The sequence below is a fragment of the Alkalispirochaeta americana genome, from assembly GCF_900156105.1.
In the GTDB taxonomy this organism is placed as follows: Bacteria; Spirochaetota; Spirochaetia; order DSM-27196; family Alkalispirochaetaceae; genus Alkalispirochaeta; species Alkalispirochaeta americana.
On the sequence record NZ_FTMS01000017.1, the window covers coordinates 1 to 57,671 of the forward strand.

Annotated in this window: 51 protein-coding genes (1 of these 51 running past the window's edge); 29 read left to right on the top strand and 22 right to left on the bottom strand. The window is 58.7% G+C overall.

Annotated elements, in window-relative coordinates:
* Positions 1-127: 127 nt before the first annotated feature.
* From BW950_RS12145 to BW950_RS12155, 3 genes are all read right to left on the bottom strand, one after another.
* Positions 128-1,024 carry a LysR substrate-binding domain-containing protein gene (locus BW950_RS12145; protein WP_076489578.1) on the bottom strand — a complete coding sequence of 299 codons (897 nt, stop codon included), beginning with the start codon at positions 1,022-1,024 and terminating at the stop codon, positions 128-130.
* A gap of 93 nt (positions 1,025-1,117) precedes the next feature.
* Positions 1,118-3,046, bottom strand: coding sequence for a sensor histidine kinase (locus BW950_RS12150; protein ID WP_076489579.1), 1,929 nt, complete (start codon positions 3,044-3,046; stop codon positions 1,118-1,120).
* Positions 3,047-3,161: 115 nt separating this feature from the next.
* Entirely contained in the window at positions 3,162-3,785 is a 624-nt protein-coding gene (locus BW950_RS12155; RefSeq protein ID WP_076489580.1) for a DUF1007 family protein, read from the bottom strand.
* A 95-nt stretch (positions 3,786-3,880) separates the two neighbouring features.
* On the opposite strand from BW950_RS12155, the gene BW950_RS12160 reads away from it, so the two are divergent.
* Positions 3,881-6,133 (top strand): heavy metal translocating P-type ATPase, encoded by a 2,253-nt coding sequence (locus BW950_RS12160; protein WP_076489581.1) that lies wholly within the window; start codon positions 3,881-3,883, stop codon positions 6,131-6,133.
* Positions 6,134-6,211: 78 nt separating this feature from the next.
* Here BW950_RS12160 and BW950_RS12165 read toward each other — a convergent pair whose 3' ends face one another.
* On the bottom strand, positions 6,212-6,496 hold the full coding sequence (locus BW950_RS12165) for a metal-sensitive transcriptional regulator (protein ID WP_076489656.1): 285 nt from the start codon (positions 6,494-6,496) through the stop codon (positions 6,212-6,214).
* 258 nt (positions 6,497-6,754) lie between these two features.
* Between BW950_RS12165 and BW950_RS12170 the strand changes: the two genes are divergently transcribed.
* The 5 genes from BW950_RS12170 (at position 6,755) to BW950_RS12190 (ending at position 13,959) form a co-directional block, all read left to right on the top strand.
* On the top strand, positions 6,755-7,306 hold the full coding sequence (locus BW950_RS12170; RefSeq protein WP_076489582.1) for an NADH-quinone oxidoreductase subunit NuoE family protein: 552 nt from the start codon (positions 6,755-6,757) through the stop codon (positions 7,304-7,306).
* A complete protein-coding gene (locus tag BW950_RS12175) occupies positions 7,299-10,367 on the top strand; it encodes an NADH-ubiquinone oxidoreductase-F iron-sulfur binding region domain-containing protein (RefSeq protein ID WP_094336553.1) in 3,069 nt (1,022 codons plus the stop codon). Before BW950_RS12170 ends, BW950_RS12175 begins: the two co-directional genes overlap by 8 nt.
* Positions 10,360-12,135, top strand: a complete 1,776-nt coding sequence (locus tag BW950_RS12180; RefSeq protein WP_076489584.1) for an NADH-dependent [FeFe] hydrogenase, group A6 — start codon at positions 10,360-10,362, stop codon at positions 12,133-12,135. The genes BW950_RS12175 and BW950_RS12180 overlap by 8 nt, the downstream gene beginning before the upstream one ends.
* Before the next feature lie 30 nt (positions 12,136-12,165).
* The gene (locus BW950_RS12185) at positions 12,166-13,113 is read left to right on the top strand and encodes an ABC transporter substrate-binding protein (protein WP_076489585.1); all 948 of its coding nucleotides are present in this window, start codon (positions 12,166-12,168) and stop codon (positions 13,111-13,113) included.
* 174 nt (positions 13,114-13,287) lie between these two features.
* Positions 13,288-13,959, top strand: coding sequence for a FliG C-terminal domain-containing protein (locus BW950_RS12190; protein WP_076489586.1), 672 nt, complete (start codon positions 13,288-13,290; stop codon positions 13,957-13,959).
* A gap of 112 nt (positions 13,960-14,071) precedes the next feature.
* Here BW950_RS12190 and BW950_RS12195 read toward each other — a convergent pair whose 3' ends face one another.
* The 7 genes from BW950_RS12195 to BW950_RS12225 form a co-directional block, all read right to left on the bottom strand.
* Entirely contained in the window at positions 14,072-15,826 is a 1,755-nt protein-coding gene (locus BW950_RS12195) for an NADH-dependent [FeFe] hydrogenase, group A6 (RefSeq protein WP_076489587.1), read from the bottom strand.
* A gap of 21 nt (positions 15,827-15,847) precedes the next feature.
* Positions 15,848-17,644: an NADH-quinone oxidoreductase subunit NuoF gene (nuoF, locus tag BW950_RS12200; protein ID WP_076489588.1), complete on the bottom strand. Its 1,797-nt coding sequence runs from the start codon at positions 17,642-17,644 to the stop codon at positions 15,848-15,850.
* A gap of 5 nt (positions 17,645-17,649) precedes the next feature.
* A complete protein-coding gene (locus BW950_RS12205) occupies positions 17,650-18,042 on the bottom strand; it encodes a (2Fe-2S) ferredoxin domain-containing protein (RefSeq protein ID WP_076489589.1) in 393 nt (130 codons plus the stop codon).
* 4 nt (positions 18,043-18,046) lie between these two features.
* The gene (locus tag BW950_RS12210; protein ID WP_076489657.1) at positions 18,047-18,556 is read right to left on the bottom strand and encodes an NADH-quinone oxidoreductase subunit NuoE family protein; all 510 of its coding nucleotides are present in this window, start codon (positions 18,554-18,556) and stop codon (positions 18,047-18,049) included.
* A 94-nt stretch (positions 18,557-18,650) separates the two neighbouring features.
* Entirely contained in the window at positions 18,651-20,378 is a 1,728-nt protein-coding gene (locus BW950_RS12215; protein WP_076489590.1) for an ATP-binding cassette domain-containing protein, read from the bottom strand.
* Positions 20,375-21,868, bottom strand: a complete 1,494-nt coding sequence (locus BW950_RS12220) for a glycine betaine uptake BCCT transporter (protein WP_076489591.1) — start codon at positions 21,866-21,868, stop codon at positions 20,375-20,377. The genes BW950_RS12215 and BW950_RS12220 overlap by 4 nt, the downstream gene beginning before the upstream one ends.
* On the bottom strand, positions 21,861-22,799 hold the full coding sequence (locus tag BW950_RS12225; RefSeq protein ID WP_076489592.1) for a universal stress protein: 939 nt from the start codon (positions 22,797-22,799) through the stop codon (positions 21,861-21,863). The genes BW950_RS12220 and BW950_RS12225 overlap by 8 nt, the downstream gene beginning before the upstream one ends.
* Positions 22,800-22,902: 103 nt before the next feature.
* On the opposite strand from BW950_RS12225, the gene BW950_RS12230 reads away from it, so the two are divergent.
* The 4 genes from BW950_RS12230 (at position 22,903) to BW950_RS12245 (ending at position 27,347) form a co-directional block, all read left to right on the top strand.
* A complete protein-coding gene (locus BW950_RS12230; protein ID WP_076489593.1) occupies positions 22,903-23,799 on the top strand; it encodes an HAD family hydrolase in 897 nt (298 codons plus the stop codon).
* A gap of 18 nt (positions 23,800-23,817) precedes the next feature.
* Positions 23,818-25,644 (top strand): TrkH family potassium uptake protein, encoded by a 1,827-nt coding sequence (locus tag BW950_RS12235; protein ID WP_143559235.1) that lies wholly within the window; start codon positions 23,818-23,820, stop codon positions 25,642-25,644.
* 83 nt (positions 25,645-25,727) lie between these two features.
* A complete protein-coding gene (locus BW950_RS12240; RefSeq protein ID WP_076489594.1) occupies positions 25,728-26,435 on the top strand; it encodes a potassium channel family protein in 708 nt (235 codons plus the stop codon).
* Positions 26,436-26,483: 48 nt separating this feature from the next.
* Positions 26,484-27,347 (top strand): hypothetical protein, encoded by an 864-nt coding sequence (locus tag BW950_RS12245; RefSeq protein WP_143559236.1) that lies wholly within the window; start codon positions 26,484-26,486, stop codon positions 27,345-27,347.
* On the opposite strand, the gene BW950_RS12250 is transcribed toward BW950_RS12245, so the two are convergent.
* Entirely contained in the window at positions 27,338-28,414 is a 1,077-nt protein-coding gene (locus BW950_RS12250) for a serine/threonine protein kinase (protein ID WP_076489596.1), read from the bottom strand. The two genes, BW950_RS12245 and BW950_RS12250, sit on opposite strands and share 10 nt — an antisense overlap.
* A complete protein-coding gene (locus BW950_RS12255) occupies positions 28,411-30,609 on the bottom strand; it encodes a Tex-like N-terminal domain-containing protein (RefSeq protein ID WP_076489597.1) in 2,199 nt (732 codons plus the stop codon). The genes BW950_RS12250 and BW950_RS12255 overlap by 4 nt, the downstream gene beginning before the upstream one ends.
* Positions 30,610-30,755: 146 nt before the next feature.
* Here BW950_RS12255 and speA point away from each other — a divergent pair, with 146 nt between their 5' ends.
* Genes speA through BW950_RS12275 form a run of 4 tightly spaced genes read left to right on the top strand, consistent with a single transcriptional unit; the run spans position 30,756 to position 36,191 of the window.
* Entirely contained in the window at positions 30,756-32,669 is a 1,914-nt protein-coding gene (gene speA / locus BW950_RS12260; RefSeq protein WP_076489659.1) for a biosynthetic arginine decarboxylase, read from the top strand.
* A gap of 38 nt (positions 32,670-32,707) precedes the next feature.
* Entirely contained in the window at positions 32,708-33,943 is a 1,236-nt protein-coding gene (locus BW950_RS12265) for a saccharopine dehydrogenase family protein (RefSeq protein ID WP_076489598.1), read from the top strand.
* 5 nt (positions 33,944-33,948) lie between these two features.
* A complete protein-coding gene (nspC, locus tag BW950_RS12270) occupies positions 33,949-35,232 on the top strand; it encodes a carboxynorspermidine decarboxylase (protein WP_234969105.1) in 1,284 nt (427 codons plus the stop codon).
* A 29-nt stretch (positions 35,233-35,261) separates the two neighbouring features.
* Positions 35,262-36,191 carry an agmatinase family protein gene (locus tag BW950_RS12275; RefSeq protein ID WP_076489599.1) on the top strand — a complete coding sequence of 310 codons (930 nt, stop codon included), beginning with the start codon at positions 35,262-35,264 and terminating at the stop codon, positions 36,189-36,191.
* 77 nt (positions 36,192-36,268) lie between these two features.
* Here the strand turns inward: BW950_RS12275 and BW950_RS12280 are convergent, their stop codons facing one another.
* Positions 36,269-37,156 carry a cation diffusion facilitator family transporter gene (locus BW950_RS12280; RefSeq protein WP_076489600.1) on the bottom strand — a complete coding sequence of 296 codons (888 nt, stop codon included), beginning with the start codon at positions 37,154-37,156 and terminating at the stop codon, positions 36,269-36,271.
* Between the two features lie 220 nt (positions 37,157-37,376).
* On the opposite strand from BW950_RS12280, the gene msrA reads away from it, so the two are divergent.
* Entirely contained in the window at positions 37,377-37,958 is a 582-nt protein-coding gene (msrA, locus tag BW950_RS12285) for a peptide-methionine (S)-S-oxide reductase MsrA (RefSeq protein ID WP_076489601.1), read from the top strand.
* Here msrA and BW950_RS12290 read toward each other — a convergent pair.
* Complete coding sequence (locus tag BW950_RS12290; RefSeq protein ID WP_076489602.1) at positions 37,879-38,700, bottom strand: purine nucleoside phosphorylase YfiH/LACC1 family protein; 822 nt, start codon at positions 38,698-38,700, stop codon at positions 37,879-37,881. The two genes, msrA and BW950_RS12290, sit on opposite strands and share 80 nt — an antisense overlap.
* A gap of 130 nt (positions 38,701-38,830) precedes the next feature.
* Between BW950_RS12290 and BW950_RS12295 the strand changes: the two genes are divergently transcribed.
* On the top strand, positions 38,831-39,214 hold the full coding sequence (locus BW950_RS12295; protein WP_076489603.1) for a RidA family protein: 384 nt from the start codon (positions 38,831-38,833) through the stop codon (positions 39,212-39,214).
* On the opposite strand, the gene BW950_RS12300 is transcribed toward BW950_RS12295, so the two are convergent.
* The gene (locus tag BW950_RS12300) at positions 39,211-39,543 is read right to left on the bottom strand and encodes a PilZ domain-containing protein (RefSeq protein WP_159438796.1); all 333 of its coding nucleotides are present in this window, start codon (positions 39,541-39,543) and stop codon (positions 39,211-39,213) included. The genes BW950_RS12295 and BW950_RS12300 overlap by 4 nt on opposite strands.
* A 186-nt stretch (positions 39,544-39,729) precedes the next feature.
* Between BW950_RS12300 and BW950_RS12305 the strand changes: the two genes are divergently transcribed.
* Entirely contained in the window at positions 39,730-41,835 is a 2,106-nt protein-coding gene (locus BW950_RS12305) for a methyl-accepting chemotaxis protein (protein ID WP_143559238.1), read from the top strand.
* A 78-nt stretch (positions 41,836-41,913) separates the two neighbouring features.
* Here BW950_RS12305 and BW950_RS12310 read toward each other — a convergent pair whose 3' ends face one another.
* A complete protein-coding gene (locus BW950_RS12310) occupies positions 41,914-44,370 on the bottom strand; it encodes an SUMF1/EgtB/PvdO family nonheme iron enzyme (RefSeq protein ID WP_159438797.1) in 2,457 nt (818 codons plus the stop codon).
* A gap of 245 nt (positions 44,371-44,615) precedes the next feature.
* Here BW950_RS12310 and BW950_RS12315 point away from each other — a divergent pair, with 245 nt between their 5' ends.
* Entirely contained in the window at positions 44,616-45,449 is an 834-nt protein-coding gene (locus tag BW950_RS12315) for a TatD family hydrolase (protein ID WP_076489607.1), read from the top strand.
* Here BW950_RS12315 and BW950_RS12320 read toward each other — a convergent pair.
* The 5 genes from BW950_RS12320 to BW950_RS12340 form a co-directional block, all read right to left on the bottom strand.
* The gene (locus BW950_RS12320) at positions 45,443-46,630 is read right to left on the bottom strand and encodes an ATP-binding protein (protein ID WP_076489608.1); all 1,188 of its coding nucleotides are present in this window, start codon (positions 46,628-46,630) and stop codon (positions 45,443-45,445) included. The genes BW950_RS12315 and BW950_RS12320 overlap by 7 nt on opposite strands.
* Positions 46,631-46,704: 74 nt before the next feature.
* Positions 46,705-47,409 (bottom strand): flagellar filament outer layer protein FlaA, encoded by a 705-nt coding sequence (locus BW950_RS12325; RefSeq protein WP_076489609.1) that lies wholly within the window; start codon positions 47,407-47,409, stop codon positions 46,705-46,707.
* Between the two features lie 3 nt (positions 47,410-47,412).
* Positions 47,413-48,174, bottom strand: coding sequence for a flagellar filament outer layer protein FlaA (locus BW950_RS12330; protein WP_076489610.1), 762 nt, complete (start codon positions 48,172-48,174; stop codon positions 47,413-47,415).
* A 127-nt stretch (positions 48,175-48,301) separates the two neighbouring features.
* The gene (locus BW950_RS12335; RefSeq protein ID WP_076489611.1) at positions 48,302-49,105 is read right to left on the bottom strand and encodes a hypothetical protein; all 804 of its coding nucleotides are present in this window, start codon (positions 49,103-49,105) and stop codon (positions 48,302-48,304) included.
* Positions 49,106-49,160: 55 nt separating this feature from the next.
* Positions 49,161-49,832: a hypothetical protein gene (locus BW950_RS12340; protein ID WP_076489612.1), complete on the bottom strand. Its 672-nt coding sequence runs from the start codon at positions 49,830-49,832 to the stop codon at positions 49,161-49,163.
* Positions 49,833-49,911: 79 nt separating this feature from the next.
* On the opposite strand from BW950_RS12340, the gene metX reads away from it, so the two are divergent.
* The 11 genes from metX to BW950_RS12395 form a co-directional block, all read left to right on the top strand.
* Complete coding sequence (metX, locus tag BW950_RS12345; protein WP_076489613.1) at positions 49,912-51,051, top strand: homoserine O-acetyltransferase MetX; 1,140 nt, start codon at positions 49,912-49,914, stop codon at positions 51,049-51,051.
* Positions 51,048-51,626: a methionine biosynthesis protein MetW gene (gene metW, locus BW950_RS12350; RefSeq protein ID WP_076489614.1), complete on the top strand. Its 579-nt coding sequence runs from the start codon at positions 51,048-51,050 to the stop codon at positions 51,624-51,626. Before metX ends, metW begins: the two co-directional genes overlap by 4 nt.
* 233 nt (positions 51,627-51,859) lie before the next feature.
* Positions 51,860-52,381, top strand: coding sequence for a translation initiation factor IF-3 (gene infC, locus BW950_RS12355; protein WP_076489615.1), 522 nt, complete (start codon positions 51,860-51,862; stop codon positions 52,379-52,381).
* 16 nt (positions 52,382-52,397) lie between these two features.
* Positions 52,398-52,595 (top strand): 50S ribosomal protein L35, encoded by a 198-nt coding sequence (rpmI, locus tag BW950_RS12360; protein WP_076489616.1) that lies wholly within the window; start codon positions 52,398-52,400, stop codon positions 52,593-52,595.
* A 46-nt stretch (positions 52,596-52,641) separates the two neighbouring features.
* On the top strand, positions 52,642-53,001 hold the full coding sequence (rplT, locus tag BW950_RS12365; RefSeq protein ID WP_076489617.1) for a 50S ribosomal protein L20: 360 nt from the start codon (positions 52,642-52,644) through the stop codon (positions 52,999-53,001).
* A gap of 34 nt (positions 53,002-53,035) precedes the next feature.
* Entirely contained in the window at positions 53,036-53,650 is a 615-nt protein-coding gene (locus BW950_RS14950) for a cell division protein ZapB (RefSeq protein WP_076489618.1), read from the top strand.
* A gap of 4 nt (positions 53,651-53,654) precedes the next feature.
* Positions 53,655-53,954, top strand: a complete 300-nt coding sequence (locus BW950_RS15155) for a cell division protein ZapA (protein WP_076489619.1) — start codon at positions 53,655-53,657, stop codon at positions 53,952-53,954.
* Positions 53,955-54,006: 52 nt separating this feature from the next.
* Positions 54,007-54,903, top strand: a complete 897-nt coding sequence (locus BW950_RS12380) for a PilZ domain-containing protein (RefSeq protein WP_234969106.1) — start codon at positions 54,007-54,009, stop codon at positions 54,901-54,903.
* Positions 54,904-54,924: 21 nt separating this feature from the next.
* Positions 54,925-56,082: a tetratricopeptide repeat protein gene (locus BW950_RS12385; RefSeq protein ID WP_076489621.1), complete on the top strand. Its 1,158-nt coding sequence runs from the start codon at positions 54,925-54,927 to the stop codon at positions 56,080-56,082.
* 256 nt (positions 56,083-56,338) lie between these two features.
* Positions 56,339-57,193 (top strand): flagellin N-terminal helical domain-containing protein, encoded by an 855-nt coding sequence (locus tag BW950_RS12390; protein WP_076489622.1) that lies wholly within the window; start codon positions 56,339-56,341, stop codon positions 57,191-57,193.
* Between the two features lie 226 nt (positions 57,194-57,419).
* On the top strand, positions 57,420-57,671 hold the start of the coding sequence (locus tag BW950_RS12395) for a flagellin N-terminal helical domain-containing protein (RefSeq protein WP_076489623.1). It continues 603 nt past the right edge of the window; only the first 252 of its 855 coding nucleotides appear in the window; its start codon is at positions 57,420-57,422; the stop codon falls past the right edge of the window.

The following is a 57,671-nucleotide window of genomic DNA, read 5'->3' on the forward strand; positions in this document are numbered from 1 at the left end:
ACCCCCGCCATGGCGGCCTTGCTGTGCTACGTGGCGCTTTTTATCATGCAGAACGTTTTCATGCAGCAGGTCTTTGTGTAAGACCTGCGGGACCGTCTCGCCGGGAGGGGCCCCCTCCCCTCCTGCCTTACCCGTATTGCTCGGTAACAAAATTGCAGAAGTCGCACACCGCCGAGGGCAATTCCGACTCCTGCTGGTGGACCAGACAGATAGTCCGCCCGATGTCGAGCGGTTCGCAGGGAATTTTCCGAAGCCACCCGGCTTCCACCTCCTGGGCCACCACCAGATTTCCCAGAATGGTAACACCATGACCCTGCATAACCATGCGCTTGATCGCTTCAGTATTGATCAACTCGTAGGCCACATCGAGGTGCAGGCCATGACGGCGAAACCACTTCTCCACAAAGCGTCTCGTCAGGGTATTAGCCGGAGGCAGGACATACCGCTCCTGGCCGATTTCTTTCAGGGAGGGCGGCTTCTCAGCCTCTGCCCAGGGATGGGAAGAACCAGCCACAACCACCAGGGGATCGTAGAGCAGATCGTGCTGAATAAACCGGACCTTACCCCGGGTTGCCCCGGTTCTGCCCAGAATTCCCACATCTACATCGCCGGTAATAATCATATGCTCGATCTGGGCCGCGCTCCCCGTAACCAATGAGACCGTTATGCCAGGGTGGCTTCGCTGAAACGAGGCGATCAGTTCCGGGACCAGGTGCGTCACCGGCATGGTGCTTGCTCCCAGGGTAACGGTCTTTTGGGCCTGCTCTACCGTATCGGCCACAACCTGACGGCTCAGCTCGAAGGTTTCCAGAAGCTGCGTTGCCTGCGGCAGAAGCGCCTCACCGGCAACGGTGAGATCAAGTTGCTGCCCCACCCGCCGAAAAAGGCGCGCCCCGTAGGCATTCTCCAGCTCCCGGATCTGGGCGCTCACGGCCGGCTGGGTGTAGTAGAGCACCTCGGCAGCTTTGCTGATACTTCGCAAGGCCGCCACTGTACAAAAGGCCTTGAGTTTTATTACGTCCATGGTATCGCGATCCTTGCATGGTCTCTGACCTGGATACCCCGAAGGTGCACATCCGCGCCAGGGGGATCTCCGTCCTCGGGATACCTCAGGGTATCAGAAAAGAAGGACAAAGTGTGCCCCGGAAGAGGGTTCGATATAAAAATCTCCGTGAATTTGTTCTGCCAGCATCCGAACCAGGGTGATTCCCAGAGTATTTCCTTCGACAGATCCTTCAAAAAACCCTTCGGGAAGACCCACTCCGTTGTCGCGAACAACCAGCTCGTGCCGTCCTTCCGTTTTCCTGAGCGTTACCCAGACATCACCGGGTTCGTCTTGCGGAAACGCGTAGGTAATGGCGTTTCCCACCAGCTCGTTCACCACAAGACCGCAGACAATGGCAGCATCGACCCCGCACCGAACTCCCCCGGCGTGAACATGGAGGGTGATCCGACCCCGGGTTTCCTGAAACTGCGGTATCTGGGTAGCCACGTGGTTCAGGAAGGGGTTCATCTCGATTCTTGCCAGATCCTCCGACGCGCATAACTCTTCGTGGACCAGGGCCATGGTCATGATTCTGCTCCGGCTCACCTCAAACCCGGCAATAGCCTGTTGGGGTGTTGTGATTGTCGACGCCTGGAGATTCAGGAGCCCCGCCACAACACTCAGGTTATTGTTGACCCGATGATGAACCTCCCGGAGAAGAACCTCTTTTTCGTCGAGGCTGTGCTGAAGCGCTACCTGAACTTGCTTTCGCTCCCGCACCTCTTCTTTCAGACCTGACACCGTATCGGCCAGGCGGCGGGACATCTCGTTGAAGGAATGGGTCAGTTGATGAATCTCCAAGAGGGGAGAATCTTCGGGAATCTCCTCGGCCCGCTCCCCCGAGGCAATCTCGCCGGCGGCAACGGTGAGAGCCCAAATGGGACCGGTGATCCGTCGGGCCGTAAACACCCCCAGGGCAGCACAAAGGAAGAGAACCCCCAGAATGATAACCAGCAGGAGACGATTGTTCTGCTCGATTCTTCCCATGAAATCAGCCTCGGGAATCACCACCCCGATGAACCAGTCCGGGCCCGACCGATACCGCAGGGGCGCCGTGTGGATATAATGAGACCGGCCCGCCGAAAAAAACCGCTCGTCCCCGAGCTCCCGAGAGGGAGAAAAGCGAGTCTCCTCGTTCCGAAAAAGCGCGCTGGCAGCACGTATAACGGAACAGGAACTTTCCTCCAGGTGCCGCAGGCGATACCCTCCCTCGCCGTTTTCAAGGATCGGGGGGTCATCGGCCAGGGACGACGCGACAAGGTGGCCCTGACTGTCCACCAGGAAGGCCTTTCCCCGGAACCCGATCTCAAGGTCCTGAAGGAAATCTCCAATCTGCCCGAGAAAGAGATCCACCGAAAAAACCCCGGCCATGTTACCCCGGGGATCGTAGGCGGGACGGCTTGCGGCAAGGGCCATGTCCTGGCCGGTAAAGAGAACGTACACGTCGGACCATACCGCGCCATCCCGGGCCAGGGCATCCCGGTACCAATCCCTGGTGCGCGCGTCAAAATCGGGGACCACCGCCATGAGTTCCAGGGGCTTTCCCCGGGAGTCAATACTCCACTTCTCAAAAGTTCCTGCCCTGAAATTTTCGGTAAAAATCACGTAGCGCTCGTCCAGAGAGGATTCACGGCCGCTGTTGGCGAGCCCGCCCCGGGGATTTCCGAAGTAGACGCTTGAAACGGAGGGAATCAGATCTATTTGCTGGCGAAACCGCCTCAGGAGTTCTTCCCGGTTTGTCGGATCAAGGTTGCCCGAGGATACAGCCCGGGCATTTACCTCGGTAATATGCAGTGCCGGCGCAAGGAAGGATTCCAGATTCTCCTGAATTCGAAGAGCTACCTCCCGACGAAGATGGGCCGATACGCTGTTCACTGCCCAGCGGGCGTTGTGGAAGGATATGCCCCCCACCAGAATAACCGCTACTGCGGTGATGGTGATAAACGAAACTGCAAGATCGCTCCTGAGTGTTGCCTGCCGCCTCAGACCGTGACGCTCCACCTTCTTCCTCCACAGAAACCGGCTCCGCTTCCAGTTTCGTCCAGGCCGGGATAATTTTCCAGGAATGCCGCCAACTATCATGGCAGAGCGCAGGGAGCGTCTTTTTGCGTGGGGATTATCTGCGCCAGAAGCGGAACTGGACAGTCTCGCGGTTCATCTCTCCCCAGATCGGGATGGAATGGACCTCGCGAATCCGCTCTTTCCTGTAGCGCACCTGGTGATCACCAGAGACGGTTGCATAGGGATCGGAAAACATCATATCGGTGAAAAACGTTTCGTCGTACATCGAGACGGCCAGCTCCGTTCCGGCCGACGAGACGGGAATCCTCAGGGGGATATCGAAGGCATAGACCAGCGATTCTTCATCATCAAGAAAGGTGGAGAAGTTCTCCACCCGCTCCACGGTCCGGCGTTCTCCATCGACACGCAGAATGGTGAAAAATCCGTAATGACGCAGATTCTCGAACGCTCCCTGGCGGATAGCTTCCACCTGGACCGCCGTAAAGGCGCCGCCCTCCCCCTGGGGTCGTCCGTAGTCAAAGAGAATCATCTCCGAGAAGAAGGGATCAAAGGTCCAATAGGCACGGACCGCCTCAAGGGAAGCTTCCGCTACACGCACCTCTATTCTGCTGTCGACCCAGATATGGGGATGCGCCCCCAGGGAGGTCCCTGAGACGACGAGGAACAACACCGATATCAGGGAGAAAAGGGTTCCTCGGGAAGAATCTCGGACAGGCATAACACGGCGACGCTACACTGTCATGGCCCCCTTGTGCAACCTCTCTTTACATACCCTAGGGGGGTATACTATATTACAGCATGACAGGAGGAATCATGAAAGAGACAGAGAAGACACCTCCCCTGGTGGAAACCGTAACCCTGCCGGTAAGAGGGATGAGCTGCGCCTCCTGCGCAGCTGGCGTAGAGGCGACCCTCAAGGGAACGTCCGGAGTAAGCCAGGCAGCGGTAAACTTTGCTGCCGAAAAGGTATCGCTCTCCTTCGATCCCCGGGAAGTTACCCTGGACACCCTCGCCCGGGGGGTGGAACAGGCGGGGTACCACCTTGTTGTCGATGGCACCCGGGAATCACAGAACGAAGAGGCCCTCACCCTCAGCCAGGCTCGACGGCGAATGCAGATATCGTCGATCCTCGCCGGAGGAGTGATGATCTTGATGATTTTTCGAATGGCAGGCCTGCCGATACCAGGATACCAGTGGATTATTACCCTTCTGGGAGCTCCCGTGGTATTCGGCGTGGGACGTCACGTTCACCTGGGAGCCTTTCGGGCATTCCGTTCGGGCCGTCCCAACATGGATGTCCTGGTCTCATTGGGGTCCCTCCCGGCCTTCCTGGCAGGAATAGCGGCCTTTTTCTTTCCTCTTCAAGCATTTACCGAGATGGCCATAACCATCATGACCTTCCACCTCATAGGAAAGTACCTGGAAGCCCGCGCCAAGGGGCGGGCTTCCGAGGCTCTTCGCAAACTGATTCAGCTGGGAGCCAAAACAGCCCGTATCCTGGTAGATGGCCAGGAAAAGGACGTGGACGTGAGCGCCCTGCGCCCGGGAGATGTCATGGTTGTCCGGCCCGGGGAAAAAATCCCCACCGATGGAGAGATCCTGACCGGATCCAGTCATATCGACGAGAGCATGGCCACAGGAGAACCGCTTCCGGTGCGCAAGGAGCCGGGGCAACCGGTAATCGGGGCAACCCTCAACCAGGAAGGGGCTCTCACGGTGACCGTGACAAAGACAGGAAAGGATACCTTCCTGTCCCAGGTGATCTCCCTGGTAGAGGAGTGTCAGGGGAGCAAAGTGCCCATCCAGGACTTTGCCGACCGTGTAACGGGGTATTTTGTACCGGCCATTCTCATTCTGACGGCCGGGACTTTCGTCTCGTACCTGGTGTTTCCCGATTTCCATCGGATGATCATCACCTGGGGCGCCGGATTTCTCCCCTGGGTAAATCCTGACCTGCCTCCCCTGACACTGGCCTTCATCACTGCCACGGCGGTGCTGGTTATCGCCTGCCCCTGCGCCCTGGGGCTGGGAACCCCCACGGCCCTTATGGTAGGCAGCGGGATCGGGGCAGAACAGGGAATTCTGATCCGGAACGGCGAGGCGGTCCAGACCCTGAAGGACGTCTCCCTGGTGGCCTTCGATAAAACCGGAACGATCACCGCCGGGAAGCCGCAACTTACCGACATCGTCCCCGCCCCGGGCTTCACGGATCAGGAGATTCTGGAGCGGGCGGCCTCGGCAGAACGGCTCAGCGAGCACCCCCTGGCCAGAGCCATAGGAGAGGCAGCACAAGATCGGGGGCTCTCGCCAAAAGAAAGCGAAAGCTTCTCCTCCACCACCGGAGCGGGTGTTACCGCCCGGACCGGGGGGATGGTAATCCGCGTGGGAAGCAGACAACTCATGCTCCAGGCAGGGATCGATCCGTCTCCCCTTGAGGAAGTCCTGAAAGATATGGAATCCCGGGCACGAACGGCCATTCTTGTTGCCGTGGATGACCGCCTCGCCGGTGTGCTGGCCGTGGCAGACCCCCTGAAGAAAAGTTCCGCCCGGGCTATCAAAGCCCTGGAGGAGCGCGGCATCGCCACGGCCATGATCACCGGAGACAACCAGGGCACCGCCCGGGCCATCGCCGAGGCAGCAGGAATCACCCAGGTGGTGGCCCAGGTTCTGCCCGACGGCAAGGTTGCAGAAATCCGGCGCCTTCAGGAGCAGTACGGACTGGTCGCCATGGTAGGAGACGGCATCAACGATGCACCGGCCCTCAAACAGGCCAACGTGGGAATCGCTATCGGCACCGGCACGGATATCGCAATCGAGGCAGCCGATATTACTCTGGTCCGAGGCGATCTGATGACTCTGGTCACGGCGGTGGACCTCTCCCGGGCAACCTTCCGCAAGATAAAGGAGAACTTTTTCTGGGCCTGGTTCTATAATCTGCTGGCCGTACCCGTGGCGATGATGGGACTCCTCCATCCCATGGTGGGTGCTGCCGCCATGAGCCTGAGCTCTCTCAATGTGGTGTATAACTCGCTCAGACTGAAACGCCTGAAGATAGGCGCCTCCTGAAAACCGGGAAGCATGGCCGGAGTGTCTCCGCCCCGGGATTTCCTCCCGGGAGGGGATGCGCCGGCCTGGCTCATGGGTTCACCCGTATTTGCGGAACTGAGCAAGGATCTGCATCAGCTCCTCCACTTTTTCCCGCTGGTCCTCGGTGTCGTCGTTTTTTATCGCCTGGGTCACGCAGGTTTTCAGGTGGTTCTCCATAATCAGATCCTCCACCGCCCGAAGCGCAGCGATGACCGAGCGAGTCTGGGCCAGAATATCCATGCAATACCGCCCGTCCTCGACCATTCGCTGAACCCCGCCCACCTGTCCGGCGATCCGGTTCAGACGCTCGCGAACATTTTTTTTCTGTTCTTCTGACATCATCAGGATCATCATAGAAGCTGAGTCGTCCTCCGTCAATTACCCCGGGGGGGTATGTCTGTCTCCAGAACTATCTCCTTCCATATTCTCTCGGGGATAGTCCTTCTGTCCTGACCAGAAGCAATACGTCCCGTTTTCACGGCTGACGCCGATTCATTCCTGTTTGACCGATTAAAAAGCTCCTCCTATAATGAATGTAATCATGAGCGGCCTTCCCTCGCGGAGGGCTCTGAGTCCGGTCCTGTCATAAAGGGGTTCTTTATGCATCAAGAGACCGCCTCCATCTCGTTAGATCCTGTTCAACAACAACGGCTTCAGACCATCGTGGAATCGCACCGAGAGGAGAAGGGGGCGCTTATTCCCGTTCTTCAAGACGCCCAGGGGGCGTTCGGTTTTCTCTCCCGAGAGGTTCTGCAGGAGGTATCCCGCCTGTTGCACATTCCTTTCAGCGTGGTCTCGGGAGTTGTAACTTTCTATTCCTATTTCAGCACGACCCCCAAGGGGAAGAACACCCTCCGGGTCTGTCTGGGCACGGCCTGTTATGTCCGGAACGGCAAGCAGGTGCTGGCAGATCTCCAGAAGGAGCTCTCCCTTGCCGTGGGAGAAACCACGGAAGATCGCTGTTTCACCCTGGAAATCGGGCGCTGCTTTGGAGCCTGCGGCCTGGCCCCGGTGGTTATGGTGAACGACGACGTCCATCAGCGGGTAAAGGCTGCACGGATCCGGGAGATGCTTGCTCCCTATCGCGAAGAGTTTCAAAACGAGACAGAGCAGAAAGAAGCCGAGCATGAAAAGGAGGGGGCCCATGAGTGATAATCAACGCTCTGTTTCTGTCTGCGGCGGAGGTGGCTGCGTCGCTTCGGGATCCCTCAAGCTGATCGAACTGCTCCAGGAGGAAATAAGCCGGGAAGGGATAGACTGCCTGGTCACCCTTTCGGGATGCATGGGGCCCTGCGCCCGGGGACCAATTATCAAAATCCAGCCCGATGGAGTCCTCTACCAGGACGTATGCGCCGAGGACGTTCCCGAGATAGTCTCGTCACACCTGAAAGAAGGGAATATCCTGGAGCGGCTCTGTCACAGGCGCCCCGATACGGGAACGCCCGTACCACGGGAAGCCGATATCGATTTTTTCCGCCACCAGAAGAAGATCGTTCTGGCCCAGTGCGGAACGGTCGATCCCCTGAGCCTTGAGTCCTACCAGAAATCCGGGGGATACCAGGCCCTGCAGCAGGCCCTGGGAGAACTCAGCCCCGACAGGATCATCGGCATCCTTCAGGAAGCGGGCCTCCGCGGACGCGGGGGAGCGGGCTTTCCCACCTGGAAAAAATGGCGTTTCACCCGGGATGTTCCAGGTGAGCAGAGGTTTGTCGTTTGCAATGCCGACGAAGGGGACCCGGGAGCTTTCATGGACAGAAGTATCCTCGAAGGAAACCCCCACGGCCTGATCGAGGGAATGGCGATCGCCGCCTATGTGGTGGGAGCCTCCAAAGGGTACATCTATGTCCGCGCCGAATACCCCGTCGCCGTGGAACGGCTCTCCCGGGCAATCAATTCGGCCCGGGAAGCCGGCATCCTGGGAGACTCCATGATGGAGAGCGGTATCTCCTTCGATCTGGAGATCCGCATGGGATCGGGGGCCTTTGTTTGCGGCGAGGAGACCGCCCTTATGGCCTCCATCGAGGGCCAGCGGGGAGAGCCCCGGCCCCGGCCGCCTTTCCCGGCAGAGTCGGGTCTCTGGCAGGCCCCCACCCTGCTGAATAACGTTGAAACCTACGCCAACGTTCCGCCCATTATCACCAACGGAGCGGCCTGGTTCGCCAATACGGGAACTGAGAAGAGTCCCGGGACAAAGGTCTTTGCCCTGGCCGGAGCGGTGGTCAACACCGGCCTTGTGGAGGTTCCCATGGGAACCACCCTGGGCGAAATCATCTACGATATCGGCGGGGGAATCACGGGAGGGAAATCCTTCAAGGCAGCCCAGATCGGGGGGCCCTCGGGAGGATGCATCCCCCGGGAGCACCTGAGCGTTCCTCTGGATTACGAATCGGTGAGCAAACTGGGAGCGATCATGGGATCCGGCGGGTTGATTGTTATGGACGACGATGCCTGCATGGTGGACGTAGCCCGGTTTTTTCTGGAGTTTGTCCAGGAAGAATCCTGCGGAAAATGCGTGCCCTGCCGGGTAGGGACCAAGCGGATGCTGGAGATCCTGAACCGCATCTGTGAGGGCCACGGCATGGAGGGGGATATCGAACGCCTGGAGTTCCTGGGAAATCAGATCAAGGAAACATCCCTCTGCGGGCTGGGACAAAGCGCTCCCAATCCTGTACTGTCCACGATCCGCTACTTCCGGGAGGAATACGAACAGCATATCCACCAGCGCCATTGCGAGGCGGGAGTCTGCCCCTCTCTGGTGAGGGCTCCCTGCCAGAGCGCGTGCCCCGCTGGCGTGGACGTACCGGGCTTTGTCTCCCTGGTAGGAGAAGAGCGTTACGCCGAAGCCTTGCGGCTTCACCGGGAACGGAACCCCTTCGCGGCGGTCTGCGCCCGGGTCTGTTTCCACACCTGCGAGGAGAAGTGCCGCCGAGCCGCCCTGGACTCACCGGTGGCAATCCGAAGCATCAAACGCTTCATGGTGGATCAGGAGGTCACCCTTCAGCACCCCCGGGTGATCGAAAACAAGGAGAACGAGGAACGGAAGATTGCGATTATCGGAGGAGGTCCTGCGGGGCTCTCCTGCGGATATTTCCTGGCTCGCCTGGGATATCGACCGGTGGTCTTTGAAGCGGAGCAACGACCAGGGGGAATGCTGGTCCAGACAATTCCTGCCTACCGTCTCCCCCGGGAGACTCTGGCCCGGGAGATTCGCATGATAGAACAGCTGGGTGTAACCATAGAAACCCAGAAGGCTCTGGGCAGGGATTTCACCCTTGACGGTCTGCGCCAGGAGGGATACGAAGCCCTCTTCCTCGCCCTGGGAGCTCCCGAGGGGATGAGTCTGGGGATTCCCGGGGAGGACGCCCCGGGTGTGGTGGAGGCCAACGCCTTCCTGAGGGAGTACAATATTCGCGGGTCGGTTCCGGTGGGCAAAAACGTCGTTGTTGTGGGCGGAGGAAACGCCGCGGTCGACGCAGCCCGAACAGCCCTTCGTCTGGGCGCAGAGACGGTCACCATCGTCTACCGGCGAAGCCAGGAGCAGATGCCAGCCTATGCCGAGGAGATCAGCGAGGCCCTTCACGAGGGGGTCCGGCTCCGTTGTCTGGCGCAACCCGTGAGCCTCTCTACCGGAAAGGACGGAACGCTTGAGGCCCTCCGATGCTCACCCATGGCCTTGGGAGCCTTTGATCGAAGCGGCCGGCGGCGTCCCACATCGTCGGGCAATGAACCGTTCACACTGAAGACAGACCAGGTGATCGTTGCGATCGGCCAGAAGCTGAACGCCCGACCCCTTCTGGGCGACCTGGAGGTGGAGCTCACCGATCAGGGATTCCTGAAAGCCGATCCTTCCACGGGTCAGACCTCGGTTCCCTGGCTCTTCGCCGGGGGCGATGCAGCGAGCGGCCCTGCCTCGGTGGTCTGGGCTATCGCCGCGGGAGAGCGGGCAGCCCGGGGAATGGATATGCTCTTCACCGGCGAGGATCACGCCTTCTGGCGGGAAGAACACTCGCCCGATACCGCCTTCGATCCCGATGCGGACCCCGTGGAATTCCCCCGGGAAGCGGTAGCGACAATTCCTGTGGAACGGCGACGGGGAAGTTTTGACGAGGTAGAACTGCCCTGGAACGAACTGGTGGCGCTCCGCCAGTGCCAGCGATGCCTGCGGTGTGACTACGGGAAAGTAACGGTTCAGCAGGAGACTCACTATGCCTAAGATCACAATCAACGCCAAGACTCTGGAGGTTCCTGCGGGAACAACGGTCCTGGAGGCATCCCTCGAAGCGGGCTACCAGATACCGACCCTGTGCCACGTGGCGGGTCGGCCAGCCCTGGGGGCGTGCCGGGTCTGCGTGGTGGAGATCGGGGGATACCCCCGGCTCCAGGCAGCCTGCTCCACTCCCATAGCAGAAGGAATGGAGATCAAAACCAACTCGCCCCAGGTCCGCGAGGCCCGGCGAACGGTGATGGAACTGCTCTTGAGCGAACACCAGGGTCTGTGTACCATTTGCGATCGTGATGAGGACTGCGAGTTGCGAAAAATCGCAGGGACCCTGGGAATTCAGGGCACACCCTATGAGGGAGCCCAGGCTCTGTTGAGCCTGGATGAATCGACGGCAGCCCTCTACCGGAACACCGGGAAGTGCATCAAGTGCCGCCGGTGTGTATCGGTATGCCACGAGGTACAAGGCGTGGGAGCACTCTTTCCCCAGGGCCGGGGCTTCGATACCCTGATCGGCCCGGCCTTTTCCAGCCCTCTGGCCGAAGTAGTTTGCGTGCAGTGCGGACAATGCGCGGCCGTCTGCCCTGTGGGAGCCATAGGGGAACGGCAACAGGTTGATGCGGTCTGGAGCGCTCTCTCGGATACCTCCAAACACGTGGTGGTCCAGACCGCCCCGGCTATCCGGGCGGCTCTGGGCGAGTGCTTTGGCTACCCTCCGGGAACGGTGGTCACAGGAAAGATGGTAGCCGCCTTGCGGCGGCTCGGCTTTGACGCGATCTTCGATACCAACTTCACCGCCGACCTTACCATCATGGAGGAAGGGTCAGAACTCCTCTCGCGGCTCAAAACGGTCCTGGTCGATCACGGAGAGGCGGCCCTCCCCCTCTTCACCAGTTGCTCCCCCGGCTGGATCAACTTTGCCGAGACCTTCTTCCCTCAAATGCTGCCACACATCTCCTCCTGCAAATCGCCCCAGCAGATGTTCGGCGCTCTGGCAAAAACCTACTACGCCGAAAAGATCGGTGTGGACCCCAAAGACATGGTGGTGGTCTCGGTGATGCCCTGCACGGCAAAGAAGGCCGAGGCGGAACGGCCCGAGATGAGGGCTTCGGGGTACCAGGATGTCGACCACGTTCTGACAACGCGAGAACTTGCCCTCATGATCAAAACAATCGGTCTTGATTTCAGGGGACTTCCCGATGAGTCCATGGACACCCCCTTTGGCATATCCACCGGCGCTGCCGATATCTTTGCCAACTCCGGGGGTGTCATGGAAGCAGCCCTGCGGGCAGCCTACGAACTCGTCACCGGGCGATCACTCCCGGGAGACAATCTCCATGTAACCCAGGTGGCGGGACTGACCGGGGTGAAAGAAGCTTCACTGGTTCTCTCGGACCTCCTCCCCGACTGGAGTTTCCTTGAAGGAGTTCAACTCAACGTGGCCGTCGCCCACGGACTGGGAAACGCCAGAAACCTGGTGGAAGGCATCATGAGGGGTGAACGGCGGTATCATTTTGTGGAGATCATGACCTGCCCCGGTGGCTGTATCGGAGGCGGCGGACAGCCCCGAATGACCACCGACGATGTTCGCCTGGCCCGTATGGAGGCGATCTTTCGGGAAGACGAGGGGAAAGAACACCGAAAGTCCCACGAGAACCCCTACGTCCAGGCCCTCTACAAGGAGTTTCTGGGGGAACCCCTGGGGCACAAATCCCATCAGTTGCTCCATACCAGTTATGGAGTTTCGACTCTGCGGGTTTGATGGAAGGCCTTCTCCGGGATAGGATGGGGCATGAAAAATTTCATTACATATCTACTGGCGGCGGCCCTCGTGGCCGCCGCACCGCTTCTTCTCTCGGCTGACTCTGCCCGAGGGACAGAACAGACTGTGCGAATAGGCTCCCTGAGAGGCCCCACCTCGGTGGGCATGGCCCCGCTTCTCCACGATCCGCACCGACTGGCACCGTATCTTGATCCTGATTTCAGGCTCTTTGGCACCCCCGATCTGCTCATCTCCCAGATTCTGGCAGGAGAGATCGATATCGCTGCGCTGCCCACCAATCTGGCTGCCAATCTTCATAACCGGGGAGCAGGAATACGGCTTCTGGCCATAAGCGGTGGCGGCGTGCTCTACGTGGTGGCAGACCGGGATATGGCCTGGGAAGATCTGCGGGGAGAAACCATCTTCACTCTGGCCCGGGGAGCCACACCGGATATTCTGTTCCAGGCGATGCTGCGCCACCAGGGGCTGGAACCGGGGAGAGACGTGCACCTGCGCTACGCTCCTGACCAGACCGAGCTGGCCCAACGGCTCATAGGCGGAAACATTTCCAGGGCGGTTCTGCCGGAGCCCTTTGTCACACGCGTGACCACAGCCCGGCCCGAACTGCGCGTAGCTCTGGAGCTTGGCTCACACCACCCCATGACCGCCCTGGTGGTGACAGACCGCTTCGCCACGGACCATCCCCGGGCACTGGCCCATTTTGAGAGCGCCTACCAGGAAGGGCTCCGGTGGCTCGACCAGAACAGAGCCGAGGGAGCTGCCGCTGCGGCTGATCAACTACAGATTCCCGCACCGGTGATCGTCTCTGCCTTTGACCGCCTGAACCTGGTCTATACTCCTGCAGAGGAGGCCCGCGAGGCGGTGCTGGATTTTCTGGGGATCTTTCTTGATCATGCACCGGCCTCGGTGGGAGGAGTTCTGCCGGGAGAAGAGTTCTTCCACCGGGCCAGGAATTAGGAGCAACGAAGGCCCCTCTCCCGGGGCCACTCGGGCTGTGGTATTTCTGGTTCTGATTTTCCGGTCTTGATTTTTGCTCTGGCTGATTTCCTCGTATATAATGGAAGACGTGGCATGCTGTTTTGGGGATGATCCGGTTCGGGTCTGTTTCATCGTCTCGGGAAGGGGTCTGGTATGACAAAGCGGCTCGAGCAGCTGATTGATTTTTATGTTTCCTTGTCGGAGATAGCCCGCAAGGAGGGGCTTCTCGCTCTTGAGGATCAGGTTGCCTCGTGTCCAACCAACCTCAGCCGGGTGGGTATCCAGCTGATAGCCGATGGCGTACCGGGCAGCCAGCTGGAACTCATTCTGGACAACTGCATCGCCGACGACCTGAAGCACCGGAATGTGCAGCTCTGGGACAATCCCGCTGTGACTGTGCCGGTAAAGATCGAAAAGACGGCGCTGATGGGCATTTACAGCGGGGAGAACCCGCGGTTCCTGCGGCGGATGTTGCTGAGCCATCTGGGTGCCTGCGCTGTGCTTCAGGATTTCGGGATCGACTGCGTGAACGTGGAGCGGGAACGGTTTCTTGAGTTGCTCCACCTGAAGGACCTGTCAATACAACGAGTACTTCGTGAGTTCGACACCCGGGTTCTGGCAGAGGCTTTGAGCCACGCCGGCGATGACCTTCGGGATGCGGTAATGCGGAATCTCAGTAAAAATGCAGCAACCATGTTGCAGGAGGAGCTTGAGGGTATCTCCTGCAGTGAAGAGTGCTGTGCCCAGGCCCAGATCCGGATAGGGGAAATCATTGGGGACTTTCTGGAAAGCGGGGAACTTATCTCCGACCTTGATATGACATGAGCCGGGAAACCGCTGACGCCGGTTCTTTCTGACAGGTTTTCTTGACAAGTTCCTTCTTGACAAAAAAAGCCGGCCCCCTCGGGCCGGCTCACCATTGCAACTGAGATTTCTTCTACTTTTTGTAGAGAGGCCTCGGTGTATAGTGCGTGTGGAGCAGCTCGTGGGCTTTCTTGCCGTTGGGCGCTCCCAGGAAGTCGTCGTAGACTTTCTTGATAAAGGGGTTATGGTGAGAGCAGCGGAACTCGCTCTTCTCGTCATCCTTATAGATTCCGGCGATACGCTGTTCCCGGGTCTCGTCGCTGCTGGTCGCGTAGGGCTGACCACCACCGGAGATACATCCCCCGCGGCAGGCCATCACCTCGATGAAGTGGAAGGGCGGCTCCTGTCCCGCTGCCTTGGCTTCCCGCAACTGGTTCATCAGATCCCGAACGTTGGCGATTCCGTGGGCAATCGCCACCCGCAGAGTGGTGTCTCCCACCTGAACCTCAGCCGAACGAACTCCATCCATTCCCCGGACGTCCTCGAAGGTGATTCCCGCATGCTCGTTCCCGGTCACCAGATAGTGAGCGGTCCGCAGGGCTGCCTCCATGACGCCTCCCGTGGCACCAAAGATCGTACCCGCACCAGTGTAGGCACCGATCGGAGCATCGGCATCTTCGTCGGAAAGACTGTGGAAATCGATCCCGCTGGACTTGATCATCCGCGCCAGCTCCCGCGTGGTAAGAGAGACATCCACATCCTGCTCGCCCGAGGCAAACATGTTCACGTCGCGGCTGCACTCAAACTTCTTGGCGGTACAGGGCATGATCGCCGCAGAGAAGATCTCTTTCGAGGAAAGGCCCTTGCTCTCGGCATAGTAGGTCTTGGTCAGAACACCCTGCATCATCATGGGAGACTTGGCAGTGGAGAAGTGGGGGATCATGTCATCGTAGTACTTCTCCATGTAATCAACCCAGCTGGGGCAGCAGGAGGTGATCAGGGGGATCTCGCCGTTTCCTTTGGTCAGGCGCTCCACCAGCTCGGTCCCCTCCTCCATGATGGTGAGGTCGGCGGCGAAGTTGGTGTCGAAGACGGCATCCACGCCCAGGCGCCGAAGCGCTGCGTAGATCTTGCCCGTGGTGATCTCCCCGGCAGGAAGATCGAAGGCCTCGCCCAGAGCAACACGCACAGCCGGAGCGATCTGGACCGCTACATGCTTGTCAGGATCGCGAATCGCCTCGAGGAGGCGCTTTGTCTCGTCCTTCTCGTAGATCGCTCCCACCGGACAGTGGGCGGAACACTGACCGCACTTGATGCAGGGACTCTCGTTGAGCAGGGCTCCACCAGAAGGCATCATGCGGGTCTCGTCACCGCGGTTCAGGAACTCCAGGGCCCAGACATCCTGCATCTGCTGACAGACCAGGACGCAGCGGCCACAACTGATACACTTGCGGGGATCCAGAACCAGCGACGGCGTGGATTCGTCCCGGGCGATCTCGGGGATCCGTGAATCGAAGGGGATCTCCCGGATGCCAAAGTTTGCCGCCATCGTCTGGAGCTCACAGGTGCCGCTTCTGCCGCAGGTGAGACACTCGTTGGGATGGTTGGCAAGCATCATCTCCACGGTGGTGCGCCGCACCTCGTTGAGTTCCGGATCGTGGGTTATGTACTTTGCCCCATCCACAACCTCGGTGGCACAGGCCCGGGGAAGCTTGGGCGAACCCTCGACCTTTACAATACACAGACCACAGGCAGCCCAGGGCTCCAAATCGGGGTGGACACAGAGCGCGGGAATCTTCACTCCCACTTTTTTTGCCGCGTCAAGGATACGCGTACCCTTCGGGACCTCGACTGCAGTGCCGTTTATTTCTACTTTCACTGTACTCACAACTGTCTCCTCTTCACCCAGTTATGCGATTATCACGGCGCCGAACTTGCACACTTCGTAGCACTGACCGCACTTGACACAATTCTCCTGATCGATAACGTGAACCGCTTTCCGTTCACCAGCGATACAGTTGACGGGACACTTCCGCGCACAGACCGTACAGCCAATGCACTTCTCGGCGTCGATATCGTACCGCACCAGGTCCTTACAGACCCCGGAAGGACAGCGCTTGTCGTTAATATGCGCAAGATACTCGTCGCGGAAGTACTTCAGTGTTGACACCACCGGGTTGGCCGCTGTCTGGCCAAGTCCGCAGAGGGATGCCTTCTGCATGGATACAGCGATCGCCTGGAGGCGGTCGATATCTTCCATCTCTCCCTTGCCGCTGGTAATCTTCTCCAGAATATCGAACATCTTTCGACCACCAATCCGGCAGGGTGCGCACTTTCCGCAGGACTCCTCCACGGAGAACTCCAGGTAGAACTTGGTCACATCGATGATACAGTCGTCTTCGTCCATGACGATCATACCGCCGGATCCCATCATGGAACCCAGAGCGGTGAGGTTATCGAAGTCGATCTCCGTGTCCAGATGCTCGGCTGTGATCACACCGCCCGAGGGGCCACCCGTCTGAACCGCCTTGAAGGCCTTTCCGCCGGGGATTCCGCCACCGATGTCGTAGATTATCTCCCGCAGGGTTGTTCCCATGGGAACCTCGATGAGGCCGGAGTTGTTGATTTTCCCGGTCAGGGCAAACACTTTCGTTCCCGGCGATGACTTCGTGCCGATCCGTGAGAACCACTCCCCGCCGCGAAGGATAATCATGGGGATGTTCGCCCAGGTCTCCACGTTGTTGATAACCGTGGGTTTTCCCCAGAGACCTTTCACCGCCGGAAAGGGCGGACGAGGCCGGGGCGTTCCCCGCTCTCCCTCGATGGAGGCAAGAAGCGCTGTCTCCTCACCACAGACAAAGGCGCCGGCACCAAGACGGATCTCGATGTCGAAATCGAAGTCGCTACCCAGGATGTTTTTTCCCAGAAGGCCGTATTCGCGGGCCTGGGCCATGGCGTGCTGGAGCCTCTTGATCGCCAGAGGATACTCGGCACGAATATAGACATACCCCACATTTGCGCCACAGGTGTATCCGGCGATCATCATCGCCTCCATGACCGAGTGCGGGTCTCCCTCGATGGTGGAGCGATCCATGTAGGCGCCGGGGTCTCCCTCGTCGGCGTTACAGACCACAAAGACCTCATCGGCCTCGTGCTTGATCGATTTGGTGAAGTTCCACTTCATCCAGGTGGGAAACCCTGCGCCACCACGACCGCGAAGACCGGACTTCTTGAGTTCGGCGATCACGTCGTCATCGCTCATCTCGAAGAGAACCTTCTCCAGGGCAGCGTAACCCTCACGGGCGATGTACTCGGTAATATCCTCGGGGTTGATAACACCACAGTTGCGCAACACGATCCGCATCTGCTTCTGGTAAAAGGTGATATCGTCTTCGGTCTCCAGGTGCCGCTTCCGCTCGGAATCTTTCAGCATGAGCCGGGAAACACTTCGTCCCTTGATGATGTGCTCATCGATAATATCGGCAGCATCTTCAGCCTTTACGTCGACGGAGAAAGACTCATCGGGAAGAATCTTGACGATAGGGCCCTTTTCGCAAAATCCGAAACAGCCGGTTTTGATGATTTGCACGTCATCCTGAACACCCCGCTCCTCGGCGATACGCTGCAGGCTGTGGAATATCTGATCGGACTTACTCGACTCACAAGCGGTTCCACCGCAGACAAGACAATAGCTGGAATAGGCCATCGATATTACTCCTTTATCATATCCGGGGCCGGTCTGTCGAAGACGTGCTTGTTAACCAGCTCCTTCTTCACAATATGCTTCTCAACGATCTCCTCCGCCACCTCGGCGGTCACGGAACCGTAGATGGTATCGGGCATACCCTGCATGTGCACTTCCACAGTGGGTTCAGCGTGATCAAGGCCCAGGGAACCGGTCTGGCGAATGACAACATTCTTCAGGTCATGGTGCTCCAGGGCGTTCACAAAGGCCTGAAGGGTGTGCTTGGCACCGGCGGCAATTCCGCTTGTCCCCATTCCAACAATAACCTCAACGGTTTTTTCATCCACCTTGCGGCGATTGATCTCTTTTCTCTTGGAGTCTCGAAGATTCCGGAGCTCCTCAAGTGTCATCTTTGCCATTCTCTCACTCTCCCTTTTCGTCACCGTCGCGGTATTCGGCGACCACTGCGGGAAGCCCGTCGGTTCCGAGCTTTCCGTACACCTCATCGCCTACCATCACAACCGGAGCCAACCCGCAGCAACCTACGCAGCGAACCGATTCCAGCGTGAAAAGCCCGTCGTCGCTGGTTTCATTTACCTTGATATCCAGAAGGTTACCGAACTCCTCGATCAGGTCTCCCGCTCCCTTGAGATAGCAGGCAGTTCCCATACATACGGCAACTTTGTTTTTCCCCGGCTTCTCCAGCTTGAAATAGTGGTAGAAAGTTGCCACGCCATAGATCTTGGCGAGGGGGGTGTCGATCATTTCACTCAGCTGTCGCATTGCCTCCCAGGGCAGAAAAGTGAGCTCCTGCTGAATGCGATGCAGGATCATGATCAGGTTTCCCCGTTTGTCCTTCCACTGCTCGATAAATGCAACGAGCTCGTCCGAAAACGATACCTTCTGAACTTCAACTGTCTCTTGTGTGCCCACGGCTCCCCCCAATTGGTGAGATTGATTTCTGTTATGTGTCAAGGAATAATACCATTCATTTATTGTTACATCAAGCACAATAACTTGTTTTATTTCACGTATCTTCGAGAAGAGAGTCTATCTGTTGTACCACTTTTTCTCTTTCATCGGAAGAGATATCCTTTATAAGGAAGTCGCCGATTATTTTTGTCGGATGCTGATCGGCTAAAATAATGACCCTGTCGGCCAGGGCGAGAGCCTCCTGACGACTGTGGGTAACCATGACCAGGGCAGGCCCGATGGTGGTTCGCAGTTCCCGGATCAGGGAGCGCAACTCCCCTCTGGTGGCGGCATCCTGGTTAGCCAGCGGCTCGTCCAGGCAGATAACGGAAGCGCTCCGAAGAAAGGCCCGGATAAGATTTACCCGCTGCTTCATCCCCCCGCTGAGCGCTCCCGGATAATCCCCGGGCCGGGGAAGACGAAGGGTTTCCAGGAACGCCGCGAGTTGCCGCCGCAGTTCTCTGCCTTCGCTCCGGGTGCCACGGCGCGGAAGCACCAGCAACAGGTTATCCAGGACAGACCGCCAGGGAAGAAGCCGGGGCTCCTGAAAGACAAACCCCACCCGGGGGAACTCTTCCTGACCAACCCGCGGGAAAATGAAGCGTCTTATCCACCTGCCCCGAGAGGAGCTTCCCGAGGCATCTTTGATGTCACCACGGTGATTGCTCCTGCAGCTGCGGGTGATACTGCCCCCGGAAGCCAAAAGATCGCCGGCAAGGAGCCTCAGGAGCGTTGTTTTCCCGGCCCCTGACCGCCCGAGAATCGCTGTGGCACTTCCCGGCTCGATCTCAAGGTTGAAGTTCTCGAAGAGAGGAACCCCCGGGAAAGAGAAGGAAACCGACCGAAGAACTATTCCGGCCGAGGGCCTCCCCCCCCGGGGTCCGGAAGACGGAAAAAGAAGCGGAAATTCTTCTTCCAGCCCGCTTCCGGGGCTGCGGCCTGTCTGAACAGGACTTGCCGGAAGCGGCTCCCCTCCCGGCTGGTCCAGGCCAACCCTCCGGGCCAGCCTCTTGTCAGGCTCGTGTCCCTGACGATGCTCCGGGACCTCGCACCAGGCCAGGAGATGCCGATCGAGCACACCCAGCGCTCCATCCACCAGGGTTGCCATGAGGACAGCAATAAATGTCCAGGCGATCACCGAGGGCGTCTCCAGGTAGAGTTTTGCCACGTGCATGGACGTTCCCACAGCAAGCCGTGGTTGACTCAGAACTTCGGCGGCAATCACCGCTTTCCAGCTCATCCCTGCGGCGCTGGTTGCCGCCGAGAGGACCACCGGAGCAGCGCCGGGAATATGGATATGCCAGATTCTTCCCGGGAGGGAGACCCGGAAAAGCCGCCCCATATCCAGAAGATCCCGATCAACAGAGCGGAGTCCATCCAGCACCCCCTGATAGAGCAACGGCAAGGAAACCAGAAGGGAAACAAAAACAGGAACTCCATCCAGAGGAAGCCAGATCAGAGCCAGGAGAATCACCGAAACAACCGGCACCGACCTGACCGTTACCAGGGCGGGCCGCAGAAAACGCGCCAGATTCGGCCGCCCCACGGCCAGGGACGCCAGAACGACAGCCCCCACCAGAGAGAGGAACCACCCCAGAACCCAGCGAGCCAGCGAAGCCGCCAGGGTGGGGCCGAACGAGGGATCAGCAAGAATCTTCCGGAGAGCATGAAACACAACGGGCGGCGAGGGAAGCAAAATCTCCCGAGCCACCAGAGCCGACCCGGCCCACCAAAGGGCGATCAGCGCGCCTGCCCCGGCGTAGCCTGCCCGGGATCGAATCACCCCCCCCGTCTCCTTTCCCGGTGCACCTCGTAGTGCATGCCCCGGTAGAGACTCACCACCATAAGGAGCATCACCCCCGTGAAGGGGAGCGCCGCCACGATAGCCATTCGCTGGAGCGCTTCAAGCCCCCCCGAGAGCAAGAGCACCGCTGCAGCCGTGGACTGGACAGCTCCCCAGAGGAGCTTCTTTCCAGCCGGAGGGTCGAGGCTTCCCCGGGAAGTCATCATGGCCAGCACGAAAGTGGCAGAATCGGCGGAGGTGACAAAGAAAACGGTGAGAAGCACCACCGCCAGAATCGTCAGGACCGGCGAGAACGGAAGGTATTCAAAAAGGATAAACAGGGCCGACGAGACCTCTTCCACCGCCCGGGTGGCAAACCCGGGATCCTCATAGCGAGCCACGGCAAAGGCTGTTCCGCCGAAAACGGAGAACCAGAGGAACGTCAGAAGCGCAGGAACCAGAGTCGCCCCCAGGACGAACTCCCTGATCGTACGCCCCCGGGAGATACTCGCCACAAAAAGCCCTACAAAGGGAGACCAGGAGATCCACCAGGCCCAGTAAAAAAGCGTCCAGGACCGCGTCCAGCCGTATCCCTCGAAGGGGTTGGTGCTGAGGCTCATCTCTACCAACCCCGAGAAATACTCTCCCAGAGTGGTGGTAAAAATATTCAGAATGTACGACGAAGGCCCCACCACCAGAACAAAGAGCAAGAGCGCCACCGCCACAAAGACGTTGGTCCGGCTCAAAAGCTGAATACCCTTGTCCAGGCCGGTCATGCTGGAGATCATATAAAGGACCGTGACCACAGCAATAATCACCAGGGTTGTCCCCACTCCCGAGGGGAGCGGCAAAATGGTCCCCACGCCATCGGCAATTTGCATCGCCCCCAGACCAAGGCTGGTGACAATGCCAAAAACTGTGGCAATAACGGCCATCGTATCGATCGCCTGCCCCCAGAACCCGTGAATGCGATCTCCCAGAAGGGGGTAGAAACAGCTGGAAATCAGCGGGGGCATGCCGCGCCGGAAGGAGAAGTAGGCGATTGAGAGGCTCATGACGATATAGATTGCCCAAGGATGCATTCCCCAGTGAAAAAAACTGTACCGCATGGCAAAGGCAGCCGCCTCGGGCGATGATCCTGCGATATGTTCAGGGGGATTCAGATAGTGGCTCATGGGCTCCGCCACCCCCCAGAAGATCAGACCGATTCCCATTCCCGCTGCAAAAAGCATGCTGAACCAGCCAAAGTAACTGTACTGGGGTTTTTCCGTATCTGCCCCCAGGCGGATTGATCCGAAGGGACTCACCGCCAGGACCATCGAAAAGACCAGAAAGACGAAAGCCGAGAGAAGATAGGCCCACCCTACATGCTCGATGATCCAGCCGTGGACCGCCGCCGAGAAGAGATCCATTTCAGCAGGAAGGAAAATACCGACTGCTACAAAGAGAAGAACCAGCACCAGGCTGGTAACAAAAACACCGTTACGCATGGCCTTCCTCCCTCTTCGGGGTTAGCCGATTTTCAGGTTCACCTGGCTGACCCGGATCACCCGAGTCAACCTGATGAGCCGAAGCCGCCGACGTCCCCAGATCCCCCGCGATAAACTGTCCTGCAATAAGAACGGACTGACCTGCGTTGTAGGCGACCGCCTCTGCCACAGAGCCCACCATCTCGGCCAGACTTCCCTGCTTCTCCGATTTACCCACCACAAGCAGGCGGGCCCCCTCGTGACGGGCAATACGCAGGATCTCGCGCCGGGCATTGCCGGTAACGCTGCGGGTATCCACAAGACACCCCGGAATATCACAACTGCGCGCCAAGGCACCGAGCCGTCGGGAGACGTCCTGATCCCGGTGGTGCTCTGCCACCGGGTCCGGCGCTCTGGGTCCTGCGTGAACCAGAACCAGACGGTCCACCTTCAGGCGGGGCCAGGAGAGCAAGGGAAGAACATACTCATCCTGCCGCTGCAGGGCTGTGGCGTAGAGAACGACAAAGGCCTCCCGGGAGGACTCGCTCCTGCGGCTATAAATCCCTTCCTTGTAGAGGAACACGGGAAGATCGCTGAGGCGGATCACATCCTTGGAGAAACTTCCCACCAGAGTGCGCTGCAGCCAGTTCTTTCGTTTCCAGGGTAGTGCGATAAAGTCGACTGGCTCTTCCCGGGCCACCCGGCACACCTCCGACGGGGCTGATCCACCGGAAACCTGGACATCACAGGCCAGGCCTGAAGACTCCAGGGCATCCTGAAGCTGATCCCTCAGCTGCTCAAGGCTCGTCTGCCAACGGTCCCGCTGGTGTCCTGATGCAACGTGGAGGAGGATCACCCGGCTCGTACCGAAGTTCTCCAGGAATGAAATCAACCCCCTCAATCGGGGGAGAGACTCGCGGAAGTTGACTGGAATAAGGGCTGTACTAAACATAACTTCCTCGACCCTACCAGAATTGTTCCCGCCTGGCCAGTTATTCCCGACTGGCCAGCTATTCCCGCCTGGCCAGCCGAAAGAGCTGTGGTACAATCGCCTTATGACGAACCGCGATCATCTGATAGCCTTCGATTCCGATGGCTGTGTTTTTGACAACATGGAATTCAAGCACAAAGCGTGCTTTGTCCCCTCTTTCATCGAATTCTTTGGATTTCAGGATACACCCCTCCAGGCCCGGGAGGTCTGGGAGTTTGTAAATCTCTACAGCACGACCCGGGGAATCAACCGTTTCAAGGGACTGAAACTCTCTCTGGATCTTGCCCGCACCAGATGTGCCGAATCAGGAGGGGATCCATCCCGGGAACTATCCCCCCCTCCCTCTATCCCCCCCTCACCGGATCTGGACTCCTGGATCGCCGGAGCACGCCAGTTGAGCAATGCCTCCCTGGAAGCAGAGATCAGAACCTCCGGCAGCAGGGAGCTGGAAAACGTCCTGGCCTGGTCTCTCGATGTGAACCGGCGGCTCCAGGAGGGATCACCCCGCCCCTTTCCCGCAGCAGCCGAAGCAGTCGCCCGGGCAGAACAGAGAGCCCGGGTATGCGTCGTCTCCCAGGCTCCCGGAACCACCCTTCGTCGAGATTGGGATTCCCACGGCCTATCCCCTCTGGTGGAGCATATTTTCTCCCAGGAAGACGGCACCAAGGAAGAGCATCTCCGACGGGTTCTGAAGGAACACCCCCTGCCGGGAGAGCGGGTTCTCCTGGCAGGCGATGCTCCGGGAGACTACGCTGCCGCCGCAGCTGCAGGGGTCCTCTTTTTTCCCGTCATACCAGGCGCGGAAGAACCATCGTGGGAGGAGTTTCTCCGGGAGGGCCTTCCCCGATTCTTTCAGGGGACCTTCGCCGGAGACTACGCCCGGGATCTTCACCGCCGCTTTGAGTCGGCCCTGCCCGAGACCCCTCCCTGGGAAAGACCCGCCCAACCTGAGGGAACCTGAGAGAGCCTGAAGAAGCCTTTGACAGACCGCGCCTGGAGCGCCTACTATCAACGGGTGCGCTATCTGTCTGGTATCGTCTGGCCCGCAGCTCTCACCGGAACAGCCCTGGGCGTTGCAGCGGTCTCCTTGTTGCTGGTCCAGGGGACAGTCCGGCCTGCGGGAATAACTCCTGCAGGGATCGTCCCCTCGGGGGTTGTCCCATTTCTGGTCGCTCTCGATGTGGCCATGGTCATTCTGGTAGCTGCGGAGTTTTTCCTGGGTCTTTACCGTGCTCCGGTAAAACGAAACTTTTTCCGCCATCATCCGGTCTCCCACACCCTGTTGCTCCTCTTCCTGCTCTTCCTGGCCCTTGAGCAGCGGCTCTTCCTGACAGGGCTTCCCTGGAGAGGAGCCACCGTCACGGGGAGCTACCAGATTATCCTGATCATCCGAAATCTCTTTCTTCTTTCCCGGTTCCTGGATCGGCTCCGAAAGCTCTCGACGGTGGTCAGTGCTGTGGTATTGCATCCGGCCCGCACCGTGGCAGCAAGCTTTTTTTTCGTTATCCTCGTAGGGGCCTTGCTCCTGATGATGCCCGTTGCAACCCTTGACGGGAGGGGCCTGCCCCTGATCGACGCGGTTTTCACCGCCACAAGCGCAGTCTGCGTCACCGGACTGATCGTGGTCGATACCGCCACGGTCTATACCGTCTGGGGACAGATCGTCATCATGCTCCTGATCCAGGTGGGAGGACTGGGGATCATGATCCTCTCTCTCTTCACGGTGGTCATCATGCGGCACTCAATATCGGCCGAAAAGCAGGTCCTCCTCTCGTATATGCTAAGCGAAACCCCCATGTCCAATCTGGCATCATCTCTCAAACGGATCGTCCTGATTACCTTTGGGGTGGAGCTTGCCGGAGCAACGGCGCTCTTTTTTCTTTTTGCCCCCGTAGCAGAGAATCTCCCTCACCAGATTCTGCTGGCTCTTTTTCACGCCGTCTCGGCCTTCTGCAACGCCGGATTTGCCCTCTTCTCGACCTCCCTGGAGCAGTTCCAGGGAAACCCCGGGATCAACGGCGTTATCGCTGCCCTTATTATCGCAGGAGGGATCAGCTTCGCCGTGCTGACCAATTTGGCCCAGGTGATCAGAAGCAGGATAGCCATCTCTCTCTTCCATCGCCAGGAACGGCTTATTTCTCTCACGGTCAATTCCCGGGCCGTGCTTCTGGTAACCGCTCTGGTTCTCACGGGTTCGTTCCTGGGGTTTTATCTCCTGGAACACGGTCGCGCCATGGCCTCCGGGGGCATAGGGATTCAGTACCTGACGTCCTTTTTTCAGGCTGTCACCCTCAGGACAGCGGGATTCAACACGATTTCTCTCGAAAGTCTTGCCACAGCCACCTATCTGCTCATGATCACCGCCATGTTTATCGGCGGGGCCGCCGGCAGCACTGCCGGAGGACTCAAGGTAAACAACGTGGCGGTGATCGCAGCGTTTCTGGAGAGCAAACGCCGAAACCGGCAACAGACGGTCCTTTTCGGCCACGCCCTGACGCCCTGGCAGATCTCCACGGCCTTCTCGGTTCTGGTCTTCGGGCTTGTCTCGGTGACGGCAGGGGCCTTTTTTCTGGCTCTCACCGAGACGGGGACCCTCACGGACTACCTCTTTGAATCGGTCAGCGCCTTTGCCACGGTGGGACTCACCACGGGGTTGACCTCCCGGCTGCCCGCCTTCGGGAAGGCCGTCGTCACGGTGTTGATGTTCGTCGGCCGGGTGGGCCCCCTGACGCTCCTGGCCGCCTCATCCGGGGAAAAGACAAAAACAACCATATCCTACCCCACAGCGGGAATTTCTGTGGGCTGACCTCTCTGAAGGTCCGGGATATAGTCCGGGAATAATATGGTCAGGGAATACATGATACTCCAGGAGAAACGGGAGAAACGGGAATGGCAAAAAAAAACAAACCGAACCAGCGAGTCTTTGCGGTCTTTGGCCTGGGCATATTTGGGAGGAAGATCTGTGAGACCCTGACCTCCCGGGGTGCCCAGGTGATCGCCGTGGACAATCAGCCCGAACTGGTGGAGCGGGTGAAGGAAACGGTGATGCAGGCCTTCCTCCTGAACTCTACTGACGAAGAATCCCTGGCACAGCTTCCTCTGGAGGATGTGGATGAAGCGGTGGTGGCCATGGGAGACAGCGTGGAGGCGAGCATTCTTACCACGGCACTGCTGAAAAAGTTTGCCCTTCCCCGGGTGATTGCCCGTGCCGTGAGCACTGTCCACGAGCAGGTGCTTCGTCAGGTTGGCGCCGATGAAGTGCTGAACCTGGAAGAGGATGCCGGGGTACGCCTGGCCAGCCGGCTGGTGGCGCCCCAGGTCCTGGAGCGAATCTCCATCTCCCGGGATATCAGCGTGGCCGAGCTCTACACTCCTCAGTCTATCACGGGAGTGGCCCTGGCAGAGCTGAGCCTCCGCCGGAATTACGAGATCAATATCATCGCCATAAAGCGGATCACCCAGGAGGTGGACGAGACGGGAAACCCGCTCCGGCAGGAGCAGGTCCTCTTCCCGACCCCCACAGAAACGCTTCAGGAGACCGATGTGATTCATATCGTAGGACGGAACGATGCGATCGACCGGTTCCGACAGCTCTGACGGGAAACCCCGGCGGAACTCCGGGTCGGGAAAGAAAGGAAGGCACTTGTGACATTCCTTATGCGACGCCGCATGGTGGCGGCCCTTATTGTGGTTCCTCTGGCAACAATACTTCTGCTGGGGATTACCGCCTGGTGGGCGGTGACCCTCGCCGGGGAGACAGATCCTGCGGGGATAAAGGTCATGGCGGAGCGACTCCTGCTCGCCGGTTTTCTTGCGGCAGCTCTGGTGGGGCTCACGGCAGCCTTCGTTCTGCGGGACGCCGTGAACGTTCATGCCGCTCTTGTGCGTTTAACCGAACTCAATCGCCGGGGCCCCTCATCGACAAAACGGGCGTTGCACCGCTTGGGAGAGGTGGGAACGCTCATCCTGGGGCTTCTTCATGAAACAGAACGGCTCAGCGCACAAAAAACAACCCGGATCTCGGCCATGAGCGCTCTTCTGGGCGTCCTCGTTGTCCGAAGCCCCCGAAAATTTCTTGTGGTAAACCCCGCAGGACGGGTATATCGAGCCTCCCCTCCCGCTCTGGAGTCACTGGAAAAGGCCCTGTCCGAGGTCATCGACAAACCTGTGGATGCAATCCTTCCCGGAGAACCCTTCGCACACACCCTGGCAGCCCTTGAGCGGAGTCCGGAAATACACACCCTCAAGGCAGGGGCTTCGGAGATCACCGTTCTGCCCGTGCCAAACGATCAGGGCCAGACCGCTTACTACTTCTACGATCTTGAAGGCCGGAAGGAAACGGCCCTTCAGGAGTTTCTGGAGAGCCTGAGACAACCCGAGAGGCCAGCCCCCGGAACCCCGGGGCACACCGGCGATTCCACCGCTCCTGCCCTGGCGGGGGGGCTGCAACGGTTCTTCTCGCGAAAGAATGTCCGGCCACCGACCCGGCCCGGAGCAGATCAGAAATAGCGGCTTTGCTCGCGAAGGTCCTCGATCTCCTTTATCCAGAAGGCCTCGTTCCCCCATTGAGGAAAATGCTCCCGGAACCAGTAGTCCTGGCGCTGTCGGGCTCGCCAGGCAAGAAAGTGAATCATTCGCATGAACCGCAGGGGCTCGATCAGCTCGATCTGCTCCCGCGGGAAGGGACGAAACTGTTCGTAGCCCTCCAGAAGCAACTCCAGCTCCCGTCGGGCCTCCTGAACGTGATCGGGCAGGAGCAACCAGAGGTCCTGCACGGCAGGCCCCATCATCATGTCGTCAAAATCGATCAGCAGGAGCCCTTCACCGGGCCGATCCAGGATGTTGCCCCGATGACAGTCTCCGTGGAGACGGTGCTCGGGCATCCCTGCAAAGAGGGGGAGGATTTGCTCCACCGCTGATCGGGCCACCTCCTCGAACTCGGCGGCGCATCCCCCGTGAACCACACCGCTCTGGAGCAGCTCTTCCACGTAGGCGCCGGTCCAGCTTCGGGGATCCACCCGAACACGCTGAAGCGCCTCCTCGCGGAGCGCTGCGGCATGCATCCTTCCCACGATAGCACCCAGACGAAGCCAGTCCTGATCGCTTTCGGCGTCGAAGCTCCGCCCCCCCCGTTTGGGAAAGAGCGCAAAGAGAAAAGCCTTTCCGCCGGAGGATGGACCCGCTCCCCGGTCGGAGTCAGCACGCTCGCCGTCGGAATCGCCTTCGGGGCCGGCCGGATCAAGCTCCACCTCAAAGAGAGTGTCCCCCTCCTCATCGGCAAGAGGAGCCACCACGGGCACCTCCCGGCCGACCAGATCCTCAAGAAAGCGGTGTTCCTCCAGGATCGCCTCCCGGCTCCACCGTCCGGGCCGGTAGAACTTCGCAACCAGGGGCTCCCCATCGTCAGAACGGAGTCCGTAGACCCGGTTTACGTAACTGGCGTAGGGTTCAACCGTTCCATCCAGAGAAAAGGGGAAAAACGCCTCCACCGCCATGGTCACCACGTGGGGGGTAAGATCGTCAAAACTGCCCGGAGAGGGTTCTGTGGTATGGGCAGGTTCTGCTGGGTCGCTCATTGCCGTTCCTTCCGGTCCTGGCCAGGGGACCTTCGCTTCAGTTCTATCCGTTGCCGCTCCGTATCCACGGCGAGCACCTCCACTTCCAGAACCTGCCCCACCCGGACCACATCACGGGGATCCCGCACATAATGGTCAGCCAGATGGCTCAGGTGAACAAGGCCGTCCCGATGGACACCGATGTCCACAAAAGCCCCAAAGCGCGTCACGTTGGTCACCACCCCGGAAAGAGCCATTCCCGGCGAAAGGTCACCAATTTCCCGGACATCCTCCCGAAACGAGACCGCCTCGAAGGTTTCGCGCGGATCCCGGCCCGGCATAGCCAGTTCCGCCAGGATATCGGCCATCGTGAAGGCCCCCGCCTCCCGGGCGTAACCCTCGGGGTCCAGCCCCTCACGCAGGGAGGGGTTCTCGCAAAAATCCCGAAGGGAACACCCTCTCTCCCGGGCCATCCGCTCAACCAGGGGGTAGCTCTCAGGGTGAATTCCTGTCCTGTCCAGAGGGTGAGCCGAGGTGCGGCAGCGCAGAAACCCCGCAGCCTGCTCCCACGTCCGGGGGCCAATCCCGGGGACATTCTGGATTTTTGCCCGTTCAGGGAAGGGCCCTGTCTCCGTCCTGTAGCTGACGATGGCCCGTGCCAGGGTTGGCCCAAGACCGGAAACCCGCGCCAGCAAGGCCGGGCCGGCGGTGTTGATCTCCACCCCCACGGCGTTCACGCAGGACTCGAGGGTTCGCCCCAGGGCCTCTTGCAGCCGACCGGGGTCGATATCGTGCTGGTATTGCCCCACGCCCACCGCAGCGGGATCGATCTTGACCAGTTCCGAGAGGGGATCCTGGAGCCTTCGGCCGATCGAGACGGCACCCCGGATCGTTACGTCCAGATCGGGCATCTCCTGCCTGGCCTGGGGCGAGGCAGAGTACACTGATGCCCCGGCCTCGTTGACCCGGACCAGCGGCAGGAGCTCTCCCGCAGGGTCTCGCAACTCCAGAGAACGAAGAAAGTGCTCCATCTCCCGTCCACCCGTACCGTTTCCGATCGCCACTGCCTGAGCTCCATGGCGTTTTGCAAGGCCTCGCAGGGTTGCCGCAGCATCGCTGGCCCGCTCCTGGGGTGGCAGGGGATAAACCGTGGCGTATTCCAGAACCGCTCCCGTTCCATCGAGGGAGACCACCTTGCTCCCCGTGCGAAACCCCGGGTCCACCGCCAGAACGGGTCGCTGTCCCAGGGGAGGAGCCAGAAGCATATCCTGAAGGTTTGCTGCAAAGACCGAGGTTGATTCCTCCTCGGCCCGTTCCCGCAGGGCTTTCCTGACCTCCTTTTCCAGGGACGGTCCCAGGAGCCTTCGGTAGGCGTCCCGGGAGACCCGCTGGAAAAGCTCTCGTCGTTCCCGCGAAGAGACGCTGGCCTCGGCGCTTAAGGCCCGCTCCACTTCCCGCAGAGCAGCATCTTCAGGAGGGCGCACCGTGACCCGCAAGGCCCCTTCGGTTTCGCCCCGAAAGAGCGCCAGAATCCGGTGGGCCGGACAGGCCCGAGCCGGTTCACGCCAGGAGTAATAATCACGGTACTGTTCATCCTGTCCGCCCGAGGTCTTCGACGAAGATTTCGTTTTGGCCTGGCAACTCTCCACAGCGGCCTGACGGGCAAAGAGAACCCGCAGCCGTCCTCTCAAGACAGGATTTGCGGCACATCCCTCGGCAAGGAGATCTTCCGCCCCGGCCAGGCGATCCTGGGGATTGTCCAGGGTGCTTCCCTGGAAGGAAGAGGCCAGATCCCGGGCCGTGGCAGATCGGTCGTGCAGCAGAGCCCGGGCCAGGGGCTCAAGCCCTGCCTGACGCGCCTGATCCGCCCGGGTTGTCCGGCGGGGACGGTACGGCAGATAGAGATCCTCCAGGACAGCCAGCTCACCGGCTGTCCTGATCGCCTTCTCCAGATCGGGGGTGAGTTTCTTCTGGTCCCGGATCGTCCCAAGGATGGTCTCGCGGCGCTTCTCCAGGGCCTCTCGCCGCTGGGCGCAATCGGCCAGCGCCCGAAGCTGAACCTCGTCGAGCCCCCGGGTCCGTTCCTTGCGGTAGCGAGCGATAAAGGGAATCGTAGCTCCTTCGGCCAGCAACGCCAGAGCTCCCGCCACCGCAGCAGAATCAAGGCCCAGTTCCTGTGCAACCGCCCCCGCGATGGGGGTTCCGTTCTCTTCCATGTCCCTAGTTGTACCGCGCCTTGCTCCTCAAGACAAGGGAGCCCACCGGGAAGGCCCGGTTTTGCCGCTTTCCCGTGACGGGGAGGTTTGCACAAAAAAGAATTAGAGAAGACAGGGGAGATTTTTTTTGGTATGATTCCCGGATAATGCAGGAGATGCTCAAACGCTGGTCGATTGCCGATGCAGCAAACACCTACGGGATCAAGGAATGGGGAGCAGACTATTTTGATCTCTCCCCCAGCGGCGAGGTAGTGGTCCGAACCACCTCTGAAACGGGCCAGACAGAGACAAGCCTTCTCGATATCATCCGCGGCGCAGAAGCCCGGGGGCTGGGAATGCCCCTGCTTTTGAGGATAGAAAACCTGCTGGATCAGCAGATAACCCGCCTCAACGAGAGCTTCTCCCAGGCCATGAAAGATTCGGGCTACACCGGTTCCTACCAGGGGGTCTTTCCCATCAAGGTAAACCAGCAGGCCCAAATTATTGAGGAAATCACCCGCTTCGGCAGCCGCTTCAACCACGGCCTGGAAGCGGGAAGCAAGGGCGAGCTCATGATCGCCCTCTCCATGATCCAGTCCACGAAGAGCCTCATTGTCTGCAACGGCTACAAGGATCCGGAGTTCATCGACCTGGGGCTCCAGACAACCCGCATGGGCTACAAGGTCTTCTTTGTGATCGAGACCCCCACGGAACTGCCGATTATTCTGGAGCGGAGCAACGCCCTGGGAATAGAACCCCTCATCGGGGTGCGTATCAAGCTTTCCAGCCGTGGAAGCGGCCACTGGCAGGATTCCGGCGGCGACAATTCTATCTTCGGCCTCACCACCAGCCAGGTTGTGGATGTGATGGACCTGCTGAAGAAGCACGATATGCTGCATTGCCTACAGTTGCTCCACTATCACCTGGGAAGCCAGATTCCCAATATCCGGGATATCCGGACCGCTGTCCGGGAGACCGCCCGCTATTACGCCGATATGGTCCGGGAAGGGGCTCCCATGGGGTACCTCGACCTGGGAGGCGGTCTGGCTGTCGATTACGATGGCAGCAAAACCAACTTCGTCCACAGCAAGAATTACAGCCTCGACGAGTACACCGCCGACGTGGTGGAGGTCCTGATGAGCGTCCTGGACGAACGGAGCGTTGCCCACCCCACGGTTATCACCGAAAGCGGCCGGGCCACCGTTTCATACTGTTCAATTCTCCTCTTCAACATTCTGGACGTCACCCAATACACCCCGGGGCGCTTTCCGGAAACCGAACCCGACGACGCTCCCGAAAGCATCCGCAATATGTACGAGGTGCGGCGCACCCTCTCGGTGCGAAACCTTCAGGAGTGCTATAACGACGCGATCTACTACCGCGAGGAAATCCGGGAAGAGTTCGAGTACGGCAAGATTACCCTCCGCCAGCGAGCCCTGGCGGACAACCTCTTCATGGATATCATCCACCAGATCGCCGATCTTCTGAAGAAGGTCAAGCGTCCGCCCCGTGCTCTGGAAGAACTCCAGGAGGGGCTCTACGATATCTACTACGGCAACTTCTCGGTCTTCCAGAGTCTCCCCGATGTGTGGGCGATCGATCAGATTTTTCCGGTTATGCCGATCCATCGACTCAACGAGCAGCCCCGCCGAAAGGCAATTCTGGCCGATATCACCTGCGATTCCGACGGCAAGATCGACACCTTTGGGGCCGTCCACGATATCCAGAAATCGATCCTCCTCCACGAGCCCCGGGACGACGAGGAGTACTACCTGGGAGTCTTCCTGGTTGGGGCCTACCAGGAAACCCTGGGGGACCTGCATAACCTCCTGGGAGATCCCCACGTGGTGAGCGTCCGGATCAACTCCGACGGAGGCTTCGAGTTTGTCCGGGAAATTGAGGGAGACTCCATCGCCGATGTACTGAGCTATGTGGAATACCAACCTAAAGATCTGGTAGAAAACTTCCGCAGGAAACTGGAGCAGGCTGTCCGGGACGGCCGCCTTTCGGTAGCGCAGCGGCGAACCCTCCTTCAGGCCTATGAGACGGGAATGCGGGGATACACGTACTACGAGCGGTAGGATCGGGAACCACCAGAAACGGGGAAAGGAAGGAAGAGATGGCAAAAGTAGTAATTATCGGTGCAGGCGGTGTAGGCCAGGTGGTAGCCCACAAGTGCGCCCAGGTCCCGGAGGTCTTCCAGGAAATCACCCTGGCAAGCCGGACCGTTTCAAAATGCGAAGCGATCGCCGAAGACGTTCGCAGACGCCAGGGGAGATCCCTGAAAACTGCGACGGTCGACGCCGATCAGGTGCCCCAGCTGGTCAGCCTGCTGGAGAAGGAGAAACCGGACCTGGTAATTAACGTGGCCTTGCCCTATCAGGACCTGACCATCATGGAGGCCTGCCTGAAAACGGGCGTCCACTACCTGGACACAGCGAACTACGAGCCCCGCGACACAGCCCGTTTTGAATATTCCTGGCAATGGGAATACCGCCAGCGCTTTCAGGAGGCAGGTCTCATGGCGCTCCTGGGAAGCGGCTTCGATCCGGGGGTAACCAACGTCTTCACCGCCTGGATCGCCCGCCACGCCCTGGACGAGCTTCAGACGCTGGATATCGTGGATGTAAACGGCGGCGACCACGGCAAAGCCTTTGCCACAAACTTCAACCCCGAGATCAATATCCGGGAGGTTACGGCACCCTGCAGGCACTGGGAAGAAGGTGCTTTCCGTGAGACTCCGGCCATGAGCAGCTCCACCCGGTTTGCCTGCCCCGAAGGGGTGGGAATGTATCAAATCTACCGAATGTACCACGAGGAGCTGGAAAGTCTTGCCCTGAACTTCCCGACTCTCAAAAAAGCCCAGTTCTGGATGAGTTTCTCCGAGAACTACCTTACCCATCTGCGGGTCCTGCAGAACGTGGGGATGACCCGGATCGACCCTGTGAAATATCAGGGACAGGAGATCGTGCCGCTGCAATTTCTCAAGGCTGTCCTGCCCGAACCTTCCTCGCTGGGCGAGGATACCCGAGGCAAAACCTGCATCGGCGTGATCGCTCAGGGAATACGCCAGGGGAATCCCCACAGCGTATACCTCTATAACATCTGCGATCATCAAGAGGCATTCCTCGAGGTGGGCAGCCAGGCCATCAGCTACACCACGGGAGTTCCCGCCATGATCGGCGCCAAAATGATGCTCCAGGGGCACTGGATGAAACCCGGCGTGTGGAATATGGAAGATTTCAACCCCGACCCATTCATGGACGATCTGAACCGCTATGGTCTGCCCTGGACCCTCCAGGACCCTGCCCAGGTGACGATCCCCCAGGCCGACCCGGCCCCAGAATCCCGGTGAGTCCTGTGGAGAGAACCTCCCCTCTGGCAGACCCGCGCCCCTACACCCTGGAGGGGCGCCCCTACTTTCAGGGGTTCGATCCCGGAGCGGTTCCATCGCCCTGCTACGTGGTGGACCGGGCCGCCCTGCGGTGGAATCTGGAGGTCCTGCGGGATATCGGCGACCAGAGCGGCGCCTCGGTCCTCCTGGCTCTGAAAGCCTTCGCCCTGCCCCAGGTTTTCCCGCTCTTCCGGGAGTACCTGGACGGAGCCTGCGCCAGCGGAATCTACGAAGCACGTCTGGCCCGGCACGAGTTTGCATCACCACCAGCAGGGAAACTTCCCGATGGGCGCTCTCTGAGGCCCTGCACGGTTCACACCTTCAACCCGGCCTACCGCGACGAGGACCTGAAGGAGCTTCTGGAAACCTCGGACCACCTGATCTTCAACTCCCTGGACCAGTGGGTTGCCCGGCGAGACCTGTGTCTCGGAGCTGCAGAAACGCGGCCTCTCACCTTCGGACTTCGGGTAAATCCCGAATGTTCCCTGGGAAGAGTGGCGATCTACGACCCCTGCGCCCCGGGCTCGCGCCTGGGAATAACAGCCCGGGAGCTGGAACGGCAGCGGCAAAGCCACTCCCGGCAGGGGATCAACCCCCTGGAAGGAATCTCGGAACTTCATTTTCACACCCTCTGCGAAGACTCGGCCGAAGCCCTGGAAGAAACCCTGGAAGCCCTGGAGGAACGCTTCGGCGAACTCCTGCGAAACCCGGCCATAACCTCCCTGAACATGGGAGGTGGCCACCACATCACAAAACCCGACTACAACAGAGCGCTCCTGAAGGAGCTCATCACCAGGATCCGTCGCCGCTACGAAGTCGAAGTCCTGCTGGAACCCGGTGAAGCTGCGGTAATCCACACGGGAATCCTGGTGTCCACTGTCCTGGATCTGCCTCAAAACGACACAGCCCTGGCTATCATGGATACCTCTGCCACGGCCCATATGCCGGACACACTGGAGATGCCCTACCGGGCCGAGGTTTGGGGGAGCACCCAGGGAGGGGAATACCGCTACCGTCTGGGCGGACAAACCTGCCTGGCGGGAGATGTGATCGGCGACTACAGCTTTTCCAGCCCTCTCCAGAGAGGAGACCGCCTCGTCTTTGACGATATGTCCCATTACACCATGGTAAAAACCACCAGCTTTAACGGGATGCCCCTGCCGGCAATTGCTCTCTGGGATTCGGCGGACCAGACCCTGGAGGTCGTGCGCCTCCCCCGTTATGAAGATTTTCGCGCCCGCCTGGGCTAACCCCGGCCGGGCCACCCAAGGAGTCAACCATGCCAACTGATCACCCCCCGATTATCAAGCCCTTTTTGGGAAGCGAGTATCCCCAAACACCACCGGAACAAGCCCTCTTTCACATCATCCCCGCCCCCTTCGAGGCGACCGTCTCCTACGGTGGCGGAACCGCTGTAGGTCCCGAAGCAATTATCGCCGCAAGCGACCAGCTGGAACGCTACGACGGCCACAGTTGCCCCGGAGACGAGGGAATCCACACCTGGCCCGAGGTGGATTGCCGGGGCACTCCCCGGGAGGTGCTTCCCCGCATCGGGCAGGCCCTGGAAAAGGCCTCCCGCGCCCACGGGAATCGACCCGTTTCGGTGCTCCTGGGAGGAGAACACTCCATCACCGCCCCGGCCGTAGCGGCCATGGCAGAAAAGTTGCGAGAAGAAACAGGAGAATCCACACCACTGGGAGTTATTCAAATAGACGCCCACGCCGATCTTCGGCAGGAATACGAGGGGTCATCCCTGAGCCACGCCTCGGTGATGCGCCGGATTCATGAGGATCTGAACCTCCCCGTAATCCAGCTGGGAGTTCGAGCCCTCTGTACCGAAGAGGCTGACTACCGGCGGCGGACAGCGGGCCCCTCCCTGACCTGGTGCGACGGCCCCGACCTGGTCCCGTCGGGAGCCATGGAGTTCGCCTTCCCGGAAAACTTTCCGCACCGGATCTACCTGACGCTGGATGTGGATGGTCTTGACCCCTCGCTCTGCCCCGCCACAGGCACCCCCGTCCCCGGCGGCCTGGGGTGGTATCAGACCCTGGGCCTTCTGGAATGGATCACCTCCCGGAGGGATCTGGTGGCCTTCGATATGGTGGAACTGGCGCCCATTCCCGGGGTTCACGCCGCCGACTACGCCGTGGCAGAACTGACCTACCGGATTATGGGAATGATCAGCAGAAGCCGCACAGCCCCGGCCTGACCCAAGGGGCTGAACCGGCCCGTCTGAACCGGCCCGTCTGAACCGGGCGGTCTGAACCGGCCCCTACCGCCCCCTCATCACCCCGAGGGGAGCGGTTTCCAGGGCTCCACGTGGGTGATCACCCGGGTATCCTCGCCAAAACGATCCTTGATCCGGGCTTCCACGGCCGTAGCGATCAAATGGCCAGCATCGACAGTGATCGATCCGTCCACACGGAAATGAACCTCCACAGCCACGGTGGTCCCCAGCTTTCGGGTCTTGAGATTATGAGGGTCGCTCACCCCGGGAACAGCCGCCACATCTTCAAGAATACGCTGACATTCCTCCCCGGGAAGGGCCACGTCAGTCATCTCCCGGATTGCCAGCACCGAGGTCTTGATCCCCACCCCGATAATCAGCACCGCCACCAGGGCTGCCGCCAGGGAATCCATAATTCTCCAGGACGGACCCAGCAGAGCTGCCGCAACGATCCCCGCGAAGGCTGCCAGCGACGAAAGCGCATCGGACCGGTGGTGCCAGGCGTTGGCTGCTACCGCAGGACTTCCTGAGGCAATCCCTGCCCGGCGTGTTACCTGGTACAACCCTTCCTTCACCAGGATGGAGACAAAAGCAGCTCCCGCAGCGTAGAGTCGGGGAGGTGGCGGAGCATCTCCTGCCAGACTCCCCAGGGCAGACTGCACAGCGTCCCAGCCGATGCCTACCCCCGCTCCCGCCAGAAGCACACCCACAAAGAGAGCGCTTACCGTCTCGTACCGGCCATGGCCAAAAGCATGGTTGTCATCGGGAGGACGGCTTGCCGCATGCAACCCCAGGAGAACAGCGCCGTCGGTAATAAGGTCCGACAAAGAATGAAATCCGTCGGCCACGAGAGCCCGGCTTCCTGCAAGGATGCCCAGGGCGATCTTTACTCCGCCCAGAAGACAGTTGAGGACCGCCCCGGTAAGAGTGATATGCATAACGTTCATAGATCTTCTCCCAGAATTATCAAAAACCCTCCCGCTGTCAATCGAAGGGGAAAAGAGATCGAAAGTCCCCTCGACGGCAAGCCCTTGGGGCAGTACTTTATACATCGGAAAGGCCGCCGGGAACACCCCGACGGTCAACCTCAAGCCCCCCACCAGAGGGGCGCACGAACATAGAGACATAGAGACATAGAGAAAACAGCGACCCCTGGAGGCAGAAACCATGACCAGATCACCCCTGAGCGAGACCGGCACCGATACAGCGACCCTGGGAGGCGGTTGTTTCTGGTGTCTTGAAGCGATTTTCCAGCGCCTCCCCGGAGTGCTTCAGGTGGAGCCGGGCTACGCCGGAGGAACCCGGCCTGACCCCACCTACGAGGAAGTCTGCCGGGGCGATACAGGACACGCCGAGGTGGTAAGAATTACCTTTGATCCCCGGATCATCAGCTATGAAGAACTACTGGGCACCTTCTGGCGAGCCCATGATCCAACCACACTCAACCGTCAGGGAGCGGACCAGGGAACCCAGTACCGCTCGATTCTTCTCTATACCAGCGAGGAACAACGCCTCCAGGCAGAGAAATCCCGGGATCAGTGGAACGCGAAAAACCCCTCCCGGCCGCCCGCGGTGACCCAGGTGGTGCCCCTGGAACGATTTTTCCCGGCCGAGGAGTACCACCACGATTATTACCGGAACAATCCCCGAGCCGGATATTGCCGACTGGTCATTCAGCCCAAGGTGGAAGCGCTCTTTCCCCGGGATCAGGAGCAGGATCGGCACCGTTCCACAGAGCAGCCAGGGTAACCATTCGCCCCGTCTCGGAGCCCTCCCGGCGAACCGAAAAAAACCGGGGATCACAGGAGTTGCAGATACCGGCATCCAGAATTTCCCCGGGAAAACCGGCCCTCCGCAGGTTTTCCCGAGAAGCCCTCTGCAGATCGATCCCGTAGTATCCCCCGCCCCGGGGAATCACCGCCCGGGGGCATTCCAGATCATCCTGAAAAACCCTCTTCAGAAGTGCATCGCTCTGAACGTAGCAATCGGGGCAAATACCTGGACCATAGATCACCCGCATATTCTCAGGACGGCAACCCAGAGCGACCATCCGCCGAAACAGTTGCGCCTCCAGACGGAGCGCGATTCCCCTCCATCCGCAGTGCACGATCCCCAAAAGACCCTTGCGACGATCCTGTATGACAACCGGAAAGCAATCGGCCGTGGTTATCCCGAGGTAGAGCCCCCGTTCCCCGGTGATCAGTCCGTCGAAGCCCTTCAGATTCTGGCGATCCGGCAAGACACCCTCACCACCTGAGGAACCATCTGCCTCAAGGATCTTGTCACCGTGCTCCAGGAGCACACGGACCATCCGCTCCAGGGCAATCCCCGAGGCCTCGCCCAGACGTCGATAGTTTCCGGCAACGGCGGTTGTATCGAGACAGCTGCCGGTCGCACCATAGAGCATGTTACCGTTCTTCCGGGTGGTGGTGACAAGATCCAGCTCCTCATGACGAAATCGCACATACCAGGGGCTCTCTTCCTGAAGCATCTTTACCTCCCGGACGGATTGAATTATTACCGTCCCACAGGATACCCTGAGGCACCCAAAGAGAAAACCTCCAGAATCATCCAGCAGGAGGGGCCCTCGGCGGAGAACCCCGAAGGAAAGAGAGAAACCGATGAAACACCAGGCCATCACAACGACAGATGCTCCCGCCGCAATCGGACCCTACTCGCAAGCCCTGCGGGCGGGTGATTTTTTATACACCTCAGGGCAGCTTCCATTGGACCCCGCAACGATGACAATCTCCTCCCCCGACATTCAGGACCAGACCCGGCAGGCTCTGGAAAACCTGAAAGCTCTCCTGAAAGCAGGAGGCTCAAGCCTGGAAAAAACGGTCAAGGTTACGGTGTTCTTAAAAGATCTGGAGCAATTCAGCGCCATGAACGAGATCTATCAGAAATACTTTGGCCCTACCCCCCCTGCCCGTTCCTGCGTGGAAGTAGCCCGGCTTCCGAAGGACGCAGCAATCGAGATTGAGGCAATAGCGCTAGTGGACTAATCAGCAGCACCGAGGAAGGCAGCTATCTTCTCCACATCAAAATCGAGCACCTCGGTAAACTCGATTCCCACATCGTAGCCCCCGCCTTCGCGGGGGCTGCATCGAAGCACAACGCCCTCCCCCTGAATCGGCGGAGTTGAGTCGTCTTCGCCAAGCTGAATCATCAGATAGACCCTGCTGTAAAGATCTACAGGTTCATCCACCTGGCAACCAATTCCCGCAGTGCTGATATCCGTTCCCCGGGAGGGAATAAAGGTCTCTTTGCCAAAACCAAGGTGTATCAATTGCCGGAGCCGATAACGGGGGCTCTGTCGTCGATCTTGTTCCATTCCCCCATTATACGCCCTTCCAGAAAAAAAACAGGATTTCATCACAGGGTTTCCGTTTTTTGGGAAACGCTGAAAAATTCGGCGCCCTGTGTTACTCTGAAAGTACCGTGGCATCCGGCAGAAGATGCCCTGAGAGGCAGGCCTGTCCTGCATCACCCCAGGCAACTCCTCACAAGGAGGAACACCTTGAAGCGCCGCAAAACCATGACAGTTCGAATCGTCTCTCTGGCCGGTATTATATTCCTCGCCATGACCGCCCTGCTTTTGGGTGTAATCTTTCCGGGCCACTACCGGGAAACCCTCAGAACGATCCGCTCCAGTCTTTTCCACGAGATTCAAAAGGAATCCTACAGCGTCTATGGAACCATCTTCGCACCTGTGGAAATCCTCACCGAGCAGTACGCCGCGATAATTAACGAACTGGGCTTTGAAGACCTGGAAACACTGGAAAGAATCAGCCGGACCCAAATCGCCGCACGGGACCTCATCGTCGGTGGTGGCTACTGGCTCGAGTACTACACGATTCCCGACGAGAAGTTCTTTGGCCCTTTCTGGTATAAGGAGGGTGATGATATTCTCCTCACCTGGGAATACAGCAACGAAGAAAACGACCACACCCAATTTGACTGGTATCGGAACGATGGGATAGCGACCAACCAGACCGTTGTCTGGAGCGATCTCTACGAGGACGCCGTCACCGGTGTTCCCATGATTACCGCCACTTCTGCCCTGATGCAGGGGAGAGACAAGACCGGTGTAGTCACCATCGATATCGGCCTGGAAGAGCTAACCGATTACTTTTCCCGGATAGAGATAGACCTGATCTCTGATTATACCCTTACGCTACTCTCCCGGGAGGGCGAAGCCATAATCAGCAGCGACACCAGCCGCACCGGAACACGCCCCTTTGCCCGCGGCCCTGAAGAAGGGCAGGAAGCGCTCTTCGAGGAAGGAAACGCTCTGGTTGTCTACGCTCCCATCGCATCTACAGGGCTGGTTATCGCACTGGACACACCCCTGTGGCATCTCACCGTTCCGGTTACCCGGAGTCTGGCCCGGGGCATCCTTCTGGCCCTGGGAGTCCTTGCCGGATCGATACTCCTTCTGGGATTTGTCATGAACCGCCGCATATCTTCGCCCATCAAAAAGACAGTACAACTGTTGCAGGAGATATCCCTGGGAGCAGGAGACCTCACCCAACGAATAGAGAGCACCAGTAACGATGAACTGTCAGAGATGGCCACCCACTTCAACGAGACACTGAAGAAGGTACAGAGCCTGGTGGTCGGAGTAAAAACTCAGTCCCGGGTTCTGCAAAGCACCGGTGATGATCTTGCAGCCAACATGGAGGAGTCATCGGCGGCGGTCCAGCAGGCCAGCAGCACCCTCCAGGAGATCAAGGCAAAAACCTGCGACCAGGCATCCAACGTCGAGGAGACCACCTCCACGATGAAGGAAATAACCAGAACGATCTCTGCCCTGAAAGACCGAATCGATGAACAGGCCGCGAGTGTTACGCAATCATCCTCAGCGGTGGAAGAGATGCTGGCCAATATATCCTCGGTCACGGCCAATCTGGGGAAAAACGCCGAGAACGTTAATATGCTCACCCAGGCATCGGAAAAAGGCCGAAACGACCTCTCCTCTGTGGCGGAACAGATCCGAAAGGTCTCGAAAGACTCCGAGGGGCTGATCAAGATAAGCTCCGTCATCGGGGATATTGCCCGGCAAACCAACCTACTCTCCATGAACGCTGCCATCGAGGCGGCTCACGCCGGTGAATCCGGAGCAGGTTTTGCTGTAGTAGCCCAGGAGATCAGAAACTTGGCCGAATCATCGGCAAAGCAAGCAAAAATGATCTCCAGCGAACTCAAAAAGATCAAGGAATCGGTAGCCCTCAGCGTCGGGGCCACCGAGGAGGTTCTTCTTCAGTTTTCTGATATCGACCAGCGAATACAGACGGTCTCGGAACGGGAGGCAAGCATACGCAACGCCATGGACGAGCAGAGCGCAGGAAGCCAGGAAATACTCCGGGCCATTGGTCTTCTCAACGAGATCACCTCCCAGGTGCAATCAGGAGCTGTGGAAATAATGTCGGGAAGCACCGAGGTCATCCAGGAAAGCCAGCGCCTGGGAGACGTGACCCTCGAGGTCACCCAGGGAATCGAGAGCGTTGCCCTGGGAGCCCAGGAAATAACCCGGGCCGTCCAGACGGCCCGGGAGTTGAGCAATACCACCAAAGAGACCATCCTGGCGCTCAATCAGGAGCTGGAAAAGTTCAAGGTTGAGTAGGCCCCGGAGATAACCCGAGACAGGCCCGGCACAGCAGGCGCGCCGGGCCCGGGTGATACCGCCCCGAACACGGCCCATTTAAAAGACCCGGGCGGCCCGAACCCGTCGGATCTGGCTTTTACCGAGCTCCCCCCTATCCCCGTCATCGAAGCTCTGGCGCCAGGCATCGAGGCTACTGATCTCGGAGGAACTCCAGTAGTTTACGTCGCCAAATCCTCCCAGACCCTGGGCATGCAGATTCTCGTACATCAAATTCAATTCATCCCGGGAAGGAAGGAACCAATCGTCGAAGATCGTTCCGTTACGCTCCACAATCAGATCATGGGCAAGCCTCGCAGCGTAATCACTCCTGTTATTACGGGGCTCCACATCCCCGAAGGTGTGTACTATTTCTGCCGTGTTGCTTGCTCCCGTGCCAACTGCCGTGCCCCGGGCCTGGAGACCCACTTCCGTTGCATAGCCGCCCCAGGGCTTCCCGGACCACTCCGTCCCGGCTGGAGCCGCTTCAAGATAGGTCCAGGGAAAATCATCTGCTTCGTCTACGTAGGCTATCCGTCCGCCCGCAGGGCCAAAGTCACCGATACCGTAGGACAGATCGACCGTTCGGGCAGGCCGAACACCGAAGCCACGGGCATTCCAGGGATAATCTTCGTGGCGAAAACCAACCGTCACAGGAACCGTATCATCCCATCCGACGCCACGGAGAACACGCGCCCCCCCAAAGGACGGCCCCCGATAGTCAACCTGTGATTCCCCAGGATACTCTGCCCTCCAGTCCCAGACCCACTCCCAAACATTCCCGCTCATATCATGAATCCCCAGCTGGTTGGCTTCTTTTGTTCCCACCGGCTGGGTTTTTTTCCCCTCACCGGTATCACTGTTGCCTGCATGCCACGCGACCGCTCCGGTGGCAGCCGGGTCAGCATGATCAGCCCGTGCACCCGATGCATAATTGTGGGGGGTCCAGTTGGTTCCGTCCTGATAGCTCGCCCCATACTGCCACTCTCCCTCGGTGGGCAATCGATAGCCTCCTGCGGACCGGTCCAGGTATGGATTATCGATCGCCCCTTCACCACCCTGGATACCATTGCCTGCCCTCGAGTCCCGTATGGGTCTGGTCCGTTCCGGATCCTCGTAATACACCGGACTCAAGCCTGACATCTCACTGTAGGCATTCATCCAGACAATCGCGTCACGCCAACTAATCATGGTAACAGGCTCGTGCCGCCCCTGCGCGGTGGGCTGCCCTCCTGTCCTGCCACGGCTTCCTTCACGCCCCGGCCGGGCGAAACCATATCCATTATCCTCAGCCCACCGCCTGACGGTGTACCATAACTCGTAGGTTACCTGATAGCGGGCTATTTCAAAGCTCGATATGCTATGGTCAAAGCTGTTCTGTTCCCCTTCCGATCTCTGTCGGAAGACACCACCAGGAACAGAGACCATCTCCCGGAAATCAATATCGGAAAGATCTCGATACGGGCCAACAGGGTTGACCTCGAATCGAACCCGCCGGGAACTGATCATGGTACCCCTGGAGACCACCAGGGAGAGCCAGTAGGTTCCGGGAGTCGAGGCAACCCCCGATGGCCCGATCCTGAGGGATCGCCCCGTCTCACCCGGTATGACCATGCCGTTCAGGTACCATCTGATTTCATCGGGTTCCGAGGCAGGATCCAGAGTCATCTCTATGGTCACGACCTCTCCGTGATCAATGTTCTCAACAAGACCGTCGAGCGCAATATTATAGGGGTTGTTCAGGTCGCCCCCAAGGTTCACCAGAATCGCCCCAGGAGGCGGAGGAGCCTCACCGTATATCAGAAGATCATCCTCGGTCAGGGGAAACACCCCCGACGATTCCTCTCCCTCAATAATCCGCACAGCAACGTGTAACGGCCAGGCCACGTGGTCCCCGTCTTTTAGCAAAAGGTTCAGCGTATAATATCCGGTGTCCCATAGACCGGTATAACTGGCCTCGGCATCGGTGGGGCTGATTACGAAGGAACCGGAGATGTCATGCTCTGATCCTCCCGCCGGTACAAGAGACGCTTCTATCACCGGGCTATCCAGGGATTCCTGTGGCCAGCTGATGAAAATATTCAAGGTTCCCGATCCCTCCAGGGGATAAAGGGCTACATCGGCTTTCGCGGTCGCGCCCGATTCAACCTCAACCGTCGCAGATCCATAGGCGACAACCACCCCGTCGGAGTTTTCCGCCTTGACGGTAACTGTCCAATCACCCTGCGCAAGATCCGAGAAGGTAACCGTTGTACGGGATGAATTAATCCGGTTGCTCTGGACAGGCCCGGGTCCATTCACGCGAACACGATAGGCCTCGATCTCCATTTCTATCTCGGGAAGGATCGTAGCACCGGAGACGAGGGAGGTCTCAAGAGAGACCGTTAGCGATCCTCCCGAGGGTGAGGGAGAACTCCTGGAACCATCGGCCTTGAAGGGGTTTTGACAACCAGCAAGCACTAGCGTCACTCCAATCAGCACCGCAGGGACAATACCATGACGATAAGACCGATACATTCTTCCTCCTCTTTCCTCAATGAGAGACCATGATTTTCGTGAAGACCAAAGAAAAGCACCGGGGCATCCCGGTTTTTTTGAAAAATCTTTTCTGTCCACATACACCATGTACATTGAGGGGGGAGTTTTCGCTTCGGCCATTTGAATATTGCCCTTTCCCCGGCATGGCCCGGACCCGGCGGGCACACTGAACCGCCGGGTCAGTGGTTGCTGAAAGCGGGAGGATACTGAATACTGGGTTTCGTATGAAAAAGACTCCCCTGGATATATCCCGGGTCTCCCGGGAAACTCCCTGGATACCCGGCATGAGCGACAGCCATTTTCACAGCCAGGCCCTGGCAGACCAGGGGCTTGATCCCCGGAAGCTCTTGCGTGAACTTCGCAACCTCGGGATGGGCCCCCTCATGGACGTGGCGATCACCCCCGAGGACACCGACAAGACCGGAGACCTGCCCCGGATTTATCCAGCGCTTTACCGGTCCTGCGGCCTTCATCCGGTGGCATCCTGCCGCGAAGACTGGCGTGAGGCCCTGGCCCTGATCGACCACAAACTTTCACAGGAACCATTTTCAGCTCTGGGCGAGACAGGTCTGGATTGGTACCGAACCTATGCGCCCCGGGAACGGCAGCAGGAGATTTTCGATGCTCAACTTGCCTTGGCATCCAGCCATGGCCTGCCGGTAATCGTTCACAACCGCGAAGCTGATCAGGACTGCCTGGAGGCCCTGAAAAAGGCAGCTCTCTCCCGAGGCGGAATCATGCATTGCTTCAGCTCATCCCCAACTTGGGTGAAATCCTTTGTTGATGCAGGCATGTATATCAGCTTTGCCGGAAACATCACCTTCCCCTCGGCCCGGGAGCTCCGGGAAGCCCTGGTTTGCGTCCCCAAAGAGCGGTTGCTCCTCGAAACAGATGCTCCCTTTCTCGCTCCTCATCCCCATCGGGGGAAACTGAATCATCCTGCCATGGTGGCTTTCACCTACGCAACGGCGGCGGAGCTGCGCGGAGAAAATCTGGAGGATCTTGTCCACCAGGTCTCGGAAAATCTGGAAACCCTCCTGGGCGACCTGCCTCAGTAGGTCCCCGGAAGGATTATCGTGACGCACGTGCCTTGCTGCTCCTGCGACCGAATCTGCAAGGCCCCCCCATGGGCCTCGACAACATTTTTTACCACCACCATCCCCAGGCCGGTTCCTCCGGCAGAACGGGTAAAAAAGGGCTCAAAGACCCGGTCCAGAACGTCGGGGGCCATTCCCACTCCGTTATCCTGAATTTCAAAGGTGACTGACCGCTCCTGACGAAGAACCCTGATCTGAATCGTTCCTTCCGACGCACAGGCCTTTCGCGCATTGTCGAGGAGGTTCAGAAGAGCCCTCACCATTCTGTGGAAATCAACGACGATGGGAACATCCTCCTCAATAACGGTTTCCACCGTTACCCCTGAGGTCCGGAAATACTCTTGCCCGCAGGCGATCGCTTCGGAGATCACCAGTGAGGGAGCTACCACCGACATATCGAGCCGCACCTCACCGCGGGTATAATCCAGCAGCTCGCCTGCCATGTGGGAAAGCCGCTCCGCTTCCCTGGAGACACGGCGGGCAAAGTCACGAACACGATCGGGATTGTCAGCCACGTGTTCCAGCATGGAGGCATAGCCCTTCAGAACAGCTACGGGGTTTCGGATGTCGTGAAGAATCATATCGGACATTTTCCCCAGGTTGGAAAGGCGCTCATGGTGAAGGATTTCCTGCTGTGCTTTTTCAAGCTGATCGTAGGCGCGGGACAATTCCTGATTGCGGTGATTCAGATCAGCCACAAAACTGTCGTTGCTCTCGCGGACGATCGCCGAGAGAGATCGCATGACGGCCAAAGCCAGCCTGGGGAAGCGCTCTACCAGGCCCTGAAAGATATCTCGCGAAAGGGAGAGTAATTCTACCGAAGCCCTGGCGACCGCCGTGGCACTGCGAGGGAGACTGTCCACCAGGGCCATCTCTCCGAAGAACCGGCCAGGCCCGTACTCTGCCAGAAGATTTTCCCCGGAAGAACCGTGGTTCTTCCAGACCTCTACGGACCCGGTCATGACGATGAAGAGACAATCTCCCTGCTCTCCTTCACGAAAGATGACAGAACCACCAGAGAAAGATTGCTTCTCGCAGGCCCCCAGGATCTCTTCCAGAAGCTGATCCGACAGATTTTGAAAAAAATAGGCCTTCCGCAAAAACTGAAAGGCGTTGCCAAGAAATTCGCCTCTTTCCTGCAAACCAGCCCCCTTAAAAAAGAAATAAAAAAAGAGCCCCCGAGGAGGCTCTTTTGCTTGCCATGGCTTACTGGTGCTTACCAGTTATCGATCATATCGTCGGGATCCCGACTCTCTTCGGCAAAAAGATCCGTCACCGCTCGGAGATCGTCAAAATAAACGTAGTAACTACCGTAGGTCTCGGGAATAAAGGTGTTAACCACCAAACCTCGTATTCTGATTCCTGTCTCGGTGTTGTAATGAGGATTCCGTTGAACCACCGAGGGAGGAACAGCCACGGTCAGTTGTTTCCAGCCGCTGAAGTTCAGCCTCCCCATGGGCAGGACGTTCACGTTTCCGAAGTAATCCTCGATAACAATGCTCAGTTCGTGGTTGAAATTACGGCCCACCACCCACACCGAGAGGGTCTTCACGATCCCGGGCACCGCCAGGGGACGCACAGGACGCAGAGAGACTGTAGCGGCTCCCCGGCGATAGAAATCGGTCCGAACACCGATCACGTAGTCGTCGACAACCTCGATCCCCGCCTCTACCTCGCCGGGAATGGGCTCCTTGTCTGCCGGGCCTCCCGCAACACGGCGATGCATGACAACTCCCACATCGGCGGCTACCGAAGGAATCCAGAACCCCGGATCCTCGAACCGGTCGATCGAAATCTCCTGGAGGTTCTGCTGCGCAGCATCGACGCCAATCCCCGCCGGGTCAGGAAGGGTCTCCTGGGCAGTCACGGCCCAAACCAATCCGCACAGCATCACACCAACAAGCAGTTTTGTTTTCTTCATCGCTTACATTCCCTCGCCTTCAGCCCACATCTCCCGAACAAAATCAGGATCCCGGAGATCCTCTCCGTCAAAGGGATCGCGGTACAGGTCAGTTTCCACCTTAATCTCGTCCAGATACACAAAGAAGCCGTTCACCCGCTCCCGGGGACGGGTCCAGAGCACGATCTTGACCAGCTCCAGCCCCCGAAGGTCCGACGCAAACTCTCCGCCACGGATCTCCGCCATGTACCGTGATTCCTGGGGTATCCAGGTGGGAATCTCTACGCGAAGGTTTCTCCAGCCCCGGTAGTTGATGTCACCCAGCTTGAGGACATGGACCATGCCTCGATAATCACGAAGGTGGATATCCATGTAGTAATCAAAGTTGGAACCCCAGACCCACATATCAAGAAAGCGGACCCGGCCGGGAATGGGGATTCCCCGTGGTTCCTGCTCACCATCCTCACCAGGCTCAACGGGAATGAACTCCAGAAAGTTGTACCCCTGGCGATCAAATGCGGCCTGGACACCCAGAGCACGAAGTTCCCGCCCCTCGGGCTCCCGCCGGTAGAGCGCTTCGGGAAAGGTTCTGACAAAGGATACCCGAGGGTACCCCTCGGCGATGAACTTTCCAGCCCGTACGATCCAGGGGCTCTCCCCGGGGGTGTCGAAGTCTTCTATCACAATTGTCTGAAAGTTGGTCGTTGCCTGCTGTTGCGCAAACGATAGTGTGGGCACCAACAGCGCAACGACAAGACTAAAACCGAGCAGGCGACCTGTACTCATGTATCTACTCCTTACCGCATTATCTTGTATCTCACCAGAGGGAAGAGATTTTCACCGTCCTAGGGCATTATAGGAATGCCCTCCCTGCTTTGTCAAACAGTCTTGGTATATCAACCAGCCCTTTCGGTCAGTATCGGTAAAACACTGCAGGCACGTAAATAATTTCACCGCTTTTTCCCGGAAGTTCCCTGGAAACCTGCTCCTTCAAGGCCCGCGCCAGGTCCAGCACAATCGCTCCGGCCAGAGGAAGCCCCGCCGTCCTTAACCGCGATGCTGTGGCGCGAAAGAGACTTTCCGTTACCACCTCGGGGACAGCCAGCCCCTCCCGCAGAAAGGCCTCGGGCAAATGCCGGAGAACCCCTGCGGAATTCGCTCCCCCGAGCACGAGGAGGCCCGTGACCCCACCTTCATCGGCGTTGTCCGAGTTATCGGAGTTCCCGATTGCCCTGCGGACTATCTCCCCGACTATCCGGGATGCGTCCGTATCCTCTTCGAGGATCAGCAGGGATTCTCCGGCCAGGAGAGCAAGCGAATCCAGCTCCTGCGGGGACAACGACGACTCCCCCAGGACCACCACCAGCGAGGGACCATCACGCCCCTCCTGCAACCAGACCAGAGCATCCCGGAGCGCCTCCTGCCGATCGGGATCGGGAAGGAGCGCAATCCCTTCAGGGGGAACTCCTCCCCGGGCGCGGAGACCTTCTGTAGCCGATGAGGATTCCAGTGCAGGATTTGAACGGGGGAGGAAAAAAAGAGGGCGCCGCCGGAAGGCGTGAGCCCGGAGTTCTCCCTTTTCGCCGGGCTCATCTCCCCAGCCAAAATGAACCCGCAGGGTTGTCCCGCTGCGGCGAACCTCCTGATCCAGGTCATCCTGAAGAGGGGTATTCTCGAACACGGGAGGGACATGGAGGTCGGTCGGAGCACACCCCATGAGGAAGATCGCCTGAGACAGGACCCACAGAATGACCCCTGCCGAAGCAAATTGCCTAGCCCTTCCTGGGGGCACCGGAGAAGAGTACACCATAAAAGACCCCTCCCGTGAGGATCAGTACCAGCAGAAGCAAGGCGAAGGCCTGAAGGGGTCTCAACCACTCGAACAAAGCCGCCACCATCGCCGCCGCCGGAAGATAGACGGGAGGAACCGCCCAGAGCCGAAGATCGCCCTCCCGGCCCAGACCAAGAACCAGCACGAGAGGCATCACCAAAACGACACCCAGCCGAAGCAGGGGCAGCACCACCAGAGGATAAACAGTCCAGAACCCGTCATGAAGGATCACATCGGTTACCGCGACCAGGAAGAAAACGGTGGCAAAAAACCCCAGGTACAACAGGTAGCGCTCGCGCTGGGTTTTTTCAGGCACACGATGAACGACGATCCAGGCCGCGGCCGCCGCCAGACAGGCCCACACCGCATATTCCACAATCAAATGATAGAGGAATAGCCCCCCCAGGCTATACTGATAGGGGATACTCCACTGGACGGCCATCCGCACCAGAAACATCGCGACAAAGATGAAAATCCCCGGCAACACAGCATAGCGAACCAGGAGATAGCGTAAATCAGCCGACGGGGCATCACCAGGAGAAACCCGATCGGCCAGAAGCAGCCCCGCTACAACGGCTGCCAGAGGCGCCGAAAAAAGAAGAAAGGTCACCATAACAACAGCTACGGTATCATTCCTCTTGCATAGAAGACAAGCAAGGAAGTAGGTTCTTACCCGATACGAAGGAGGCACTGTGGAACAATCACCCAACGGTCTGGTTGTCCCCCGAACCATTCAACTTGAGATTCCCCCCGGAGGATTCCCCCTGGAAAGCGGGAAAACCCTGCCGGAAGTGGTGGTCCAGTACGAGACCTACGGGAAACTGAACGAGAACAGGGACAACACAATTCTTCTTCTTCACGCCTTCAGCGGTGACGCCCATGCGGCCGGCCTCCACACCCCCCGGGACCGTCACCCCGGCTGGTGGGACGATATGGTCCGCCCCGGAGGGGCCTTCGACACGAACAAGTTCTTCGTGATTTGTTCGAACGTCCTGGGAGGGTGCCGTGGCACCACCGGCCCCGGCTCAAAGAACCCCACCACAGGCATCCCCTGGGCGATGTCCTTTCCCACGGTCACCATCGGGGACATGGTGGAGGTCCAGCGCCAGCTCCTGCGGCAACTGGGTATAGACCGTCTCCACGCCACAGCAGGAGGATCCATGGGTGGGATGCAGGCCCTGGAATGGGCCATACGCTATCCCGGGATCGCACAGCAAACAATTCTTCTGGCATCCACCCACCGCCTTGGCGCCCAGGGTATTGCTTTCAACGCCGTGGGGCGCAACGCCATCACCTCGGATCCCAACTGGAACAAGGGGAACTACTACGACGGCCCTCAACCCTCCCGAGGCCTCGCTATCGCCCGCATGGTGGGCCACATTACCTATCTCTCGTCAGAATCGATGCGCCGGAAGTTTGGCCGCCGGCTTCAGGAAACCCACCAGGGCGAGGAGAAACACCTCGATCTTCAGGATCAATTTGCCGTGGAGAGCTACCTGGAATACCAGGGAGAAAAGTTCGTGGACCGTTTCGATGCAAACAGCTACATCTACCTCTCGAAAGCCCTGGACTATTACGATGCCGGGGCCTCCCGGGACGGCCTGGAAGCGGCCCTGGCCCGAACCGACAGCCGGTTCCTCGTCCTTTCCTACTCTTCGGACTGGCTCTTTCCCACGGATCAATCCAAGGAAATCGTCTATGCCCTGGCCCGGGCGGGAAAGGATGTCTCTTTCAACGAGATTAACAGCCCCTACGGCCACGATTCCTTTCTGCTGGAATCACACCTGCAGCGCGATCTCATTAGCGCTTTTCTGGAAGGAGGAACCTCGTGAGTGTTTTTGACCATATAATTGCCATGGTGGAGCCGGGATCGACCGTCCTGGACCTGGGTTGCGACGACGGCACCCTCCTGAAACGTCTGGCCCAGGAGAAGCAGGTGATCGGCCGCGGCGTCGACATCGACGACCGATCGATCCAGGAGTGCATCCGAAAGGGAATCAGCGTGTTTCACGGTGACCTCGACGAAGGGCTGAAGGACCACCCTTCGGGAAGTTACGACTACGTCATCCTCAGCCGGACATTGCAGCAAGTCCGTAACCCGGCTCACCTTCTGGAAGAAATCATTCGGGTGGGTCGCCGGGGAATCGTGAACTACCCCAACTTTGCCTATCTGCTCAACCGCTTTCAGCTGGGCCTTGGCGGGAGAATGCCCGTGAACCGCAACATTCCTTATAGCTGGCACAACACCCCGAACATCCATTTTTTCACCCACAAGGACTTCCGGGAGCTCTGTCGCGAGAAACACATCCGCATCACCAAGGAACTCTTTCTCCACCGGAAAAACCCGATACCCCCGCTGTGGCCAAACCTCCTGGCCACTGACGTGTGCTGCCTGATCCAGCGCTGACCAGAAACAAACCCGGACAGCAGGGCAACTGTTTAACGCCATCTTCGACGCTTCTTTCACAACCTGGCCAGCTTCTAAAATGCCCCCGGGGACAAGAGAAGCGGAAAAAGTTGAAAGAAGACCGCGAAAGCAGAGAAATATTCCCCGGACCCCGCTCTAAGGATTTGACTCTTTTCCCGGGCAATGCTATGGTTTCTGACCAGTAATCAAGCATTCACATTGCGGGAGGTATATTGGCCAAACAAGATTTACGCACCAATGAAGCTATAAAGGTGCGAGAGGTTCGACTGGTAGGAAGCGACGGACAACAGCTAGGCATTGTCCCTACCATTGAGGCGCTGAAGATGGCGCGAGATCAGGACATCGACCTGGTCGAGGTTGCGCCCCAGGCAAAACCTCCGGTTTGTAAAATACTTGATTATGGAAAGTTCAAGTTTGAACAGGAGAAAAACGCCCGGGATTCCCGAAAGAAACAGAAGCTCCTGAAACTGAAAGAGGTCAGGATGCAGCCCAAGATCGAAATCCACGATCTTGAGTTCAAAACCCGACAGATCAAAGAGTTTCTGGAGCAAGGCTCCAAGGTTAAGGTAACAATCCGCTTCCGGGGAAGAGAGCTCGCCCACACCGACCGGGGAAAACTCGTCCTCGACCGGATTCTCGGCCTGCTCGATACACCCCACGTGGTTGACCGAAGACCGATGATGGAGGGGCGTTTCATGTCGATGATTCTTTCACCGGGATCCAAGGGTAAATAAAGATCAGGAGCATCGCATGCCAAAAATGAAAACCCGCCGCGCTGCGGCGAAGCGCTTCTCTCTGACGGGGAGCGGCAAGGTAAAGTACAAGAAGCAGGGACTGCGCCACATTCTTACCAAGAAGTCAACGAAGCGCAAACGCAATTTGCGCAAAACAGGTATCCTGAGTCCTGCCGAAGAAAAGCGGGCCCGGGCCCTGCTTGGCAAGGGCTAATCCCGGTTACACCCGAGAGATTTGAGAGAGAAGAGGAAGAAACACCATGCCACGAGCAGTAGACGGAACGCGGCGCAAGGATCGTCGCAAGAAGATCACTTCGCAAACAAAAGGTTATTGGGGCCGAAGGAAAAACGCCTTCCGCACCGCCAAGGACGCCCTGTCCAAATCGCTGGAATACGCCTATCGGGACCGAAAAGCCCGCAAGAGGGACTTCCGTCGCCTCTGGATCACCCGAATCAGTGCAGCCTGCCGGGCCGAGGGCGTAACCTACTCCCGCTTCATGGAAGGGCTCCGCAAAGCCGACATCCAGATGGACAGAAAAGCCCTCTCAAACCTGGCTGTTGAAGACCGCGACGCTTTTAACCAGCTCGTATCCGCCTCTCGCGCTCAGCTCGACGGCTGAGCGCGGTCCTTACAGGATAACCGGAAAGGATCCCATGATTAAAATCGAACAGGTTCGCCTCCTGGAACAACGCGTACAAAAGGTAATCACCCGGGTAGGCGAGTTGCAGGCGGAAAACACGACCCTCCGTGAAGAGCTCCAGACGTATCAAGACCGGATATCCGACCTTGAGGCACGCCTTGAAGGGTACGCCTCAAGTCAGGAAGAGATCGAAGCAGGAATCCTCAGCGCCCTTCAACGGCTCGATGAGGTTGAAGACACCCTGGGAGAAGAAGGAACGGAAGGTCGCCAGATCGAGGTAGATATACCGTCCGAACCGGAGTCAGTTTCTCAGTCCGGGGAACCCTTGCAAGAGGATGAGGATCAGGACGAACATCAGGAACTGATGAATGACGGGGCTGACCAGGGCGACACCAATCCGGAAGTTGCCGGGAGTGAAACCGCCGACTCCGAAGCACCCGGGACCGACCCCCACGAAGCATCCGCATTCCATGGTGATGATCACCACGGTGACTACAACGAAGAGACAAATCGCCACGGCGATGCTCACTCCGAAGAAGATCACCGCCAGGAAGGGGATTCCTTCGGTGCCGGACCTGATGAAAGCAGCGATTCTCACCAGACCGGGCCCGAACTGGATATCTTCTGATCAGATGTCCACGATGATGAGGATCGACTTGCTGGGAACATCCTTCCAGATACAGTCCGACGAAGAACCGGAGTACCTTGAGGAGATCCTCAGTTACTACCGCGATCGGCTTCAGGAGATTGAGGAAACGGTTGCTACCCGAGACCCCCTGAAAAAGTCGATCCTCGCGGCCCTGGTCGTGACGGATGAACTATTCCGGAGCCGCTCCGAAGGGGCGAGCTCCGAAGATGTCGGGGAGATCGAAGAGATCGCCCACCGCCTGCTTCAGTCAATCGACGAGATCCTTCCAGAACCTTCCCCCTGATCCTGACTGTTCTACTACCTATCCACCCAACCATTTCAGTTGACATCCCCCCATGAATAGCGTACCGTGGTACCCACCCATGGCGCTCACTACCAGTCAACAGATCACACGATACTATCAAGAGTTCGAGCACACAGAAGTAACGTTCACCCAGGAAATCATCAAGGCCCTCTTTCTCAATACAAAACAGATTTTCATCAAGTGCCTGGGATATCAGTGGCCATGTATCGTTTATTCCAGCTCCATGACCGGCGCCCGGGTTATCACCACCCTTCAACCCTCCCTGAAAGCAGCCCTGAGCAAATCAAAGAACATGGTGTCCCTCAGGTTCAGCTTTATCCAGCGGGAAAAAACAGACCCCCTGGCCTTCTTCGTCACAGCCCGAATCACAGGATTCTCACCCTACGGAGATCCCTCAAAGGGTCTGAGCTTCATCACCCTCCACTACACCCAGCGCCCTCCCGACGATCTGATCGAGCGCCTGGGAAACCTCCTCTCGGCAACAATTTCCTCCCAGCGCCGACGGGAGGAGCGGATCATCATCTCCCCCGATGTGCAGAAGAAACTTGGCCTCAGCAGCAAGGGCGCCTATATCGAGGTGGACAAGGTTCCCCGAAAAGGGCTGATCCGGGATATATCCTTCGGCGGTGCAAAGGTAATCATGCAGGGAGTTCCTCAATTCCTGGTGAACCGGCCGGCACTGATACGCCTGGATTTCGAAGAACCCGAGGAGCAGGTGGTCATCCCCGCAAAAATCGTCCGCTTTGAGCCCGTGGAAGGCCGTTCTGACCTGGCCGCCTACGCCATACAATATGAAGAAACAAAAATCCCCATGACCTACAAACTTCGGCTCAACGATTATCTGCGCTTTGTCAAAAGCCCCTCACCCAAAGCATCCCCTGCTCCGGCAGCCGGGACACCCCACGATTCAGGCGCATCAACCCAATAACACCTTTCTGGAGCAGACCTTATGGAAACTCACGATACCGATCCCTTGAAAAACGTCGTCTTTATCTCCCTTCCCGATGAAATCTCCCTTCCCGATGAAGTTGCCCGGTCCCTGACAGAAACCACCGGAACAGCCGGAGCGGCACTACTGGACCCGGCGGTACTGCTGCCGGTAGAAACCTCGGGAACCCCTGACTCCTGGAATCTCGACGAGCTGACCTGGGAGATGATCCTGGCGGGCATGCTCAAGGTTCTGGCCTACAAACCGGATCACGAAGACGCCCCCCTGTACCGGAACTTTCTCGGAGAAGTCCGCCCCCGTCTGGTGGAGGAGCTGGCCGAAACGGGAATCATCAACGCCCGCAACGAGAACTTCGATTTGGCCGAGGAAATCTTCCGAGCCCTCTCGGGGCTGGTTCCTGAGGGAATCGAGGGGCCGGTGAATCTGGCCCTCACCCTGGAACAGCGCGCCGATGCGCTCCAGAAGATCGGAAAAGATAACGCCGCCGAAAGTTGCCGCACCCGGGCCTGCGCCATCTATCAGGACCTCATCGCCCGGGATGCAGAGCTCCCTCCCTCGGTTCACCTCAACGCAGGGCTCTTCTTTTTGCGCCTCTACCGCGTGGAAGAGGCAAAACGCCGTCTGGAGTTCTTCCTGGAATACAACCAGGACAAGGACGACGAGGCTGTCACCAGGGTGCAAAAGATTCTTGCCGAGATCGATTCCCAGAGCACCACGGACCGCCTCTTCAGGGAAGCCTTCGAGTGCATCAAGGCAGGCCGCGAACAAGAAGGAATCCGCCACATCACGGAGTTCCTCCAGACTCACCCCCAGGCATGGAACGGCTGGTTTCTCCTGGGCTGGGGCCACCGAAGACTAAGCCACTTTGACCAGGCCGCCGAAGCCTTCGAAAAAGCCCGCTCCCTGGGGGGCAACACCGCCGACACCCTGAACGAACTCGCCATCTGCCGGATGGAGCTGGGCGATTTCAGCACAAGCCGGCGCCTTCTGATCGAAGCCCTGAACCAGGAGCCGGACAACACCAAGATCATGTCGAACCTGGGCGTCCTTGCCATGAAAGAAGAAAACATTCCCGAGGCACGGCGCTACTTCAACACCGTTCTGGAACTGGAGCCGGAAGACCCCGTGGCGCTTCAATATCAGGCACTTCTGGGATAACGCAACGACAGCCGGGAGAAAATTTCTCTCGACCCCTTAAGTTTATTCCCCTCCCCACCGATAGACCAACATAGGGGAGTCCCTGTTTTTTTCGCTGGCCCCGAAGAGCCAGGCCTCCCCTAATCTAGATTATCGGCGCCGAGAGAGCGGCCTTTAGCCCGATTGATCAAAAAATCGGTACCGTCGGGAAAAATGCTTTCTTTCAGCGCCCGGGCACGGAAGCCCGAAGAAAACAACGTTCAGGGAGGACGTAAAAATGATTATTAATCACAACATGAGCGCCATGTTCGCCCAGCGCCGCCAGGGTATTACCACCCAGGATGTGCAGGGAAACATCGAAAAACTGAGCTCGGGGCTCCGGATTAACCGAGCCGGCGACGATGCCAGTGGTCTTGCCGTGAGCGAGAAGATGCGCAGCCAGATCCGCGGCCTCAACCAGGCCTCGCGGAACGCCGCCGACGGAATCTCGCTGATCCAGACCACAGAAGGGCACCTTCAGTCGTCTCAGGACGTGCTCCAGCGTCTCCGGGAACTGGCCGTTCAGTCCGCCAACGGCATCTACACTGCCGAGGACCGAATGCAGATCCAGGTAGAGGTCTCCCAACTGATCGACGAGATCGACCGGGTTGCCTCCCACGCCCAGTTTAACGGCATGAATCTCCTCACGGGCCGCTTTGCCCGGGATACGGGAAACAACGTGGTCACAGCCTCGATGTATTTCCAGATCGGAGCCAACATGGATCAGCGCGAGCGCGTCTACATCGGCACCATGACCGCAGCAGCCCTGGGCCTGCGCCAGGACCAGGAGATGATGTCCCTCTCCAGCCCCGACTCGGCCAACGCCTCAATAGGCCTTCTGGACACGGCCCTGCGGTCTGTCAGCAAGCAACGGGCCGACCTGGGAGCGTATCAGAACCGTCTGGAGATGGCGGTCCAGGGAATCGATATCGCTGCGGAGAACCTCCAGGCGGCGGAATCGCGGATCCGGGACGTGGATATGGCTTCGGAAGTTGTAGACTTCACCAAGAACCAGATCCTGGCCCAATCCAGCACAGCCATGCTTGCCCAGGCCAATACCCAGGGACAATCTGTGTTGCAATTGTTGGGGTAGCGTAGTACTTTTTAAAGAGGACCTTTCGGTCCGTGATCTTTGAAAAACTGATCCTGCTTGATCGGTGAGCGGGAAGGGGCAGATTGGCTCAAGGATGAGTCAACCTGGCCCCTTCCACGTGTGAGGCGAACGGTTCGGAGAAAGCGCGCATCTCGACTTCTCCGACCTCCTTCACCGGGAAGGTTCCGGCAACGAATGCCGGCAAACCTGTATCAAGGAGGATCACATGATTATTAACCACAACGCGAGCGCAGCGTTTGCAAGCAGGACCTTGGGTTCCCGCGGAACCGAGATGAACCGCTCCATAGAGCAACTGAGCTCAGGACAGCGGATCAACCGGGCCGGGGACGATGCCAGCGGGCTGGCGGTGAGCGAAAAGCTCCGCAGTCAGATTCGCGGGCTCAACCAGGCAGAGCGGAATATCCAGAATGCGGTGTCGTTCATTCAGACTACCGAAGGCTATCTTCAGTCATCGCAG

What these genes read in the sequence shown, in the direction of transcription:
- BW950_RS12145 (WP_076489578.1), bottom strand. Translation starts at nt 1,024, where the DNA reads ATGGACGTAATAAAACTCAAGGCCTTTTGTACAGTGGCGGCCTTGCGA.
- BW950_RS12155 (WP_076489580.1), bottom strand. Translation starts at nt 3,785, where the DNA reads ATGCCTGTCCGAGATTCTTCCCGAGGAACCCTTTTCTCCCTGATATCG.
- BW950_RS12160 (WP_076489581.1), top strand. Translation starts at nt 3,881, where the DNA reads ATGAAAGAGACAGAGAAGACACCTCCCCTGGTGGAAACCGTAACCCTG.
- BW950_RS12165 (WP_076489656.1), bottom strand. Translation starts at nt 6,496, where the DNA reads ATGATGTCAGAAGAACAGAAAAAAAATGTTCGCGAGCGTCTGAACCGG.
- BW950_RS12170 (WP_076489582.1), top strand. Translation starts at nt 6,755, where the DNA reads ATGCATCAAGAGACCGCCTCCATCTCGTTAGATCCTGTTCAACAACAA.
- BW950_RS12175 (WP_094336553.1), top strand. Translation starts at nt 7,299, where the DNA reads ATGAGTGATAATCAACGCTCTGTTTCTGTCTGCGGCGGAGGTGGCTGC.
- BW950_RS12180 (WP_076489584.1), top strand. Translation starts at nt 10,360, where the DNA reads ATGCCTAAGATCACAATCAACGCCAAGACTCTGGAGGTTCCTGCGGGA.
- BW950_RS12185 (WP_076489585.1), top strand. Translation starts at nt 12,166, where the DNA reads ATGAAAAATTTCATTACATATCTACTGGCGGCGGCCCTCGTGGCCGCC.
- BW950_RS12190 (WP_076489586.1), top strand. Translation starts at nt 13,288, where the DNA reads ATGACAAAGCGGCTCGAGCAGCTGATTGATTTTTATGTTTCCTTGTCG.
- nuoF (WP_076489588.1), bottom strand. Translation starts at nt 17,644, where the DNA reads ATGGCCTATTCCAGCTATTGTCTTGTCTGCGGTGGAACCGCTTGTGAG.
- BW950_RS12205 (WP_076489589.1), bottom strand. Translation starts at nt 18,042, where the DNA reads ATGGCAAAGATGACACTTGAGGAGCTCCGGAATCTTCGAGACTCCAAG.
- BW950_RS12220 (WP_076489591.1), bottom strand. Translation starts at nt 21,868, where the DNA reads ATGCGTAACGGTGTTTTTGTTACCAGCCTGGTGCTGGTTCTTCTCTTT.
- BW950_RS12225 (WP_076489592.1), bottom strand. Translation starts at nt 22,799, where the DNA reads ATGTTTAGTACAGCCCTTATTCCAGTCAACTTCCGCGAGTCTCTCCCC.
- BW950_RS12230 (WP_076489593.1), top strand. Translation starts at nt 22,903, where the DNA reads ATGACGAACCGCGATCATCTGATAGCCTTCGATTCCGATGGCTGTGTT.
- BW950_RS12240 (WP_076489594.1), top strand. Translation starts at nt 25,728, where the DNA reads ATGGCAAAAAAAAACAAACCGAACCAGCGAGTCTTTGCGGTCTTTGGC.
- BW950_RS12250 (WP_076489596.1), bottom strand. Translation starts at nt 28,414, where the DNA reads ATGAGCGACCCAGCAGAACCTGCCCATACCACAGAACCCTCTCCGGGC.
- BW950_RS12255 (WP_076489597.1), bottom strand. Translation starts at nt 30,609, where the DNA reads ATGGAAGAGAACGGAACCCCCATCGCGGGGGCGGTTGCACAGGAACTG.
- speA (WP_076489659.1), top strand. Translation starts at nt 30,756, where the DNA reads ATGCAGGAGATGCTCAAACGCTGGTCGATTGCCGATGCAGCAAACACC.
- BW950_RS12265 (WP_076489598.1), top strand. Translation starts at nt 32,708, where the DNA reads ATGGCAAAAGTAGTAATTATCGGTGCAGGCGGTGTAGGCCAGGTGGTA.
- BW950_RS12275 (WP_076489599.1), top strand. Translation starts at nt 35,262, where the DNA reads ATGCCAACTGATCACCCCCCGATTATCAAGCCCTTTTTGGGAAGCGAG.
- BW950_RS12280 (WP_076489600.1), bottom strand. Translation starts at nt 37,156, where the DNA reads ATGAACGTTATGCATATCACTCTTACCGGGGCGGTCCTCAACTGTCTT.
- msrA (WP_076489601.1), top strand. Translation starts at nt 37,377, where the DNA reads ATGACCAGATCACCCCTGAGCGAGACCGGCACCGATACAGCGACCCTG.
- BW950_RS12290 (WP_076489602.1), bottom strand. Translation starts at nt 38,700, where the DNA reads ATGCTTCAGGAAGAGAGCCCCTGGTATGTGCGATTTCGTCATGAGGAG.
- BW950_RS12295 (WP_076489603.1), top strand. Translation starts at nt 38,831, where the DNA reads ATGAAACACCAGGCCATCACAACGACAGATGCTCCCGCCGCAATCGGA.
- BW950_RS12300 (WP_159438796.1), bottom strand. Translation starts at nt 39,543, where the DNA reads ATGGAACAAGATCGACGACAGAGCCCCCGTTATCGGCTCCGGCAATTG.
- BW950_RS12310 (WP_159438797.1), bottom strand. Translation starts at nt 44,370, where the DNA reads ATGTATCGGTCTTATCGTCATGGTATTGTCCCTGCGGTGCTGATTGGA.
- BW950_RS12315 (WP_076489607.1), top strand. Translation starts at nt 44,616, where the DNA reads ATGAAAAAGACTCCCCTGGATATATCCCGGGTCTCCCGGGAAACTCCC.
- BW950_RS12325 (WP_076489609.1), bottom strand. Translation starts at nt 47,409, where the DNA reads ATGAAGAAAACAAAACTGCTTGTTGGTGTGATGCTGTGCGGATTGGTT.
- BW950_RS12330 (WP_076489610.1), bottom strand. Translation starts at nt 48,174, where the DNA reads ATGAGTACAGGTCGCCTGCTCGGTTTTAGTCTTGTCGTTGCGCTGTTG.
- BW950_RS12335 (WP_076489611.1), bottom strand. Translation starts at nt 49,105, where the DNA reads ATGGGGTGTGCTCCGACCGACCTCCATGTCCCTCCCGTGTTCGAGAAT.
- BW950_RS12340 (WP_076489612.1), bottom strand. Translation starts at nt 49,832, where the DNA reads ATGGTGACCTTTCTTCTTTTTTCGGCGCCTCTGGCAGCCGTTGTAGCG.
- rpmI (WP_076489616.1), top strand. Translation starts at nt 52,398, where the DNA reads ATGCCAAAAATGAAAACCCGCCGCGCTGCGGCGAAGCGCTTCTCTCTG.
- rplT (WP_076489617.1), top strand. Translation starts at nt 52,642, where the DNA reads ATGCCACGAGCAGTAGACGGAACGCGGCGCAAGGATCGTCGCAAGAAG.
- BW950_RS14950 (WP_076489618.1), top strand. Translation starts at nt 53,036, where the DNA reads ATGATTAAAATCGAACAGGTTCGCCTCCTGGAACAACGCGTACAAAAG.
- BW950_RS15155 (WP_076489619.1), top strand. Translation starts at nt 53,655, where the DNA reads ATGTCCACGATGATGAGGATCGACTTGCTGGGAACATCCTTCCAGATA.
- BW950_RS12380 (WP_234969106.1), top strand. Translation starts at nt 54,007, where the DNA reads ATGAATAGCGTACCGTGGTACCCACCCATGGCGCTCACTACCAGTCAA.
- BW950_RS12385 (WP_076489621.1), top strand. Translation starts at nt 54,925, where the DNA reads ATGGAAACTCACGATACCGATCCCTTGAAAAACGTCGTCTTTATCTCC.
- BW950_RS12390 (WP_076489622.1), top strand. Translation starts at nt 56,339, where the DNA reads ATGATTATTAATCACAACATGAGCGCCATGTTCGCCCAGCGCCGCCAG.